This is a genomic window from Ruficoccus sp. ZRK36 (genome assembly GCF_019603315.1).
In the GTDB taxonomy this organism is placed as follows: domain Bacteria; phylum Verrucomicrobiota; class Verrucomicrobiia; order Opitutales; family Cerasicoccaceae; genus Ruficoccus.
In genome coordinates, this window is sequence record NZ_CP080649.1 from 3196349 (window position 1) to 3254019 (window position 57671).

Genomic DNA, 57671 nt, shown 5'->3' on the forward strand with positions numbered 1-57671 from the left:
AAGGTGTCTTCACTCTTGATGACCTGAGGCCCGCGCACGTAGTCGATACTCGCGAGCTCGCGCAGGGGGATTTGCGTACCGTCGGGTGCCGCGACAAGGATGTCCTCAATCGCCTCGATGGTATCCCGCAGCTCACGCATGTAGCGTACGCGCACCGGATAGCGCTCGCGCCCCTCAACGGTCTGCGTGATAGGCTTACCGCCGATGGCGACCTCGATCACATCCTGCACGGACTTGATTTTGATGCCGTAGCGCGCGATGGCGTCCCGGTCGATGTTGATTTCCAGATAGGGTTTGCCGACGATGCGGTCCGCGAGCACCGTCTCCGGGTTGATGGACGGCACCTGCTTAAGCGCACCCTCGATCTCCATGGCAACACCCTCCAGCGTCTCCAGGTCCGGCCCATACACCTTCAAGCCCATTGGTGCCCGCATGCCGCTCTGTAGCATGACAATGCGCGCCGCAATGGGCTGGAGCTTCGGGGCGGACGTCGTACCGGGGATCGTCGCGGCCTTCACGATCTCCTTCCAGATATCATCGGGACTCTTGATCGTGTCGCGCCACTGGCGGAAGGGGCGACCGTCTTTGTCGGGGATGAGCTCCCCGGCTTCGTCACGCTTGAAGTCCCCGGCAGACTTGTCGTAAGCAAAGGTGAGGATACGCCCGTTCTCGTCGGTGATGTACTCCGGCTTATAGGTGATGATGGTCTCGATCATCGAGATCGGCGCGGGGTCGAGCGGGCTGTCCACCCGGCCCAGTTTACCCACAGCGCGCTCCACCTCGGGAATGGCATTGATAGCCATGTCCTGCTTGCTGAGCACATCCCTGACCTCACCGATAGAGGCGTGTGGCATCGTCGTAGGCATGAGCAGGTAGGAGCCTTCGTCCAGCGCCGGCATAAACTCCTTACCAAGGCCTGGGATAGCATGCGCCATCGTCACGTAGGGACGGGACTGGCGGATAGATTCCGGTAGCCAGCCGAAGACCTTCCCCCACCCCAGCCAGGCCGTAAAACCAAAAAGGATGATAACGAAGCACGCCGCCAGGAACAGCAACTTCATGCGCAGCAGCGATGCCAGTATCCGGGAGTAAAACTTGATGAAGAGCAGGAAAAACCCCAGCAGTCCGCCCACCACGATCAGGACAAAGAAAATGTTGCTCAGGTGCTGCTCGGGGCCGAGGGGCTTCCAGTCCGCAGCCAGCCAGAGCGCCACGATCACGGCCACGATGAAATTGAAAGCGAAGAAGACGCCCCGGCGCACCCAGTCCGGTATTCTGGAACTAGCCAAATGAAAGGCGGCTGCCACGATCATCAACAGGCCAAGCCATCCGGGGAACCAGCTGATGAGCAGCCCCCCGATGAGACCGATCACGCCAACGCCGGACCACAACCCGGTCTTTGCCCAGGACGACTTGTAACGACCAGCAATAAACCAATGGGCAAGCGGCGGTATAATCGTCAGCGCGACCACGATCGAGCCGATCAGGGCAAAGGTCTTGGTATAGGCCAGCGGGCGGAAGAGCTTACCCTCGGCGGCCTCCATGGTGAATACCGGCAAAAAGCTGATGACCGTCGTCAGCACGGCTGTCACCACTGCGCCGCCGACCTCGCTGCACGCACGATAGACGACCTCTAGGCGATCCTCCCCCGGTGGGGCCTCGTCGAGGTGCTTCAGGATATTCTCAATCAGGACCACGCCCATGTCCACAATCGTCCCAATGGCGATGGCTATACCGGAGAGCGCGACCACATTAGCGTCCACGCCAAAGAGCTTCATACCGATGAAGGCAAACAGGACCGCCAGTGGCAGAACACCTGAGATCAGCGCGGCACTGCGCAGGTGCAGCACCATGAGAACAACGACGATGATGGTGACGAGGATCTGTTGCCGGACCGCGTCCTCCAGCGTGCCCAGCGTCTCGTGGATCAGACCGGTGCGGTCATAGAACGGAACAATCTCCACCTGGCTCACCGTGCCGTCCGCGAGGGTCTTTTTCGGCAGGCCGGGAGATATCTCTGCGATTTTCTCTTTGACCCGTTTGATCACCGCCAGTGGGTTTTCACCGTAGCGCGTCACGACTACACCGCCCACGGCCTCGGCTCCAGCCTTGTCGAGCGCACCGCGGCGCAGTGCCGGTCCGAACTCGATCTCGGCCACCTGCTCCAGGGTGATCGGCACGTTATCCCGCTGCGTGATGACGCTCTTGCGCAGGTCATCCAGATTCTTGATGAAGCCGAGCCCCCGGACCACGTATTCGGCGGCATTGATTTCAATCGTACGAGCGCCGACATCCAGATTACTGCCACGCACGGCCTCGAAAACCTCCTGCAGGGTAATGCCGTAGGTGCGTAAGGCGTCGGGATCAACATCCACCTGATACTCTTTCACATAGCCACCGATGGAGGCCACCTCGGCCACCCCGTCTACGCCCTGGAGCGCATACCGGACGTACCAGTCCTGTACACTGCGCAGCTCCTCCGGGTCCCAGCCTCCGGCAGGCTTGCCGTCCGGGCCCATCCCCTCGAGCGTGTACCAGAAAACCTGCCCAAGCGCGGTAGCGTCCGGCCCGAGCTGGGGCGACACTCCCTGCGGCAAGGTCCCCGACGGCAGGCTGTTGAGCTTTTCCAGGATGCGGCTGCGCGTCCAGTAGAACCCGGCGTCCTCCTTGAAGATGATGTAGATCGAGGAGAACCCGAACATCGAGTAACTGCGGATCGTTTTAACCTCCGGAAGACCGAGCAAGGCCGTTGTCAAGGGGTACGTGATCTGATCTTCGATGTCCTGTGGCGAGCGCCCCATCCACTCCGTGAAAACAATCTGCTGGTTTTCTCCGATGTCCGGGATCGCATCCACGGGCACAGGGTCGCGCGGGAGGATATCCGACTCCCAGTCAAAAGGAGCAACGGACACGCCCCAGAGGATGAGCACCACCGCAAAGAGGATGACGACCAGCTTGTTTTCGAGACAAAAGCGAATCAGGCCGTTGATGGGATTAAACGAAGGTTTACTGCTCATGGCCTGAGTGGTCCTGGGTTTCGTCGCCAATCGTTTCCATCACGTCTCCGCAGCCCAGCATCCCGGGGCCATAATACGGGTTCTGCAAAGGCTCTGAGACCTGCAGCCAATTCGCGCCCGCGTTGTTGTTGGCCATCGGGCAATGCATCACGACCAAGGGCTGAGTCAGACGGTCGGGATGTTGCTTCGCGGCCATAATGAGCGCATTCGATAAGCTCTCAAAGGATGGCAGGCGGAAAGCCTCCAGCGTCTTCGCGGCAAGCATTTCATGGAGCAGTGCAGGCAGGCTGCCGCTGTGTCCGGTGATCGCCATCATGGCTTTGGCCTGCTCCTTGGCGTCGCTCAGATCGTCTGCCGCGAGGGCTGTCTGCATCTTCAGGTAGGGGTCAAGCAAAGCAGGTAGCTTATCCACAGGGATTTCCAGCATCGTCATCCCGGCGTTCGAGGCGTGTTCGCCACTGCTAGCCGCCGGTGTCGAGCCTCCGTGGTTGTGGCCGGGCACGGGACCGCCGCCCTCGGGGTTCATCATGCTCGGCTTGGCCTGGATCTGCAGAGCGCTGTCGATCTTAAAGGCCCCGTGGGTGACGACGCGCTCGCCAGCGCCCAGACCGGAGACGACGATGTAATGATCCCCGGCCCGTGGCCCGAGAACGATCTCGCGCCCTTCGTAGGTCGGGCGCTCCGCACCCGGCTTCTCCACATAGACGACCGCACGCTTACCGGTGCGCAAAACCGCGGACGCGGGGACAATGACGGGCGGCGATTCCGCCTCATCAACGCTCCCCCCTACTCCCAGCCGCGCCTTAACCTCAGCGCGCACAAACATGCCCGGCTTCAGGCGTTCATCACCGTTGGGCACATTCAGGCGGACAGGGATCGTCCGGGTCTTACGATCTACCACCGGCTCGATGAATACGATTTCCCCATGGAAGGTCTCCCCCGGTACCGACTCCACGGTGAAAGTCACATCCTGCCCCTCACGCAGCCAGGGCAGGTCGGACTCATAGGCGTCCAGCGTGGCCCAAAGCTCGCTCAAATCGACAATCTTGAAAAGCGGCTCTCCAGTTTTGACGTAATCGCCTTCCTTAACATTTTTGGCAACGACCACGCCTCCGACCGGCGCTTTCAGTTCGAAGTGATCCCGAGCCTTTCCGCTTTCGATGATCTCATCAATCTGCTCGGGCAGCAGGTCCCAGAGCCGGAGTTTATCTCTGGCGACACGGGTCAGCGAACTGTCAGGGCCAGCACGGTAGGCGGTCAGAAGCTCACGCTGTGCGCTCAGCAGCTCAGGGCTATAAACCGTGGCCAAGCGATCGCCCGCCTTCACGCGGATGCCCGTATAATTAACGAACAGCTCATCGATGCGGGCAGGGAAACGGGCAGCGAGAGATTTCTCGCGGGTTTCGTCATAATCGAGCTTACCCACCAGCCGAATATCTGCCTCGGGAAAATCCTGGCGCACCAACGTCGTCTGAATATCCGCCAACGCCCGAGACGCCTCGCTCATGCTCAGAACCCGTGGGCCATCCTGCCCCCCGGCCTCTTCGACAAGCGGTATCAAATCCATGCCGCAGATGGGGCACTTACCCGGCTTTGTCTGCCGGATCTGAGGGTGCATCGAGCAGGTCCAGATGGTCGGCTTGGTGGCCTCGTCAGTCTTTTGCGTCGTCGTCGCATCAGAGGCAGACACCGTTGCGGTGGTATCCTCCGAGACGTAGTGCCCGATCCCAATACCCGCAAGGAGTGCTGCCGCCACGAGGGCGCCCGCTGTAAAAATCGTTTTCTTATTCATCGTTCTGTGTCACGTGAAAGGTTCCCAGGATTGGAAGATTCGCCAGGGCCTGGATGTTAACGCGCTGCTGCCAGGCATCCGAGGCGGCACGCCAGTAGAGCAGTTGCAGGTCGAGCAGCGAGCGCTCGCTGTCGATCAGGTCCAGTATCCCGAGCTGTCCGGTCTCATAGCCCGATCGGCTATTCTCAGCGGCCTGCTCGGCCAGCCCCAGTAAATCCTCTCCGTAGAGCTGCAGCCGGCGATTAGCATCCGCCAGACCAGACAGGCTCACGGTCAACTGCGTGCGCAGAGTGTTGAGCTGGTTGTCATATTCACTCTCGAAGGAGCGCTGGTTGGCCAGGGCCTCGGCCTTGGCGGCATCGTACTTACCGAACCAGATGGGGATGTTTACCGCGACGGTGAAGCCCCAAGGGTCCTGGCCCGCATCGGGTGTGTTCGGGTTGACCACGGGGTCGCCTGTCTGGATGTAGTTAAAGCCGAGGGTAATGTCGGGATAGCTTTCCAGGCGGGCGATCTCGCGTCGCGCCTCAGCACTGGTGATTTTACGCTCCAGCATTTGCAGGCCGGGGTTGTTAGCCTCCATCGCCACTGCCAGGGAGGGACCATCCGGAGTGATGATATCTGGAGCCTCCCACTGCGGCCAGGGCAGCACCTCTTCTCCGGGCAGGGCGAGCAACTCCCGCAGCCTGGCGGACTGTGAGACGCGCTGCTGCTGCAAGGATTGCAGCCGGTCATCCACTTTCCCGATCTCCACCTTCAGGCGCAGGAGCGCATTGATATCGCCACCTGCCCGGATCTTTTCTTCGATGATCGGCTCCAGCTTACTGAGCAGCTCAACATTCTCCTGCGTGAGCCGGATGGCCTCCTCGATGTAGCCGTATTCGTAGAATGCGACGGACACGCTACGGGCCAGCGTTAATTGCTGATTCTGGTAGGCGAACCAGAGCGCCTGGGCCTCGGCCGATGCGGCGCTTTCCCGGCTGCTCAGCTTACCGAACCACGGAATCTTCTGACTGAATGTAAATACGTTCTCCTGCGGGCCGGTGCGCGTCTGGACCGACTCGACGAAATGCGTCACCTGAAACATCGGATCCGGCAGAGCAGAGACCTGCGGGACGCGCTGCGTGGCGGCGTCATAGCGGCGAGAGAAGGCTTTCAACTGCGGGTTGGCGGCCATCGCCTGCGCCAGGTAGCTCTGCAGATCAGACACCGGCATGGGCAGGGATTCGGAAGCTTCAACGGCTGCCTGAAGCGACTGGCCTGCCCCCAGTACCGCCATGGCAAAACCAATGCCTGCTCTCAGCGTTTTTATAAATGGGCTTCGATTCATTTATGCCTACTTAAACGCAGGCATCGCCGTAAACCCTCAAAATATTCAGAGCAGATTGGCCAGTTTATCGCGCAGCCACTTTCTGGCCCGGTAGATGCGCGTTTCCACCGTCTTGCGGCTCGTCTTCAGGATCGCCGCGCACTCATCGTAGGCGTGCTCCTCCAAAACACAGTACACGAAGGGGAATTTCAGCTTCTCTGGTAAAGTGTGGATGGCGGTATTGATGCGACGGATCGCGTCCGAGGACTGTAGCTCCTCATGCGGATCAGCTCCCCCCGCATCGATAGACCCGAGCAGAGGGGTTACGCCTTGCCGATCATCGGAGGGGGTGTCCAGGGATACATTCCCACGATGCTTTTTCTGGCGGCGCAACCGATCCCTGCACAAATTCAGCGCGATCGCAAAGATCCACGTCTTTACCGCAGCACGGGGAGAGTAGCGGGCTGCGTTTTGATAGACGCGATAAAAAGCCTCCTCGGTTATCTCAGCGGAATCACTTTCATTACCCAAGTACCGGTACGTGAAGCGGAAAAGCGGCTCCTTGTAGCGTCCCATCAGGCAGGCCAAGGCCTGTTCATCTCCATGGGCGATTCGCTGGATGAGCTGACTGTCGTCATCGTTTTCCGGCATGAGAGAATCATTGGGGAATACTCAACGCCTGCCCTGCAAGCTTCTTGAGGCGCTCTTGCTTATCCGGAGGCAGGACACTCATCATCTGGAAATAATGACGGATGGCCAGCTCCTGCAACTGCCCATGGACGAGGTGGAGCTCATGGATCGCGTGCTGCACCTCAGGGGAAAACTGATCGGAACTGACAAGCAGCTCCCGCAGGTCCTCGATCTTTGCCTGAAATGCCGCCTGCAGGACTGCCTTCTCTTGGCGGTATTTCGGCTCAAACTCATCGATAGCCGCCGCTTCTTCATCCGTTAAATTCAGCTCCTTGTGCAGCCACTGATGCCCGTGCGCGGCGTCATGTTGACTCCAGTCCTCACGGGGCATCATGAACAACGAGGTCAGAAACGACACCCCAATACAGAGCACGATGAGACCGGCAAAGACTGCGAGCAGGAGACCCGCTTTACTCCCTTTATGACTTCCGCCGCTCATGCTCAGTGCGCGTTATCAAAGTTCATGATTTCGTTGTTGCTCAAAACGCCAAAATCTAGCGCCCTGACGGCTAGCTGCTGCTTGTGAGCGACAGAGATTTGGGTAGTGGTCTTCATGACTGTCATGAAGACACTTACGCCAACAACCAGGGTAATGACTGCGGCCACAAAAGCAGGTTTCGGCAGGAGGGCCGTGAACCACGACCAAAGCAGTCCCTCTGATTCATTACGGGATAGTCGGACTCTACGCAGTACATGACTTTCCAGCGAACCAGGGCAGTCCGGGAGTGGCGACTGCCTGACCTGCGTAATGAGATTATCAAATTCCTGATCCGTCATAGTCTATTAAACGCGAGTTTCCCTGAAAACCCTCAAAAATGATTTCATAGAAAAAACGCCGAAGTGGAAGAACGAAATCATGCGATTCAGCGGCCGTGGCGACAACTGCGAGACAAACCCAGCTGTCAGCACTGCAAAACCCCGGCGTCCCTACCCGACTTCCCCGGCCAGGGACGCCGGGGGGCGCACGTGGTTTTATCTTTTCCGCTGGAGGATAATTTTACTCAGAGGTGAGCCCAGCCAGCTCAAAGCTGGCGAGCCCCCCGTAGCCCAGAGGGAGATAGATGCGGTTTCCATCTGAGATTGGACGAGAGGGATTTCCCTTGAACGTGACTTTCTTAACAAGCGCCGGGGCCACGCTCCTGTCTTCAGAGAGTTTATAAACGGATAACTCCCCCTTACTGCGACTCGCAATAAGCAGGTAGTCACCGATCACGGTAGGGACTCCCGCTGTATAATTTATCGATAAGGTTTCCACATGCGGGTTAGAGGCCAGAGAGGATGAGTAAACGCCTTTATTTGTAGGATCAAAGCGGTACAGCTTACTCCCGGCGGTTCCCAGTACTTGATCACCATCGGCAGCCAAGCCGAAGCCCTGTCGCATACCACTTACCCAGGTTTCGTTGATCACGGGGTCAGCAGCGCTTCCGCCCACGCCAAAATCGCACACAACGGTTTTCGAGCCATTGGCGAAGACCATCAGGTATCTGTCTTGAGCGCACTCCCGGGTGATTTGATTCTGGTACACCATTGTGTAGGGGAATTTCTGGTACGCCTTCGGATTTGCGATATCCGACACATCGATAAGTGCTGAGGTATTCCCTCTCTGTACGAGTGCAAACCTGGCATCGGGCGAAAGCGCCACCTCTACAATCGGCGAAACACCAGATTTGTAGCCGCCCTTGTAGGTGATTTTATCCGGGCTGGTCTCGTCGATCTCGTAAATGCACAGGCCAGCCGTGTTCTCAGCAGCGTAGATCTTGTTTCCAACGATTTGGATGTCATTGGTGATATCGTGCGAGGGGTATTGGCTGATGATGTTCATCTCATCGTCGATGACGTAGATACCATCTGCCCCCGATGCCACGTAGGTGTAGTCACCATACCTGGCACAGGCCCAGACCTGACTGCCCGGCTGAAATAACCTACCCTCCTTAAAGCCCATCGCACTCAGGTCATTCGAGAAATAAGAGCCCGTGTATGCCTGCTTCGGGAAAACCGTTGAGTCATCTTTATCCGTAGCCTCTGCCAGATAATCCTTTCCGTGGAGCACATACAGATCATTCGACTTATTGGCGATATACATGGTCCCGTCCTGTACATCGCAGTCGATCAAGGCCCCATGTCTTTCCAGCTCTGGATCGTACGGAAAGACCCAGGTAGACTTCGGCTTAGACTTACTAAACCCGGGCTCCCCCTCCTTGGCCATGACCTCGATGTGTGCCACGCGTTTCGGCAGGCGCTTATCTGTCGTATCGTAGACGTAGATGCCATTATAGGTGCTCGCAAGGTATGCGTAATGACCGGCAACACTCACACGCCAGACATCCGGGTAGGAGCAGTACATGCGCCCATCGGCTCTCACCCGGGAGAGCAACACAGGATTCTCAGGGTCGGTGATATCATACATCTCCATACCATTACCGAGTGCGTAGCCTGGGCTCGTCGCCTGCGGAGTCTTACTCTCCATATGCCCGGTGGCAGCGTACAAGATACCCTGCTTGATATTAACGCCGTCGCCACGCCCTTTCAGCTGTATGTCACCGATAACACGGGGATTTTCAACATCGCGCACGTCGCACACTCTCACCTTACAAGCCCCCCATACGCCCGCATAGAGGTATCCGTTGTAGACCTTACAGTCCTGCGTCTCTCCGGTCGGGATATTAGAGACCATGACAGGATGATAGAGGTCAGAGATATCAACAATATCGACGCCAAAGACCCGGTCCGCGATAAAGCAATACTTACCCTGTATATCAATCCCTGTGGCTGCCTCCAGCGAATCAATCCGGGACGCAAGTACTGGATTCACAGGATCGGAGATGTCGAAGACAAAAACCTCATTCGTTCTGGCGGTCACGACAAGCCCCTGCCCGTCGTCGGTGATACTCATTTGTCTAAAATCGCCATAGGGCTTCGTGCTCTTAACCAGCGTTGGGTTATCGCCACGATCATTGGCCTGGAAGACGTGCAACCCCTTATTCGTAATGGCGTAGATATACTCGCCGTTTGCGATAACATCCGCGCAGTTACCGATCCCCATGCCTTCGCCCCAATCGACAACAACAGTCTCCCAGCCATCAGACTCGACCATGTAGTAGCCGCTCCTGGCTCCCTCGAATGTGGTATCACTGGCATCGACGCGAATCCCCCCCAGGTAGACTTTCTGGAGCTGCCCCCCGAGTGTCATCCGGATATTCACCTCGTTGCCGGTAGCTTTGAAAGGAACAAAGATCTGCGTCCATTGCCCGCAAAGCTGATAAGTGAAACCCGTGAGCTCTTTTCCAGACTTGTCGTCGATCGACACCTTCAGCGTGTCATACGCATCGGTCACTTTTGCATAAAAACTGAGCACGTAGACCTTTCCGGCCACCAACTCAAACGGCTCGACGGGCACACTGATCCCAAACGAGTCGCTCTTCGGCAAAGCCGTGCAATCAAGCTCCAAAGCGTTTGTCAGACCGGCGCAATCATTGACCGGGGCGTTTTTCAGGGTCCCATATTCACCGCCGACCAACGTAATGTCAGTCGCATCGGCTTCCATGGCATAGGCACTTGCTCCCAGGAAGAACAACAGGGCAAACATCAGGGGTAGGATTTTATCTTTCATCAGCATCGAAACAGTTTCCTTTTCAAGCGTGAGGATTGGGGGTCACAGGCTCTCAGTCAGTGATAAAAAAGGAACTTCTTATTCACCGTAGCGAGTGGTGGCAAGGATGAGACAACGACAAACAGGGTCGGCACCTCAGCCTTCGGGAAGAATTGCGCACTACCACGGCTCCAGTACGAAATGACTAGCTCCCTCTGAACCTCAACACGACCCACAAACAATCCAAAGAAGATTGCTCATCAAAGCGTTGCTTCCCTGCTCGTCGTAATCTTCACGCTTTGGTTCAATACGACTCAGGACAGACATCCGTTTACATGTGCAACTGTCTTTCTCACACTTGATTCACACACGATGCCTTGAGATTACTGACATCAATGTCTGCTGCATTCTGAATCACCACTGTGCGCGATTGCCCTGCAAGCAGATCGAAGTAATGATCGCTCAATCGGTACCCTCCGGGTAGATTAAAATGCACCGCATGAGCAAAGACATCACTATGAACCGTGACATGCAACGTATCGTCAACACGCTCACATGCCTCGACTGTTACTTTGGCATGAGGGAGATGCAGTGTGCGATACGGCCCGCGTAACCAACTAACCGCCTCCAGCGCAGTGCCTGGGTCCGGGAGGGCGACCACAGTACCTTGTTCAAGTTGATCGGTAGAAGGCATGGGCATTGTTGCGATCACGGAATGATCAAACGGCGCCGTGCGGGCCTCCAATGACATGAGCTCGCTGTATGCCCCATCGTAACTCTGATACCCCCACTGCGCACGCACATCCATCGTCGACGGCGTATCGTTTATGGCGATGAGCAGTATTTCACCGGGTTTTCCGCCATAAACCTCACCGCCCTTACGCAGCAGCAGACGCTGATGAGCCAAGCAACGCTTAACATGATAGTACGAAACCTTGCGACGAAGATAATAGTCAATGATGGTCCAACCGTTCTCGCCCCACGTGTCGTTATACATCCAGAAGATGCCGCCCATCGTTTGCGGGTTGGCGCGCATGCTCTCCAGAGAGTAGCCCAGATTTAACCCCTGACAGAGGCCGCCAAGCAGAATGTATTCATCCAGCGATAACCCTCCAGCATCGCAGTAATGTTCCGTTATGCTGAAGTTAACGCGCTGCATATCGTAAAACGCGTTGGTGTGCTGACGTCCCGTTTCATCAAACAGATTGGGGCTGTCGCTGTCGAGATACTGCTTTGTACTTTCGATGCAGCAGGGTCCACCATAACCATACTCAGAGTTGAAGATAGGAACATCATCGGTGTCCCAGTACCATGGGTTAGACCAGTATTCCGTCTCCGGCAGCATAACCGTCCAGTGATGACAGTCCCCATCCTGGTGATCGTGTACGGTCGTCTCCCCTCCATAAGGACTGGTCGGCCGATAGGGCACTTGCGGACAAAGCTCCCGGATTAAGGTAGGCAGAAGCTCGTGATACAGTGCCCATCCTGGATCGCGTAGCTGCTGGATTTTGCCTGTAAAATCAGGATCTTCATAGAACTGTGAGACTTCATTATTACCACACCATAGCATCAGACATGCGCGACTACGGAGGCGTTTGATCTGGTATCTTGCTTCCGCTTCATAGCTACGAACAAACCAATCACGATCAGCGGGCAAAGCAGAGCAAGCACTCATGAAATCATGCCACAGCAGAATCCCATACTCGTCGCAGGCATCGTAAAAGCGGTCTGCTTCATAGCGCCCCCCACCCCAAACTCGCAAGCAGTTGAAGTTGGCATTAGCAGCCTCGGCAACCAACGTCGTCAGCTTAGCATCGGTGATGCGTCCATACAGGCTGTCGGATGGGATCCAGTTGCCACCCTTGATGAAGATGGGCTGCCCATTCACAGCAATAGCGAAATGACCCGGCTCATCGATCAAGCGGATGGTGCGCAGACCGACCCTGGTCTTGTGAGCATGCACGCATTGGCCCTCGACTGTAATGGTTGTGACCAATTCATAGCGATGCTGCTCACCAGCACCGTTGGGCCACCACAGCCGGGCATCGGGGATCATGCAGCGCAGATCGAGGTGGCAGCGCCCACAATTCAATATCACATTGCTGCGTGTGCTTGAGAATGCCTCACCAGCTTCATCGGTGAAGCTTACCGTGACATCTGCGCGGCAGGTGGTGGTGATCACGTGGTAATTCGTTTCGACACACACATCCACGATGGCATCCTTGCCCTGCAAGGTTGTGACCACGGCCACATCCTTGATCTGTACGGTGGGCACGGGCTTGAGCATCGCATGCCCCGTGATGCCGCATGTAGCAAGATACGGCCCCCAATCCCATCCCCATGTGTAGGCGGGCTTACGCAGGAAAATACGATGCCTCATCCCTCGCTCGGGATAGCCGCGCGCCGCTTCAGTTGCGGTAGCATTGCACAGAGGATCGTCCCGGTACTGCTCTGCGATATCACGCCCTGTTGTCAGGCGTACGAGCAGCGTATTCGCACCGCCCCATTGCAGGTGTGGCTTCACATCACACTCAAACGGATAGAACGCAGAATCATGATGCCCAAGGTGATGACCGTTGAGCCAGATGTCTGCGCCGTAGTCGAGGCCATCGAGAGAGAGCTGCACGCACGCCAGCGTTTTCCATGCGGTAGGCACATCAACCTCGCGACTCATCCACCATGAGCGATCATCGATCCAGTCAAACTGCTGAAAATTCAAACCGACCAGGGGCTCAGGCATCTTCCCGGCCTGCACTAAACTGTCACTCACATCTCCGGGGACATGACAGGTTATCGCATCCGACATAGCCGCTTGCACATCCTGCATGGCATGGGTGTCGTCGCTCAAAGGACGCTCCAGCAGTTTCCAGGCACCGCTCAGATCAATGGGGTCAAATTGCATAAAGCTACTCCTTGCACGTCTCCTGACGATTTACATATGCAGGCTGCATGTTCTGTTTCTTAACGGTTGGACTAAATGATAAACGCTTCTGCATTGATGGTCTTTTCGTTTCCATTGCGTTTTGGATTCTTCGGCACTGGAGGGCTCCGCAATCAGCACGATACGCCCTCTCCCCAAGCCGACGCTCACGGTCTATTGCCCAGAAGGGCTTGCTTCGCCCAATTGCCGAAACCCGTGTTCGTCGCCGAGGGCAAGACATGCCTTCCACGGACGTATGGCATCGGAGCAGGTAGGCGCCTCAAGCGAAGCGGCAGCGGAGCAGACAGCTAGCCGCATGCACTCGGCCCATGGCCAGTCTTCGTGGAACCCATAGAGCAGCCCGGCGAAGAAGGCGTCACCAGCACCAGCCGCACCACGTATGCACTCAGGCGGCAGATTGAGGGAGCCTTGGAGGTGGGTTTCTCCGGAAGCTGAGGCGATGACGGCACCTTCTCGGAAGTGGATGGCCACGGCTCGCCGGACGCCCCGTTCGAGTAACGCGTGTGCCTGAACCTGGAGCACATTGAGGTTCACCGCACCATGGTTGTCATTCGGAATGCCAGTCAATTGGGCGGCCTCCCATTCGTTGAGCACGAGAAGATCGAGATACGGAAGACTGGGCCCCACGATAGCGGGGAAATCGCAGGGTGTGCTAACAAGGTCAGCGCATGTCAGCATCCCCAGCTCGGAAGCACGCGCGAAGACCTTGGCGTGGCCATTACTTCCGCCGAGGTCGATTGCATCGAGGGCATCAAGCAGGCCGAAGTAGCCCATGACAAAAAGACGAGCCGGGCAGTCATCCAGGCGAATATGTTCTGTAGACAACAGTGCATTGGTGCCGCGCTGATGAAAAAACGTGCGGCGGCCAGTCGTGCGATCGGTCATCACATCCGTGTACGAGGTGGGAGCCTCCGATGTGAACTTCAACCCTGTGGTGTCGATACCGTGCGAGCGGCAATCAGCGATGATCGTGCGCCCGTCTGCGTCGTCCCCGAGCAATCCTGCCGCATATAGCGGGAGTCCATGATGAAGCTTGGCCAGGTCTTTAGCCACGTTGTAGGGGCAGCCACCGTTACCGTCTGACTCCTCTGTGATGGTAGCGAGTCCGTCTTGGTGCGGCCAGGCGTCGAGCACTTTGACGTGATCAATGATCCAGTTTCCTGCGCAAAGGATGCCGTTTCTCATCATGGGGGAATGGGGCGAGAGGATAGGTTAAGGTTCGCTGATCAGCCGTACGGTGGAGGGTTCGTCTTCCTCGATACCCGGGAAGCGCCCAATAGCCGGATCGACGAAAATATTGTCGTTGGCGTCGTCGTTAGCGGTAGAGACCTCGCCGATGATACAGTCTTCAGCCTCGGGCCAAAACTCATGGTAAACACCGGGCGTCAGGGTAACGCGCTCCCCCGCCTCAAGCACGAGCACCTTACCCGAGACATGGGCGCGGGGGGCGCCGTTCACGCGCAGAGTCAGAGTATCGCCGCTCGTGCCGCGCTCGGGGTGACCGCCCCACAGGCGCAAGGCCATGCGTCCGTGTCGGCAGATAATGTCTTCCTTTTTACGAGCGTGCGTGTGTGCAGGGGTGCGTTGGCCGGGGCGAGCAAACATCAGCTTCTCACAATACTCGGGCTCCTCGGCCAAGTTGATGAGGACGAGCCCATACTCATCGAAACGCCCGAGACCGAAGTCCGTAATGTCCCAACGGGGTTCTGGCGGCAGGGCCCAGCCATGGCGTTCGAAGCACGCGCGGGCTTCGTGGAAGATAGCGTTGATCGCTGAACGTTTCATCGGGTTAGGAATAGCTTAAACTTGTCTCAGTAAGCACGAGATCTTCTTCGAGTGGTCGGACAGGGTGAATGCCTGATCGCTGGAGTACACCGTGGTAAGCACGGACGGCTTCCTTCGGGCCGATCTCTCCGTCTGTAATGCGGCGCAGAAACTCGATAAAAGCCAGCGGATGTTCGGAGAGGTTAATCTTACGTCCGAAAAGAGCGACCTTCGCTCCATGCTTCTGGGCGTCATGGATAAGTTGAAAGGCGTCGAGAGTCGTCCCGGCGCTACCTCCGAGGATGCCAACCACGAGCGAAGGGTCATAGGAAACCAGTTCTTCCAGCGGGCCGGGGCCGTTGTAGGGAATCTTCAGGAAGACCGGACGACCGACGCGAGTCACCCCCGCCAGGCAGCGGATGATGTGGTCGTTGAGAAAGGAGCCGACCTGCCTGGGTTCAATACCAGGATCAACATTCGGATTAAATACTTCGAGAAAGTAGCGAAAGCGCTTGGTCTCAGCCTCCAGACGGAATTTGTGAAACTCCTCCAACGCCCGGTAATCCCAATCGATATTGTTAGTGAAAGTGATCGAGTACAGTCCCAGGTCCGCACCGACGTGCGGACGGTGATAATTGGTTTCGAGCTTGCCATACTTGATATGGTCGAGCGTCGCCGTCCGGAAATGCCGCGAGGGCTGACTGGGATATTTGCCGCCGCGCACGACCCACACATCCGTCGTGTCATTGGCGCGAGCCGCAGGTGTGATGGGCGAGTTACGGAAGAGTTTTTCCTCAATCGCTAGCTGCTCGACGTTGGAGGCGGACAGGAGCATGATGTCTACCAGCCGCTGCTTGATCACGGCACGGATCTGCTCGCGGTAGTCGGCGAGAGTCTTGTAGCAGCCATCGGATTCGTTGTAGCCGTGGGGGCAGGCCCCGGCACGATTGGGGCCAGGAGCGGTGATCCCGAAGGCCATGTCCGCGTCCTTGGCGTCGGCGATGATGAAATCCGAAGCGGTAGCGGTACCGGCATGAATGCGGGCGAGTTTCTGATCGAGGCTCTTTAGCATGATCGTATTAAGAGGCTGAGGCTATCGTGACTTTCAGTTGTTTTCTCAGCTGGCGCAGAAGATCAGGTGGGACGTCCTCGTCCGTGATCCAGGAATCGAAAGCCTGCCAGTGAGCAAAATTCACAGGGGCGCTCAGACTCAGTTTTTCGCTATCGGCAGCGAGCAGTGCGGTTTCAGCGTGCTGCAGAGCCTGGCTCTTAACATCGGCCTCACTCATTTCGGTCGTGAATACCCCCGCCTCAGCATCCAACGAAGAGGCACCGATGACTGCGTAGTCAAAGCGCAGGTGCCGCAACCACTCCAGCGCCATACCACCGACCAGTGCCCGGCTGATGGATCGCACCTCGCCACCCAACGCGATCACACGCCCTGGCTGAGAGCAGCCGTGATAAAGCAACGGTAAGGAGTTCGTGAACAGAGTGTTCGCATTGCGCTCCAGCAGGGCTAACCCTGCTTCGAGACACGTTGTACCTGCATCAATAAAAACACTCGCGCCCTTCGGAATAAAGCTGGCGGCTGCTCGACCGATACCGCGCTTGTGCGCAGGTACGCGCTGTTGCTTGACGGAAAAACTCGGCTCAGCGGAGAGTTTGCGCGGGTGCAATACGCCGCCATGCGTGCGCACCACCCTGCCCTCTTTTTCGAGCTCTACCAGATCTCGTCTCACAGTCGCCGGAGACGCCCCAAGAGTGTCGACTAAGGTTCGCACAGCGATGCTTTCGTCCTCACGGACGAGTTCAAGAATTCTCTGGCGACGATCAAAAGTGGTCATAAGAGCAACAATGAACATATGTGATCGATTTTGATCATAATCGTCAACACATTCTTGCACGTAGGAGTGGGACGAAAGCGCAAGATAAGTTGCCCCAAAACAGGGAGTTTTTCGAGACTGGGCGCAATGCATTGAGACTGAATGAGACTCGGACCGACTGGTCTAAATCCCCTAAGTCTCTCCAACACAACGGAAAGTGTAGAATGTAAATCGTAGACGCTACAGGGCTCGAACCTGCGTTCGACTAAGTGCAAATCGTAATATTTAAAATGTTAATCAGTTTTCTATTTTTTATGTGATCATTCACCCAAGCAATCCATCTGTCTCCATGCTTGCTGAACTCGTGCGAGTGGGCAAAGTCTTCACTGATTTTGCACATTTGATTGTGACCTGATACAGAGTTAGAAATGAGAGACGAGCGGCCTGCTCACGTATAGCCTTCGTTGTTGACCACCCTCGGGCGCTACTGCTCGCTTCGCGACCTTACCAGGTAATCCGATGACAGCCCCCAGCCACTCCCAGAAGAAAACTTCCCATGCAGCATAAACCAAAATCGGATAACACTGCAAAAAGGACTACTCAAAAGGACCTGGCTATAGAGCTGGGGCTAGCTCAATCGACCATCTCAATGGCTCTGCGGCGTCACCCCGACATCCCGCAGGAAACGATTGAGAAGGTATTGAATCTCGCTAAGACCAAGGGATACAAGCCGGACCCGTATTTGACGGGTCTCGCCGCTTATCGAAAAAAGAATGCATCGCCCCACTACACGGCAACGATCGCCTGGCTGTCCGTTGTGCCAACCATCTGGTCGTGGCGAAATTCAAGAATCTACACCGCTTATCATCAGGGTGCTTGCCAGCGTGCCAGCGACTTGGGCTATCGCATTGAAGAGCACACCCTGGACTTGGAAAAAGACAACGCGAAGTCACTGAGGAGAATCCTCAACGCCAGAAAGATTCAGGGTATTCTCCTGCCGCCATTACCAGGCTATGACAACACACTCGAGTTCGACTTTTCCCCCTTCTACGCCATTACCTTTGGCTATACCCTTAAGTCCCCCAAACTGAATCTGGTCTCCCATCAGCACTTTAAGTCGGCCTGTGTTGCCATGCAGGAACTGCGTGCACGGGGCTACCGTAAAATCGCCTTTTGCATTTCCGATGAGACCGACAGACGCACGTTTCACGGATGGAGTGCCGGTGTCCGCTCCTATCAGGCCCAGATGCCGAAAGAAGAACGCATCCCGCTGCACTTTACGCCGATCAACGAGGAAACCCGTGTGCTGGAATGGTACAGGGCTGTAAAGCCTGACGCGATTCTGACGCAGGGCTCCTATGTTTATGAGATTTTGACCCGGGCAGGCATCTCCATCCCAGAGGAAGTGGGCTATGCCGTCCTGGATGCCTGGAAAGACACTCCGCACCTCTCGGGAATCGACCAGAATGCGCACTTAACAGGAGCCCGGGCCACTGAGTTGCTCGTTGAAAAACTCAATATACAGGACGTTGGCATCCCTGAGATTGCCACGCAGGTTCTGGTCGAGGGGTCCTGGATCGAAGGTGCCACCCTACGTCCACCTTCAGGCTGAGACAGTGCAAAGGCTAAAAAGGTCAGCTCGCCCTAGCTGAACTGTATCAGAAAGGCTCTTCTTGCGAGGCCGGTGAGTGAAATGCACACTCACATCCATGAAGCCTACCCCTATGTGCCTCTTCCTTGCTGCTATCGCTACCCTTTTCATCAACGGATGCCAGGAGACAAAACAGGTTCACGCTCCGACCGCTTCAGGTAAAATCTCAATCGATGAGCCTGCGGTCACTCCCACCCCGGCCACAACGATCTGGCAGGGCGAATGGCTCGCCCAGGTAAAGGAGATGTCGTTAGCCGACTCATCCGAGCAACGCCCCGAGATTACCGAGCTACTTCAGTATGCAGAGGCTGACCTCAACCGAGAGCCACCCACCATTGTAAATAAAGCGGTGCTACCGGCCAGCGGTGATCCACACGACTACTTTAGTATGGGTCCGTACTGGTGGCCAAATCCCGACACCGAGGATGGGCTGCCCTATGTCCGCAGGGACGGTCAGTTTAACAAAGAGAATTTGAATGATATGCAGAGCCTGGGGACAGTCATAAGCACCGTCCGTCGTCTGGGACTAGCCTACTATTTAACCGGTGACGAGCGTTATGCACAACAGGCAAGCCTCTGGCTACGCACGTTCTTTCTGGATGAGGCAACCCGGATGAATCCCCATCTTCGTTACTCCCAGGCGATACCGGGCAAGTGCGAAGGGCGCTCTATCGGTATGATTGATACGTGGTCGCTCCCCACGATGCTCGACGCCGTCACCCTCCTGCAAGGCTCACCATACTGGACCGCTCAGGATGAGTCGGACTTCCGGCAATGGGTTAGCGACCTGCTGGATTGGTTTCTGCACAGTGACTACGCAGCTATAGAATCATCTCAAAGGAACAACCACAGTGTATGGTATTTCGCACAGGTCGGTGCCTACGGTATATTCTCCGGACGGGGCGAAGAGATCCGGCAGCTATATGTGGAGAAGGTACCAGAACTGACTCAGCAAATATCGCCCGATGGCAGCATGCCGGAGGAACTCTCGCGAACCCGTCCCCTGCACTACACGACGTTTTGCCTGCAGGCCTTCCTCGATATTCAGGCTGTCTGCGATGAAGTCGACTTAGAGCTTACGGACCAACAGGTCCGCGTCCACCAGGCGGTATCCTACCTCGGATACTACATGGATCATCCGGATCAGTGGCCATACAAGGAAATGCGCAAGAATGATGCCCGTGATCTATGGACAGTATTTCGCCGCGCAGGCACACGCTTCGACGACCCCCGCTGTAGCGTATGGGAGCAGGAGGCTCCGCCGCCCAGTAAAAAAGATATGTATATGCGCCTGGTTTTCGCACCACCTCCATCTATAGAGACCCTGTAATATCGTTCATCTTAGTGCTCCATGAAACTATGTTAATCATGACAGCTGAACTGTATCAGAGGAAGCCATCTTGATCCTTTGTTATGAAATTCATATCTTAATCATCGACAATATAACCCATTCCCAAAAACCCAAATCAGAACAAACAAAACCCCTGAAATCATAATGACAATGAACCACCCCATACCTAGCCTCCTGTTGCGTGTAGCACTTATTTCCATCTTCGCAGGAGTTGGAGCTACCAGTCAGGCAGCAACATTGTTTGAATTCGGCCCCTCCTCCTCATACGTGAGCAGCGATGTTGATTTCGCTCGGCAGACAAGCGAATCAACGACCGGTGCTGGCTACACCTTTGAAACAGCATTTAGCGACTCGCAGGCCCTGAGCCCCTCCAGCGGCTACTCTGGCCCCACGTTCTACGGTGGCTATCGTTTTACCAGCAGCGATATCGACAGCGGCCTTACAAACCAGAAAGTACGCAGCGACTATACCAACCTGAACAATAATGACGCCTTGTGGCTGCAAACCTATCGCTCCGAGGGCTGGGCAGATGGCACCTACTCATTTGCCGCTGTCTTTGTCTTCAAGCAGGAAGACTTCAATGCTGAATACACGACCGGAGACATCGGCGTTGATGGCATGTCTACCACGTTTTACTATAACTCCAGCGGAACAGCCAGCGATGTCTTTAACCCGGAAGGTCGTTGGCTGATCGAGAAGGACGGATCTTACTACATCTCGGAAGCAACGATCATGGGCCCCAAAGGCGGATCATCCACGGTCGAAATAAGCGGTAGCGAACTCACCTCGACGCAATGGGCAGCCTACAACCCGACGGACTCACTGCTCTTTGACTCCGGTTCTGCCAGCTTCGAGAGCATTAGCCTGAGCGGTATTACATCCGTAGGTGTCTACTTCGGCGACGATTCGTTCACCGGCAGCACCAGTACAAATGCGTCCGTCGTATCCTTTGGCATTTCGGAATTCTCAGCCTCGGGCTCAAACATCCCGGAAGCCGACTTTAGCATGCTGCTCCTCCCCCTTCTGATCCTGGTCGGCGGGCGACGGATTCTGAAAAAACGGTGCCGCTGCTAGCCAGTCGCTCCGAAAGACTCCTTTACTAGAAAAAGTTTGGTTCTGAAAGCCCCACCCAGGTGGGGCAAGGGTTATTGTCGACTCACATCCATGCTGTAGACACCTCACACACCGCATATGCACTCTACCCCACAGAAACGCCTACACCAATGCCGCTGCCCAATGCGTAGCGGGCAGAAGCACCCTGGCTTTTCCTTAATCGAGCTACTTACCGTGATTGCGGTCATTGCGATACTTGCTACGCTTATCATAGCAAGCATCCAGCGGGTACGGACAACCGCAGCCTTGAGCAAAAGCATCAGCAACCTGCGCTCATTGCAATTGGCCAACTCTCTCTACAGCAGTGACCACAATGGCTGGTATGTCCCCATCGCCAGTTGGACAGATGAGGGTGAAGCTGTCTTCTGGCACAACGACCCGAAGTTCCGCGCCTACTTCTCCCTCGAGCCTGGTAATAATTGGCCGTCCGGACTCGTCGCTCCCAAGGCGGAAATAACCACCTCGAGCGGTAAGCTGCGCCTGGACCGCGCATACGGATACAACATTACATCGATGAACGGGAAATGGGCCGAGCCTGGTCAAGGCTACCAGGTCAACAGGGCCGACATTCCCAACCTGGACAACAAGATGGCTTTCGCAGATGCGCTGGACTGGATCATCCACCGAGATAACGCTGATGACTATACCGGCGAAGAGGTCTATACCAAACATGCAATCGCCTATCGATATAATGGCTCTGCCGCAGTCGTCTACTACAGTGGCCGCGCGACGGGCCTCCCGCGCGAGGAAGTCATCGGGAACCGTGGCCTGTGGGACATCTGTGAAGATTAAATGACGCCAACATCCTCGCGCTCCGTCCCCTACGTATAAGACCCATCACCTACCGCACCTATCGCATGTCGTACCGACCACAGAGCGTTTACTTACTGGACCAAAGATCCCTTCATAAAATCTATTCCAGTGAGACACAGCAGCGTATCCGAGAGCTAACTCGCCCCATGCCACAGCTAGTAACCGCTGAAACCTGGCGGGCTCATACAACAGAACTCGCATCCGTCGAGTACATCCTCTCGGGCTGGGGGATGCCGATCATGGATGAGGAGCTCCTGGCAGCTATGCCAGCACTCAAACATGTGTTCTACGGCTCTGGATCAATCCGGCAGTTCTATACCGAAGACGCCCGAAACCGAGGCATCGGCGTATCATCTGCCTGGCGGGCGAACGCCATCCCCACTGCGGAGTTCGCCTATGCCGTCATTCTTCTAAGTCTAAAAAGATGCTGGCGCGCTCAGCAATATACCAAACAAAACAGGACATGGAAGAAACCAGCCGAAGCGGCAGGTATCTTTCGCTCAAAGGTAGGAATCGTATCCTTGGGCACCATCGGCCGAAGAGTTGCCCGGTCACTAACCTGTGGGCACACTCTCGATGTCTTAGCCTACGACCCCTACGCAACAGCCGAGGACGCAGCCAACCTAGGGGTACGTCTCGTATCGCTCGATGAGTTATTCTCGCAGTCAGATGTCATCAGTCTGCATGCACCGAGTCTCCCCGAAACCAAAGACATGATCGGAATGAACCTGCTCATGTCCATGAAGCCAAATGCCACGCTGATAAACACGGCCCGTGGAGCCCTGATCGAGGAATCCTCACTGATCGAGGTACTGAAACAACGCACGGACATTGACGCCATACTGGATGTGACGAATCCGGAACCCTGCCCTCCCGCCCATCCTCTGTGGCAACTGCCAAACGCTTTTATCACGCCGCATATTGCCGGCAGTCTGAATCAGGAGTGCTATCGCCTGGGTGAGTACATGGCCGATGAGCTAGAGCGCTACCTCGCCGGGCTACCTCTGGAACATGAGGTCACGGAACAAATCTATCAAACCATGGCCTAGCTCCTGTTTCCCCGGGTAGCGTAAGCACACCCCAAGCACTAGATTTGCCACAGGAGATCGCTGTTTCGGCCTAACGCAGCATGCTCTGCATTTTACCCGAAGCTTCTTCACTCACCTTCATTGACCCAGCGGCGGAAGTCGCCTTGGGAATGGCCTTCAAAAAGACTAGCACTAACAATGGGTGACGCTGGCCGAAAAAGAAATTAACCACGCAATCCGCACCCAGTCAGACGTCGATCTGACAGAAACGTGGGAATTTCCACGTTAAAGTGTGCTGCCTTGATACCCCACTTAATACCCCAAGGCTAAAAATTGTGCCCATCTCTGCCGATTTCTGCGCATTTTTCGCCCAGAATCGTGAAACCCGGCCAAACACACCTTTTCACAAACCGTTGATTTAAAAGGTGTTTCATTGGTACCCCCCCGGGGACTCGAACCCCGAACCAATTGATTAAGAGTCCCCGGATATATATAAATAAACTATTTATATATAAATACTTACACAGTCTCAATAAGTTTATTACTCGACAGTTGCCCAAAATATTGCCCATACTACAAGCATGGTTAGGCCGAACAAGAAGGAGCGGTTCAAGATTGAAGACTTCAGGAATGCTTCGGGCAACATATCCTATCGTGTAGCGGGCTATCGCCCGGATGGCGAGCGTATCCGCAAAAACTTCCGCTACAAAGCTGATGCCATCGAATTCAGGGCTCGCATGGAGAGGGAGTGCGAGGAGGGTAAATTTGACCGTCACCTCACCCGGACGAAGTTGACCCCGGAACAGATCGCCGATGCGGAAACCGCCCTCTCCCACAACCCCAATCGTACGCTGACCGAGCAGGTACTGGAGTTGCAGGCGCTGAACGAGCGCATCACCAAGGTCAGTGATGTCGGCCTCGAAAACGCTGTCGCCTTCTTTGAAAGGCATTACCGACCGGAAATCTCCTCGATCGGCATCTACCAGTCCGCTGAGAAGTTCCTGGCCTCACGCGTCGGTCGTTCGCCCCAGACCATCAACTACTACCGCAAGTGCCTGCAACTGCTCTATCAAGGTGACCCGAACAAAACGGTCCACGCCTTTACCACCCGCAATATATCCACCATACTGTCCGCCTATGAGCATATCGGCTCCCAACGCAGCTACCGACGGGGCCTCAACGCATTCTTTAACTGGGCTGTGCGGGCGAAGTATTGCCTGGAAAATCCCTGCGACCACCTGGAGGCCCTACCGCGTCAGAAGCGTAATGTCGTGATCCTTCAGTTGGAGGAAGTCCGGCAATTGCTCCGGGCTGCGCAAAGCTACCGTGAGGGTGAGCTGGCTGCCTCGGTAGCCATCATGCTTTTTGCCGGGCTACGTCCCAGCGAGCTGGCCGACCTGAAAGTCTCGGACATCCGGACAGGTAATCTCATCATCTACGGCGGAAAAATGGAGGGCAAAATCAAGCGCCGTGTCACCATTGTGCCCGCACTGGAGGCGTGGCTGGAGCAATTTCCGTTCACCGGTATACCGAAAAACTGGTATAAGAAAATGGGCACCCTCAAAGACGCTGTCCAACCCCAGGAATGGGTCAGCGACATTCTCCGGCATACGAGTATCAGCTACCAGATCGAGCGCGACGAAGACATCGGCAAAGTCGCAACCCGCAACGGTACCAGCGACAGCATGATCATGCTCCACTACCGTGACGTGGTGGAAGACCCGCAGGATGTGACCGAGTTCTGGGCATTGACTCCAGACGCCCTCAAGAACGTACCCCTCACTGGATCGCTACCCGCGAAGCAGAGCGTAAGCTGGCCCGACGACACAGAGCTGGCCAAACTGGTGTGGGAAAAACCATTATCGAAGCTGTCCAAGGATTTAGGGATCTCGGACAACGCGATCCGCAAGCGCTGCATCAAGCACAACATCGACTTGCCCAAGAACGGCTACTGGCAGCGACAACGGGCACTCGGGCTGTAAGCCCCCTCCCCTGCGCAAAAAGCATTCGACCTGCGTTATATATCCGTGATAGCGGGACGTGCTCGCTATCAGAAGCCCGGCAGACACCGACCCGTCGCCGGGCTTTTTCGTACCCACACGGTCGCATTCGAAAGGATTCCTCATGGCTATCACCCTCGAAGCCAACTACTCGAAGAAGCTGGGCCTGCCGCAGTTCTCTTCGCACCAGTATTCCATCACGGTCCGCACGGAGGTTAACGACCTCGCCCACATCCAGCAGGCCAGCACGCACCTGTACCGGCAACTGCAGGAGGCGGTGGACCGGGACATTCAGGAGACGGGCTTTTTGCCTGTATCCGGTTCATCGCTACACGAGCCCGCACGCACACCGCTACGGGCAGACCCCAACCGCCCGGCCTTCAGCCAACAGGCATCGAGCGGATGGACTTGTTCTCCTAAACAGCAGGCCCTGATCGAGCGGATGATGAAGGAGCACGGCCTCACGACTGATGCGCTGGAAGAGTTAGCCCAAAGCCGCTTCCAGACGCCCCTCACCCGCCTCAACAAGATGCAGGCCTCCGGACTGATCGACGAACTGATCGGCACCTACGGCTCTGCCAAGGGGAGGAACCGGTCATGATCCAGCCACTGGAACATGACCGCAACGGCCAGCAGCCCTCCACCGATGGCTTGCTTGATCACATCTCGGCCAGCACGGTCAAACTCTACCTGACTTGTCCGCTGAAGTTCTGGTACAAGAAGGTCCTGAAGTTGCCCGAGCCTGTCTCCCCAAGCCTGCACCTGGGTAAGGCTGTCCACGCCGCCTTGCAACACTTTCACCGCGCTCGCTGGCGCGGGGAGTGCCACGAGCGGACGACGGTGATCGAGGCCTTCACACAGGCGTTTAATGCGCCTGATGAGGCCCCTGTGTATCCGGACATGGATACGCGACAGACCAATCACGACAAAGGCATCAAGATGGTCGAGGCTTACCTGGACTCCGAGCACGGGCAGATGACAGAGCTTCCGCTCGGTGTCGAAGTCCAACTGGAGGAGGACCTGCCGGTGCTTCCCAGCCCGGTCCTCGGTTACATTGACTTGGTTCGGGTGGGCAACGTACCGGTCGATTACAAGACCTGTGCGAGCACCCCAAACGTCCAGCTCGAAGCCTTTCAGCACGAGGTACAGCTCACGCTCTACCAACTGTTGATCGAGTCGGCCACGAGCGAAAAGGTCGAGGGTCGCGAACTGGTTTTCCTCGTCAAGACCAAGGTCCCGAAGGTTATCGTGCACCGGCTGGCACCGGCGAGCGAACGAGAGAAACAGCGCGTGTTGGACATCGCCTGCGCGGCGGTGGATGGCATTTACCACGAGCGGTTTCATCCGCAACCGGGCATGCACTGTGCCTGGTGCAGCTACCGCTCGCAGTGCGCAAAATGGACGGGAGGGGCGCGATGATCCAGGCCATCCTCATCACTGTGATCAGTGTGGGCGCGGGCATTTTTATGCTCAACGACCACGACGAACCACCCTCACCTCCTCCGGTCGAGCAACCCGTCCTCCTGCCACTGGCCCATGCCCTGTACTGGGTCGGGGGATGCTCGGTCGCCTGCTCCCTCATCTGGGGCAGCAGCATCGTGCGGGCCGCCAGGTATAAGCACCTGAGCCCGCCGCGCCGGATGAAACGTAAACATAACAGCCTGCCTCACCATGAATGCCGTCCTTAAGCTCGTGCTCGTCGCGCTGACCGCCTACAGCGTCGGCACGCTGGTGGGGCCGGTGGCCATCGGGGCCGTCAACGAGGCCAAGGAAACGCTCAGCCCGTTCCTGGTCATCTCCGTGGCGGTCCTCATCGGGTCTATCGGTTATGCCGTGGGAGCGGTGAGACGTTCGCCCTTCGTCCCGGAATACCCCGAGTACGAACGGGACCGTGAGCGCTACCGCTGAGCCTGATCTGTCATACCCGGCCAATACAGCCCCGCCTCGATCACACGAGGCGGGGCTTTTACTTTTCCCAAACATCGGAGGCTATCCCACCTGCCCATTCGGTGCGGTATCAGGGACTGGGCACTCCCATACCCGGTTACGACACCACTGACTCCCAGGCCAGTATTTATCGAACATACAGGCGAATCAGCATTTTCCCAAAAGCTACGAAAGCAGGACGTTTTTCGTAGTTTTCAAAACCACAACCTCAACGCATCAACACCATGATCACAGACACCATTGAACCCGTCTCACCCGCAGCTCCCCAACGCTGCAACCTGCTCCTGCACTGTGGCAGCCATGCCGTCAGCCGGTGCGACCTTGCCCAGATCAAGACTCCCCGGGCAACCTCTACCTGGAGACCGATTCCGCACATCCGGTTGTTACAAGTCGTCGAACGCGCCCTACTCGAACAGGGCTTCACCGTTGCAGGCCAAGCCCACGGCCTCACCCATGACAACGCCCGCTACTTCGGGCTACTCGAAGTCGACGCCCCCGTATCGGGACTTGAATACACCTATGTGGTCGGCGTCCGCAACAGCCACGACCAGCGTTTCTCCGCCGGAGTCGTTGCCGGGAGCCAGGTTTTAGTTTGCGATAATCTCTCGTTCTCAGGAGAAATCCAGCTGGCCCGTAAGCACACTCCGCGCATCCTGCACGATCTCCCCAGTCTTGCCAAGGAGGCGGTGTCAGGACTCAGGCATCACTGGGACCGACATGACCGCCGGGTGGATTACTACCGTCGCATCACGCTTCAGGATCGCACGGCTCACGACCTGATTGTCCGCGCCGTCGATGCCGGTGTCATGGCCAACAGCACCATCCCCAAAGTCCTGCAAGAATGGCGTCAACCCCGGCATGAGGCCTTCCAGCCCCGGACCGCCTGGAGCCTTCAGAACGCCTTCACCGAGGCCCTCAAAGGCAACCTCAACCTCCTGCCCACCCGGACCCACCGCCTCCACCAACTCCTCGATCACGCCCTAGGATTGAACTGAGCGGGCGACGGAGACTGTACAAGGTAAGCATGTAAACCATGGTTTACACCAAGAAAAGCCCCTGTCCCGCCGCCCTAGCGCGTTGGGGCGCCGGGGCTTTTCTTTTAGCTGGAAGAACGTTGTCGGGCAATCGGGTGAAGAAATCAAGTCTGTGCCCCCTACACATAATCTCTTGCAAGCACGCCTTTGTATAAACTTTCCGCACTGGATGCCTCCTTCACTGCCTTACGAACATCATCATCAAGCAGGTCCAATGATCGAAGTTTACCACCTACCAATGCTACAGCTTCGATCCTGCGGTAAAACTGAGTATGGATTTCGGCATAAGCAGCCAAGCCCTGTAACTTAGGGAGAGCGTCAGCCAAGTGAAAACCGTGTGGATCGACGATGTCTGCAACAATCTTGCCATCAACCTCGGCGAGGAAAACGAAGTCCGGCCTAACGATCTTAGTCTCATCGTCACACTTGTAGGCGATACCTAACGAGTCCTGACTCGGTCGATCGGGGTTACGATACCAGAACTTAAATCCATCACGCTTCAGTTCCACATCCAGGACTCCTTTCTCCCATGTCCAAAGCTCGACAGGATACATCCCTTGCTCGTTGCAAAGCAAATGCGCCCCATAGAGAGGAATATCCACTTCCAGCCCATTCGGTTCACGGGCTTTAGTCGGCTCGAATCGTGACATTGGCCGCGCCAACCCCACATCCTGTGGTTCTGTGCTTAGTGCTACGATCTGCCGATAGGCATCTTGCCTGTCGTCGGGCAGTTTCTTGATCTCGTCGCTGTAGTCTGAAAACCACTGGTCGGCCAGCTTCTTGGCTTCGGCATCAAACACAGGCTGCAAATTCTCCATCAGATGAAGAGCTGCCACATCCTCACGAGCTTCAATCAAAGCATCATCAAAATCATCTTCTGCCTCTGGTTGTCGTTTTGCCCTTTCAATAGTGTAGGTCCGGGCAATGTCTGGACTGACGATCCGTGCCGTGCGCCGATAGGCATCACCAATTACTGCCTCATCAGCTTCGGCTTGGAAAGAAGCATCGCTGGTACCACCTTTCAGCATGTCAGCAATGATCGTACGACCTTCGACCGTCATCACAGATTTACGCTTCTCTTCGAACGCATCAGCCCTTTCATCAATGAAGTTATCCAGCACCTTGTGCATCGCTGCATGTGCCTTGCCTCCCGCGCCCGAGAGCAGACCATCGGCTGACAGCTCATGCGCCAATGCAGTCAAGCGAATCGCAGGCTTTGCTCCGCGCTGTGGCCGAGTCTGCGACGGCAGGGAAACGAATTTCTCCCAAACCAATTCCGGCACTTCCGGGTTCGGCTTCATCTCCTCCGGATTTATCAGAATGCGTCCTGTCGGCGGGGTGTCACCTCCACCTTGACGCAAGACCCTTACAACCGCCTCTACCGTTTCCTTGTCAAACTTCGGCAGCAAACAATCGACGGAGTTGAGTCGGTCATTACCGGGAATACGCCGAGCTAGAGGAGTGCGCACCATCCGTCCAAGCAACTGCGCGATATAGGTCTGATCGCTTGCCGGGCGGAAAGAAATCATCACTTCTGCGCGTGGGCAATCCCAGCCTGTACTGATGGCATCCTTGGCAATCAGAATGCGTACCCACATGTCATCCTGCACGCGCTGAGGCTGAATGTAAGGGACTGAATAGTTACCGAATTCCTGGGTTGTATGCTCACCAAAAACATGCGCCACATTGTGTTCAGTAACATCTGGCCAGCATTGAAAAATGATCTCAAGCGCTCGTCCAATATCCTTGGGGCTGGGCTTGTTTGGCACTTGCATCACCATCAATGGCAAAACGGCCTCATCGGTGCCCTGTTGCTTCGTGTAGCTGGCCCATTCTTTCGATGATTCCTTTAGTTTATCGGTGGCCCGACGAACCAGAACCGTATCGAAATCTCCCGTCGCTTCATCGGGAATATCGAGGATTACGGTGTCTTTCAGCAAGCCAGATTCTTGCACCAGCACGGGATCAACAGTCACTGGCGGAAGGGTTGTACGGCCAGTGGCCACTTCCATCGCCTTATTGAAACGGTCCACCGTCGCGGAAATCCCCCAAACCACGGGAATACCCGGCACACCGTTTTCTCCGTTGATAAGGCGTTTGACGATGGTGGACTTCTCACGGACTTGGGTGCCCATCCCCCTATGGGCCTCGTCCAGGACCAGATACAGCGTCAATGCCGGATCTTCAATGGTGTTTCGGATCGTGTCCCAGATCGTGTGGCTACGTAGATCGGGCCGCATGGTGGGAAATGTCCCGTCTTCCTCGTCACCTTCGAATCCGCGCACAAGCAGGCTCTTTTTGCCTAACTTCTGAGTGTTCAGAAAATAGATTTTTCCGGGGTCAAACTTAGCACGATTGAAGGTATTCTCCACGACAACCAAATCCGTATGCCGCAGGCGGTCCGAGGACTCCATCAGACGAAAACGCGTCTGCTCGTTCAGGGAAGGGTCGTCACTGAACCAGATCACAACCGCGCCGGGATCGCGGTCGAAGTTAAAACCATCGTCGCCATGAAACAACGCCTCGAAGACAGCGGCAGCCATCACCGTTTTACCCGCCCCGGTGGCTGCTGTGAGTGAAAACGCATGACGGTCGGTATCTTCGTGCCAGCGTCTGCGGGCCTTCTTCAAATTATCCAGCACGTCGATGACGGCATCAGTCTGGTAGCCTTTTAGGGTAAATTTCATGCGTCTTCTCCGTTAGCGAATGCGAAATTGGTCAGGTAAGATTCATAGAGCCGGACTGCCTCCACCCCTTCGGGCAGGCGACGGGCCAGCGACTGGAAGCGGCGCTCGTCGTCGGTAACAATATAGGCAACCCGGAGACGATCAGCCTTGTGGACGGCTTTTAGATAATCTGTCGAACGATCCAGATCCACCAGCAGACCGTAAGCGTCTGCAACAGCCCACCCCTCAGCGGGAAGTTTATCGACGCGTCGGCCAACACTGCCTGCACGCAACCAAAGCAAGGGTGCTATGCGAGCAAAAGCGGTCTGATAACTGACGGCCAGCGGAGTCTCATAAGTCAGGGTGAAGAACTCCGCGTTTTCCTCAAAGCCGTCCGCCATCGGGAACTCGTCGGTAAACTTGTAGTCGCCTTTGATCGGCTCGCCTTCCGGCGTCTTCCCGGTAATGGCAGCCTTCACACGAGGCTTGGTGATGTAATCGCAAATGCCGAATTTTTCCCATTTGGGATCGCCAGGGCGCAAGCCCTGCTCGCGGAGCCCCTTTTGCTCGTCCGCACTTACTTCATTGTTGGTCACACTGATACACTGACGGTTGCCTCCGTCCTGCTTATTGAGCCGCATGACTGCGTGAGCCGTCGTACCAGAGCCAGAGAAGAAATCGAGTATAACGGCTTCAGGTTTGTTTACTACGAAGAGACGTAAAACATCCTCCACAGCATAGAGACTTTTTGGAAAAGGAAATTTTCGTCGACCAACGAGGGCTCCCAATGTTTTGGTCCCATAGTGCTCTGCATTATGGGACCTCAAAAACCACTGTGTCGGAGGGGCCTTTGCATTTGGTTGTTCGTAGAATGCAACAACAGAGCCGTCTTTATTGTGCCCCTCTACGATAGCGCGCCCCTCCTCAATATCTAAAATAGGGCCACTCTTAAGGTATTGGATAATATATGGCTGCGGCTTATTAGGCGTAGCTTTTCCAGCACGAGCATAGCCTTTTTTCCATCGGTCAACAAACGTGGTGCGCGTTACACTCCAATTCATCTCAGTACCATCATCGCGGACTGGAAACACAGTCACACATCCCGGTCTGCTTTCGACAGCATGTCTATCCTGTTCATGTGGGATTGCTTCACCGATCGATTCAATCAGTCCCGTGAGTTTGTTAACGTAGATCGGAAAGAACTGAGCAGGACGGGTTCTCCTCACTGATTGAAGGTCTCGCCTACGTGCCGTTTGCCAGTCTAATCCGATACGGGGAGAGGTATCTTCATCGTCGCTTGGGTCGATTTCAACCCCGTCAATGGGCTTAGCGCCAAGAAGTGGCGTAACGCTTGGAGTGATGTCCTGTGAACCAAAACGAGCGATGAAAAGATATTCGTCAACACGCTTATACCCTTCGCTAACTCCGACCCCTTTCGAGTTAATCTGGGTTGAAATCATCCGAATCCTAGCCTCAGGCAATACCTGCTCTAGTAGTAACCCCAATCTCAGATATTCCTTCTCATCAATGGTGACAATTAGCACCGAGTCAGCCGGATTCAGCAACTCTTTCGCCACAAGCAAGCGTCGCTCCATCATCGCCAGCCACTTGCTGTGCCGGTACAGGTCCTCACCCTCGACGTAATCGTTGTTGTATTTCCAATCCTTTGCCCCGGTATTGTAAGGGGGGTCGATGTAGATGGCATCCACTTTGCCCCGGTGCGTCCAAGTCAGGGCTTTCAGGGCATGGTAGTTCTCACCATTGATGACCGTGTGCCAGGGCTTATCGCCGCCTTGTGAGACTTTCCCCGTGGAAATGAGCCCCGGATATATCTTGTCGCCAAACTCTGCGATAACGATGAGATCGTCTATTGCTACAGTTTGAACCTCTACCTGCTCTGCCTCTGGCAATTCAAGGTCAGCCTCATTCTTGCCCTTCCGAACAGCCTTTACCTGCCACAGCCGCTGATCGCCCGTGGTGGTCGAACCACGGGGAGGCAGCACCCGAACCTTGTCCCCCTTGCGTACCGGTCGATTTGGCAGTTCAACCGCTTCCGGCCTGTGACGCTCGAAATTCAAGCCAAAAGACAGCCGTGACGACAATGCACGAAACTCGCGCTCCAGATCGGCTCCAAGCTGTGGGTCTTCTGCTTTTGCCTTAGATATGAGATCAGTTAATCGGGACACAATCTATCATTGATAAGTTTTCAGCGGACAAATCGAGTGAATTCTTGAATTTTAGCCACTTAGCTCGAATAAACAGCCCCTCACCCCCGATGCACCCGGCTGCTGGGGGCTTTCCTGGTTAGCTTTGAGTCTTCGGGCATGTCTGGGGTCAATAGCTGCCACGCCCTTAAGCCATAGGGGGCGGCAAGGCGTTCCACGGTCGAGAGCCAGATCTCTTTCTTCCGGGCACCTTCGATGTCCTGGTAGAACTTGTAGCCGATACCCGCCAACTGTGCAAACTCCTCCTGTGTGAGGCCATGCCTGGCCCGTAATGACCGTAATCTGTCTCCCAGTTCCGCCAGCGAATTATCCACCCCAAAACAATACGATCGTAGGGCTTGACGGGTAACCCTATGATCTTATGTTTTTGTGTTAGTCGGTCCGTTTTAAGGATCAAAACAACCCACGGATAACTCGATGAAAACACCAACCTGTCTCCTGCGGGGTCCAGTTGCTTTTGCTTCTCCGCGCTGCTTCTGTGCCTTATCGCCACCATCTGCCTGTTGGGGTGCTCAGAGCAACCCAAGAAACCAGAACTGCCCGTGCACGTGAGCTTTCTGCAATCTGTGCTGGGGAAGGGAAAGGTCGTCATCTTCTCCAATACCTCGAACAAGTACCTGAAAGTACCCTGACATGGACTCTGTCACCACAACAACCTCAACCGTTGGCGCTAGTCTCTATCGGGACATATTCTGGACCATCCTTTGGGGCTTTTGGGCATGGGCGGTATGGAAACAAACCAAGTCACTCTTGCGGCTCTGGATCAATTGCCGGTACTTGCGAGCGATGCTCAGGAGCAAATCCACTTGCACATGGATGCTTCCGGGCAACAGGCCGACATCCCTTCCCCGGGGAGTAGGCCGTAACCGGTATCGGCTAGTGCTGTGCATGGGAACGCTGCGCTACCGGGAGAAACTCTATAATCTGCTCGGACTAGCCCTGTATGCAGGCATGTGCGTTGGGTTTTATTTTTATGGCCGCTAAAGCAGCGAGCAATTCTCCGGGGTGGCTACTCACACTCGGCCAATGGCGAATGGGCATGATGCTCTTTGTCTGCTGCCTGTTTGGATCCGGTGCCTCGCTGGAGGCAGCTCGATTGTATCCAGAATCTCACTACAGAGATTGTGCTGCTAGGGTGTTGAAGGGGGAAATGGAAATCTCCCTTCCCAACGGAACACGCTGCGACATCCTGACCGACGAGTACGCGATTGAGGTCGATTTTGCCGACAAGTGGGCCGAGGCCATTGGGCAGAGCCTTAACTACGCGGCCCAGACTGGCAGGCGTGCCGCGATCATTCTCATCATTGAGAAACCGTCCCACCAGAAATACCTCCATCGCCTGGAGGGAGTCATCGAGAGCCATGCCTTGCCGATAGTGGTTCTGCCGTACCGGCAGGGGCATTTCTTCCCCTGCGACAATCCATGAACACGCCACCTCTTCAAGAACACGATCCATCGTCAGAGCCCGAAGCTCCGAACCCGGTAGAGTCAGGTACTTGGGACAAGCTCGCTGGGCTTTGGGAACACGAACGGCTTAAACGCTTCAGGGAGAGTGGCTGGTATATTCCGCTGCTGGTTGTGCTGGGGGTTGCGCTCTTTGCCGGTCTGTGGGGAGACAACCACGATGAGGAAACCGGCTTCATCGCCGGGCAGCCCTTGAAATCAGGGGCAACCTATTACGTCTGGATCAGCGAGGTCAACCTGTTCTCCCGTCCGGGAGGCTGGGACCTGGATGGGAGTGCCCCGGATATCGCTTACGAACTCTATACCGGGCACGGCAATGAGCGCATTTTTAAGAGCGATGTACGCCATGATACCCTGCTGGCCCAATGGTCCGAGATCGGGCTGAGGTACTCGGGCGAGATACTCGGCTTTGCGACAAGCGGAGCGGGCACGGTATCGCCCGAGGAAATGATTCAGGCCGCGAGGCTATTGGCAACCGACGGGGCAAGCCTGACCATCAAGGTGCTTGATAAGGACCTGACGACAGACGAAGTCGCGGGTACCTATGCGCTGGCCCTGGATGAACTCCACACTGGTAGCAACGCCTACACCGGGCAGCGCATGGACGGGGTGAGCGAGGTCTCAAGCCTGAGCCTCGAAATCGTCCCCACCGAACTCCTCACCGATTACCTCAAGCAGAAGTATGCCCGCTGAGATGAGACGACGCAAGCTGGCTGGTATCCGCAGGTTACTCCTTTTGAGCGCGGTTACGCTTGGACTGGGGCTTGTTTTGCCGTGCCTGACAATAAAGCCCGGCTTTTGGGGCGTGGAGAATTACCTCCCGGTCGGCGAGCCCGAGAGCAAGTCCATCCTATCGGGCATCTGTCACCTGGCCCTCTCCGGGGATCTCTTTCTGGCCAGCCTTCTGCTGGGGTTCTCAGTGCTGTTCCCTGTCTGGAAGCTCTGCGTGTTTTACAGCGCTGTCTATCGACTGGAGCATGGGCTTCCGGCTACCAGGTCGCTCAAGTTTGCCGGAACGCTGGGGAAGTTCTCCATGCTGGATGTGATTGTCATGGGCATGCTCGTCCTGGCCTTTCAATCCTTCCCCGGCGGTACACGCATTCATATCGAATGGGGCATCGGTTTTTTTCTGCTCTCCGTCATCCTGAGCATCGTTGCGTCTATCCAGATCAAGCCCCTGACCCATTAGACTTCCCTTCATTAACCCTGACTGAACAGAACATGATCGTACTCCTCCTGAGATTACTGGGCATCGCACTCGCGTGCTGGGCCATCAATACACCGTTACATGTCGATGGCACATTGGGAATCGAGCCCACTTATGATGACGATCGCTACATCACGTCTTTTGTCATCACCAAAGGCGGGAAGACTATCCACACCATCCATCCACGCTATGCTGATGTGCTGTAGGAAAGCACCTGTCTGGAGCTGCCCTATGAGGCGATGTCTGTCTTCTCCCCGCTAAGGCCGTGGGATGCGGTCGCGGCACCGGCAGTTCCAGCGCTGGTCATTATGGAACGCGAGCGGGAGTTTCCAGCTACTGGTGCCCCTGAGTGGGTCATGCGTATTTTCCTGCTGGAAAATGGCCATATACGTGAGCTTCCCCCCGTACGCGGTGGGGGCGAGGTCTATCACTTCCGCGACTTCGATTCGGACGGCACTCTGGAGTTTGTAAACGAGGAAGGTCATTCCGGCAGGGGCGATGGCACCGTGCCGCAGTCAAAGAGGGTCTATATGTTCGATGGAGAGCGATACAGACCGACGAGGTGAAAGTCTCTTGATCGTACCGCCGGTGAGGGTGTGTTTTTTTTTGAGGTAAAAAAACGAGCCCGGTGATAGCTGGGCTCGCGAAATAGCTGAACAATTACAACGGCTGCCCTAAGTCGGGGCCGCATGTAGTCCCTTTGACGATACTAAACGCCTCCTCGACATCGACCTGCGGCTTCAGGTACAGGGTAATATTCTGTTTGCGATCAGGGCCGAGTCGAACGGACCGTTTTTCATGGACCGTGTAGCCGAGTTGCCGCAGGAACACTCCGAGCTTTTTATGGTTGGGCATCGGGGTAAGAATCGCAGCGGTATGCCGGGTTTGCGGGTCTGATTCCTCCCCGTGCTTTTCCTTCAGCTCTCGCAGGGAGACGAAGCGTTCGTTGATACATGGGCCGCCCCATTGCTCGATCCAGTTCCCCAACTCGACAGCACCGGCAGGCATGGCCTCCTCAATCATACGGAGGGTCCCACGCGTACGGGGAGCCTCATGGGCATTGAGGAAACTCTGACTCACGGGGTAATCCATCAGCGCTTTGCGAAAGGCCTCTGGTTCTTCACGAACCATCCGGTACAGCGTCGTATAATAATCCGGATGGCCCTGTACCCATGCCCTCAGCTCGTTCTTGCGGTCCACCCATTGACTGGTCAGCACGCAGAAACGACGCTCATTGTCCGAGACAGGCAAGCTGTCGGAGTGGTTGGTGGCCGCGAGATAGTTTGCCGTCGCCCGCACCTCACGGGGAGCCCTGCGCATTTCCCGCAGGCTGACACGGCGGTTGCCGATCAGGCTCTTCAGTCGCTCCAGCGTATCGTACTTGTGCACGTTATCCAGTTTCAGCTCCTCAATGAACGTGAGACACTTGCCATAGGCCGGAGAGGAGAACCGATCCTCAAGGTTGCTCGATTGAAGAACACCGACATTGTCCTCTCCCAAGGCCGCCTCCATCAACTCACGAAACCAGCTCTTCCCGTCTCCCTGCACACCGTATAGAATAATCATCCAGGACTTTAGCTGCCCGGGATTCTGCACGCACCATGCCAGGTAATCGAGTAACAGGGCAGCCTCCTGCTCGTCCGCAAACATGTGCCCGACATGGTCGACCAAGACTTTATGTGCTGCCTCCACACGCTCACGGGAAGCAACTCCAACGTGTTCCACCGGCCGATAACGGTTGAGCATACGCTCTCCATTCCCAAGGACGAAAATCGGACGAACCTCTGCGGGGGCATACTCGATCCCTGCGACTTCCGGACATCGCTCGATGGTGTATGTGCTGGGAGACATCGTTGAAACCTTATCTCCATTACGAACGAGAGGACGCTCGCGCGCATACTTAAAGTCAAAGCCCTTGCGCGTGCGTGCGGTTAGACTGTGTATGTCAACCAACTGGTCTGAAACGGAGTCATAGGCATAATCTCTCCAGTGAGTCCATGAGTCCAGGTAACGACTCTCATAGTCGGCCCACCCAGAGGGGTTAAGGCCCTTGGCAAGTGCCTCGGCTGCCTCAATGGGAGTAGGCCTGCGCTCACGGACCAAGACCTTGAGCTGCGACACATCTTCATCGAGGGGCCACTTCTCAGTAAAGATTGCGAGGACCTCATCAGCGGCAAGGCCATTAGCCTGTAGGTAGTTGGATACCCCACCGCAAAAGCGTATCCACTCTGAGTGTTCACCTACTCGATCCGGGACAAGCTCCAGCAAAGCCCGGCCCCTTTCCATCGCGCAGGAGTCGCCGTCCTCCTGTATCGAGAGTTCAGGACGCCGGGCATGCGCCTTCTCAATTTCAACGCATGGCAGCCGGTGCGCCTCCTCATTAATATAGAGGCCTGGATCGTAGCTGTAGTAGCACAGGCGGTTCACGTTCTTGCACGAGGGATCGATGCTCAGGTCGTGCTGACTCTTGTAGTAGGCCTCCACCATTTGGTAGTTCTCTGACCAACTGGCCTGAGAGTCAGGAATTAGGTGCAGAACCTTAAAGCCGTTTCCGGACGGACTCAGAAAGCAGGCAAGCGTATGCTCGTCTTCCACGAGCAGCTGCCGCACCCGACTAACCTCCCCTGCGGACAGCTTATCGATGTCTACACAGATGATGCCATTAGGGTGTCCCTCAAGCTCTTCACGGGAATTGGTGGAACTAAAGCCACTGAAAACCAGAACGGGTAGCTGCCCTTTCAGTCGCCTCCTTTGCTCGTCTTCACCATCCCTCAAATCTCGGATGGTCTGAATCAGGGCCTGTAAACTGTGCCCCTTAAAATCGTGCCCACGACGGACCTGCTCAAGAGCCTCCCCGAGGACAATCTTTCTCATACTATGCTGCGCGGTATGGTTGGTGGCCGCGCCGATTTCGGTTTTTGATGTGATGTCTTTAGCAGGCATAACTGAGGGGGCCACCCGAGTGTTTCATCGAATGACCCCGCCTGCCTGCTGAACACGTAGGCTGGATAAACCCAGCCCCAAAAACGAAGGTGATCTTAAAACAGCAGGCAGCACAGGGAAAACATCCCTAAAGACCAGAAAGGCATCATTAGATCAAATGAATGGGAAGTTGTCAAGTAGAAAATCTTATGAAAGGCATTTTTTATCTTGTCCCTCGTACCCCCCCCATGCCCCTAATCCTTCAGACATCCGAGGACACCTCCCATCCTTGCCTACGAAAGGCTTTATAGAGTTCTGTCCCCGTTGTCCCCGAATAAAATTCAGCTACCAGAGAAAGAGAGAGGCATCCCTCCAGGAATAGGAGAGCAAGAGAAACGAAGTCGAAACCATCTGAGGACAGGGGACAGAGAGGACACATAAAACGTGTCACGGGGGGGGGCATACATCCGACAACCATGGTTTACATCCGAAACGGGGTCCGCGAATACATTGCCCCTCCCCAGAAATCATCCCCGCCTCGCGCGCAAAACGTACCCTCCCCGGCCACAATAATAAGCCCCTGCTAAGTAGCAATAAGCGCCACGAGGGCGCATTTGGGGGCCTTGTTATTGACAATAAGGACCAATTAACGAGTCCTTTTCTATACTTAGTGTTCCCTTATTACTGTTTTACGTGAAAATTCTTACTAACATTTAGTAATTTAAATTTCACCCCGAAAGACCAACATCTCTCCAATCTTTTCACTATCCGTTCATATTAAATAACTTACAGAAATATCGTCATTTTTTTAGCACCCTCAAAAACGCACCAAAAGCTTCCCCCCCCGGATTTCAGGATATTCCCGGTGCACGTTCGTTTTTGTTTTCGGCGTGATTTACGCCAACGAGGTCAAAAAAAGTCGGCGCAGAGGGCTGTTATGTGCCCGATGATATGTCGTTTCATGATAGCGAATACAGGGTTACTTCCTCTCTCCCCTACCATCTTCCGGCCACTTATTCTCCATCAACGAAAGCTGCCGCATCTAAGGCATCTAGGAAACCATGCCGGTAGATGATGCGCTCGGACCGTTCCGTGTAGAGGTCCATGAGCTTGAGGTGCTCGGCCTTCAGGATTTGGATTTTGCCGACCTCTTCCGGGGTCAGTGTGCCGGGAAGTTTAAAACGCGGTGGGGATAGTATCTCGAAGGCGGCGTCGGATTGCAGGACGGCGATGTAAAGTAACTGGCTATTCTTTAGGCCCTGGGGCACCTCCTGCCGCTCCTGCCGGAACTCCTCGACGTCCACTGGCTCCATCCCTTGGTGTACGAGCGTTTTGTTCAGCAGGTACCAGCCCTCCAGATCCCGGGCCTTCTTGATCTTACCTTCATTGACCCAGCGGTGGAACGTCGCCTTGGGGATGGCCTTCAAAAAGACACGGTCAAAGTCCTCACGTCGGACAAAAATCTCGTTGTTGGGATCGTACTTCGGGGCGGCGCTCATCGGGCAGGATTACTACCATGAGGACTATCCGTCCGAAACAGGTCTGAAAAGCTCAAAAATAGTTGCCCAAAAAGTTGCCCAAAAACAGGGGGTTTTTCGAGACTGAGCGAAATTTATTGAGACTGGATGAGACTCGGCCTCGGTGGTCTAAATTCCCTAAGTCGCTCCAACACAACGTAAAGTGTTGATTTTCATTGGTACCCCCCCGGGGACTCGAACCCCGAACCAATTGATTAAGAGTCAACTGCTCTACCGATTGAGCTAGGGAGGCGTAACCAATGTCAAATCCTCGTTGGGCATCACCAAAAGGCCAAACCCGTATTGAGGAAAACGGCTGATAGTAGGAGTGAGTCGGAAGGCGTCAAGCGGGAAAAAGTCACAAAAATGCATTTCTTTAAAAAAGTCAGTGGGAGCAGCGCAGATAGGTCGATCTCGCGCTCAGTAGCCGTCCTCCAAGACGTCTGCCATCAACGTCGAAAAAGAGGATGATCGCTTTAGAATCCCACAGTCAGGTTATCGCAGCAGTAGCCTGCTTAGGCCTTACCGGCAAAGGGCTTGAGTAATTTTTGGCGATACTCGCTCGCGCTGAGCCCGAAGTGCTGCTGGAACTGCCGGGAGAACAGCTTCGGCTCGTGCCAGCCCACGCGAGCTCCGATTTCACCGATGCGGAGGCGTGTCGTCACCAGCAGCGTAGCGGCACGCTGCGCACGCAGGAGGGCGAGGTACTTCATGGGCGGCATCCCTACCTCTGCACTGAAAAGGCGGATCAGGTAGCTGCCGTTGAGCCGCAGCCGGCTAGCGAGCTTTTCCAGAGTCCAGTCCTGCGCGTATTCTGTGTGCAGCAGCCCCAACGCCGAGCGTACTGAGGGGTGGCGCTCCCCATTACCTGAGGCCCATGACTCGGATTCGTTGCGCGCGTCTTTGAGGCAGTCTAAAACGAGTAGCAGCCTTCCCAGCAGCTCTGGGCGTACAGCTTGTCGCTGGTAGACGTCCTCCAGATCATTCAGGCGTTCTCGCACAATTTTGAAGCTACTCTTAGGTAAACTAAACTGCGTAATGTCGGTGCCGATCAGCGAATCCGACCACCCCGGCAATTGAGCAAAGGGAGGCTCCGTCCGCAGCCAGCCCAGCTCGTTTTCGAGCAGTCCAGGGGAGAACAGACAGTTGATCAGCTCAAAGGAGCGACAGTGGGTGTACCCGTGCCAGGCACCACGCGGGATGAGGAGCACGTCCCCGCTACGGCAGTTCACCTCACCGCGCACCGTCAGGTGACGTGCTGAGCCATCCATCACAAAGACCAGCTCCACGTAGTCATGGTCGTGAGCCGATGCTGCCTCATGGTGGTAGACATGGTTCATGAAAAACCAGGTATCGGGAGACACCTCGACGTGGCTCAGCTCGTTCTCCTGGGTGTGCAGTCGGATGGGCATATCAGCAACAATGTCAATTTATAGGAATTTTTTAAACAGAAAAACGGTAACGCTCAACGCTGGAATCCGCTATACTCCCGAACATGCAATCAGCCCCCTCGTCTACCCCGCCCCCGGCAATCCTCACGCAGGCCAAATGGATATGGGCCTATAAGCCAAACTGGGACCAGATCAACGCCTACGCCGTCTTTCGGAAGGACTTTACGCTCACGAGCGTGCCGATAAAAGCCCCGCTGTTCATCACTGCCGACCAGTCCTACCAGCTCACCATTAACGGTGAGTACGTGTGCCGCGGCCCCGCACGAGGGTTTCAGCACAGCTGGCCCTACGACGAGGTCGATGTCAGTCGCTGGCTAAAAAAAGGGAAGAACCTGATCGCCGTGCGCGGGCACAACCCATCCTTCAGCAATTTCCAGTACCTGACCCAAGGCTATGCGGGTCTGCTCGTCGCCGCTCAGTGGGGAAAAACAAAAATCCTCAGCGATGACACGTGGCAAGCACGTCGCCAGGAGAGCATCCGCAAGGACATGGTGCAGAGCTCTCTCCAGCTGTTCCAGCAGGAGGTCATCGATCTGCGCGCGGAGTCACCGGAGTGGATGCTTCCAGGTTACGACGCTAGCACCTGGCAGAACGCGTGCGTCATTAATGTCTGGAACGGGGAGCCGTGGTCCGACCTTGAACCCCGTGGGACTGCTATGCTGGAAGAGAATGAAATCCGCCCCGGCCGCGTTATCGGGCGGGCAGAGGGCAAGAACGCCGAGGACTATTTCACCACGCGCAACCTGAGCATCACCCGCTTCGAGGAAGGGCTCGCCCATGAACCTTTCGAGGGAGACATTGCAGCGATTCCATTTTCGAAGACTCCCGCCAATGGTTGGCGTAGCGTTCTGATCGACTTGGGTAAGCTCCATATCGGCAGCGTCATTCTGGACATCAAGGGGGCCAAGGGCGGCGAAATCGTAGAGACCCACCACTACGAGACCATCAACGCGGATACGCTATGCCCGGACTTCATCCCCGGCGCGCATTGCCGCATGGCCTTTAGCCAGCGCCTCACGTGCCGTCCCGGCGATCAGCGCCACGCCTTTTACCACGCCTTTGGCTACCGCTACATGATCCTGACGGTACGCGACAGCGCCGGAGCGATCACCGTCTCCCCCAGCCTGTGCACGACCTTTTACCCGCTCAAGCACAACGGCTCGTTTACCAGCTCCGACACGGCCCTCAATGCCATCTGGGAAACCTGCGCGTGGACCCAGCGTGTGTGCAGCATGGACGCCTATGTAGACACCCCCTGGCGTGAGCAGGCCCAGTGGTGGGGCGATGCCCGCGTACAGGCCTGGAACACCTTCCACCTCGACGGCGATGACCGTTTGTTCCGACGCGGGATCAAGCAGATTGCCACGCAGAAGGCGGCGTCCGGGATCACCTATGGACACGCACCGACCATGGCCCATAACTGCGTGCTGCCGGACTTTACCCTGATCTGGATCGTGACCCTCTGGGACCACTACTGGCAGACGGGCTCACTGGAAGCCTTTGAAGCCCACCAGGACACCATCCAGAGTTCCTTGGCGTACTTCCGCGAGTGGACCGACGCCAAGACCGGGCTGCTCCACTACGACCCGCGCTACTGGCTGTTCCTGGACTGGACGGGCCTCCGTAAGACCGGTTGCTCCAGTGTTTATAATCTGTGGCTGCTGCATGCGCTCGACCGGCTGGCGCAGATGTATGCGCTTAGCGGGGACAAGAAACAAGCCGCGACCTGTCGCCAGTGGGCCAAGACCCAGCGTACGAACCTGCTCAAGCTCATCGACAAGCGCAGCGGCCTGATGCGCGACGGCTATGACGAAAAGGGCAGGATCGACCCGTCCACCTCGGTCCATGCCCAGACACTGGCCATCATCACGGAGCTTTGCCCGAAAAACAAAAAGGTGATGCTCGAAAAACGGATCGTGCCCTACCTGCGCGGCGAGTACACGACCGACATCCACCCCTCGGCCTACTGGATCACGTACCTGTTCACCGTACTGGGTGAAAACGGCTATGGAGCCGATGTGCTGGCAGACATCCGCAAGCGCTGGAGCCCGATGGCCGAGCACGGCACATGCTGGGAAAACTTCGAACCCCGGCGCGGAGACGAGAGCTTCTCACACGCCTGGTCGGCCCACCCGCTCTTTCACCTCATGCAGATCCTCGGCGGGATACGGCAGACTGCTCCAGGCTGGGAAGCGGTCACCTGCGAGCCGCTCTTCGAAGGCGAGAGCGCAGAGGTCAGCATCCCCAGCCCAAGGGGGGACATCATCTCGCGCTGGGAGCGCAAGGACGGCACCATCAGTGGCCAGCTCAAGCTACCCCGCGGCGTCAAGGCCACCCTCACCCTACCCGGCCAGAAGCCGCTCAGTGTGACCGGCACGCACCGGTATAAGCTCTAGCGATGAGCGACTCCGTTCTCTCCTGATAGCCCCTCTGATCGGGGGCTATCAGGGGGCAGATCACGGATTGCGTTTGACTGAACCTACCTCTGCGCGAAAAATGCCATATACATGGCTCAAGAGAAGCAGAGACCGGAATGGGTGCCCGAGGGTGCCGACGAGAAAACATTTACCACCGAGGTGATGAAGGGTGTCTCGGGCGGCCATGATGGCATGCCCGGCCAGACCGTTCACAATACGGCCCTGCGCACCCCGATCAAAAAGCGCCGCGTACTCTCCGCCGATGACTACATCGCGGGCATTCGTGCCAATGACCGCACCATCCTGGCCCGTGCGATCACCCTGATCGAGAGTAACGCCACCGCCCACCAGGAAATGGCTCAGCAGGTCCTCAATGCCGTCATCCCGGATGCCGGTAACGCGGCCCGCATCGGCATCACCGGCGTCCCCGGCGTGGGCAAGAGCACCTTTATCGAAGCCTTTGGCATGATGCTGTGCGAGATGGGTAAGAAGGTCGCTGTGCTGGCCGTGGACCCGAGCAGCACCGTCAGCGGCGGTAGTGTACTGGGGGACAAGACCCGCATGGAGCGCCTCTCGCGCTGCCCGGACGCCTTTATCCGCCCCTCCCCCGCCGCCGGTACGCTCGGCGGCGTGGCCCGCAAGAGCCGCGAGACCATGGTCCTGTGCGAAGCGGCGGGCTTTGACGTCATCCTCGTTGAGACGGTCGGTGTCGGCCAGAGCGAGGTCACCGTGCGCTCCATGGTGGACTTTTTCCTCCTGCTCATGCTCTCCGGTCAGGGTGACGAGCTACAGGGCATCAAAAAAGGCGTCATCGAGCTGTCCGACTCGATCTTTGTCAACAAAGCCGACGGCAGTAATGTCGACCGCGCCAAGGCCAAACGCTCCGAGCTGCACAGCGTGCTGCGCTACCTGCAGCCCCACACCGAGGGCTGGAAGCCGACGGCCGGGATTTGCTCGGCGGAGACAGGCTTTAACATCCAGGAAGTCTGGGGCACGATTGAGCGCTTTTACGCCACCACGCAGGAGAGCGGCTTCTTTGAAAAGCGTCGCCAGAGCCAGCAAATCGAGTGGATGCACGCGCTGATCGAGGAGGGCCTGAAGACGCGCTTCTTCCGCGACCCGCTGATCAAGGACCGTCTGCCGCAGATGGAGGCCGAGATCCGCGCCGGGCAAACCAGCGTCGGCGCCTCCGTCGAGGAGCTTCTGCTGCAGTACTTCAAGAATCATTGAGCAAGACAACGTCTTGAAAAAGACGGCGGGGCCTGTATGCTAGGTCCCATGGCAAAGGTAACCTTCCTGCAATCCGGCGTCAGTGCCGAGTGGACCGGTGAACATGATAGCCTGCTGGAGCTGGCGGAGGCCGAGGGGCTGAGCCTGGACTTCGGCTGTCGCATGGGCAACTGCACCGCCTGTCAGCAACGGCTCGCCAGCGGCGAGGTGGACTACCCCGAGGGGCACGACGGTGTCCCCGACGATGATAATATCCTCCTGTGCTGCAGCGTCCCCAAAACGGACGTAGAGATCGACGCCTGAGGGTATCCATCGAGCAAGTGGTTGACCTCATCCCGGTTATGGGGCATTTTATTGGCCTATGCCGGAGGATCTTCGCGGTATCCCAGTCAGCGCCACCTCAGAAACTGCGCTTCGGGCGACGAATAACTTTAATCGCCGCCTGCTCAGACTGGATGCAGGCATGGAGGAGCTGCGCCAAGCCCGGGATGAAGAGCCGGAAGATCCGCTGCTAAACCTCTACTCCGCCCTGGTCTGCCTCTATAGCCAGACCGCTGACGGACTGCAAGAAGCAGGACAATTCCTCGATCAGGTCGAGCGCCATATATCCCGCCTGACACCACGCGACCTCAGACTTCTGGAGGCCATGCAGCGTTTTCGGCGCGGGCATTTCTATGAGACGCAGGAACTTCTGGAGCAGCTCACCGAGGAGTTCCCCCGCGACCTGCTCGCGCTCAAGTTCTGCGAATACGTTTACTACACACTCGGCCAGCAGGACAGCGGCCCACGCTACCGCGCACACGTAGATCGCCTTGAGCATGCCAACGCCGGGGACCCGGACTTTCTGGGCATGCAGGCTTTTGCCTACGAGCTGTGTGACCAGCTGCGGGAGGCGCAATCACTGGCCCGCCGCGCAATCGAAGCCGAACCGCGCAACGCCTGGGCACAGCATGCCCTCAGCCACGCTCTCATCCGCACCGGAGAGATCGAAACCGGTATCCGCGAGATGGAGAACTTTCTGCCAGCTCTGAAGACCTGCGACCGGCTCATCCAGAGCCATGACGGCTGGCACCTCGCCCTGCTCTATCTGGAACAGCTTGACGAGCAGAACACCCGCCGTGTCTTCGACGAAATCATCTGGCCGTACTCTCCCGATGCCGTCGGCGAGCAGGTGGACGCGATTTCGCTGGTCTGGCGGATGGATATGGCCGGGTTCGAGATGGACAAGTTTTGGCAGGAGATAGCCACCCGCGCGGCCCCGCGCGCCCGGGAAACCTTTATCCCCTTTCTCAGCGCACACTACGCCTATGCCTTTTCCCGAGCGGGTAACGACGACGCTCTCGGCGAGCTGCTGGAAACCGTCTGGAAGCGCTCCGAGGGGCACGACTCAGAGGCCCGCCAAATCTGGGCTCCCATTGGCCGAAACCTGGTCGAGGCGAGTGCCTCCTGCGGGCAGGGCCACCACCACGAAGCTGTCGAGCTGCTGCGCCCCATCATCGAGCAGGTTGCCTGCGTCGGAGGCAGCGACGCTCAGGACGATCTCTTTCGCCTAGCGTACGCCCACGGACTCGCCCAAACCGGACGCCATGCAGACGCAGATGCGTTCCGCGAGCACTGGCAACCGATCAAACTAACAACGCCGCTGGATGAAAAACTCTTTCGGCAATGAGGCATTTTGTGAAAGCGACGTCATATTTTGCAAATGCAGACGAGTTGCGTTGACGTAGGCTGTTTTTTTCTGATCCATATGAGTCTTACCTCATGAAGGTTCCGCCACCTCAGTTTTCCTCTGAAACCCTGCGGCTGTCACTCTGCCTGGCCTACTGCCTGAGCTGGGAGACCGGCGGCAAGATGATGCGTGAAAACTGGACAACCCTGCGGGAGATCGTCCAACAGCTGGACACCCTCAAGCCTGAGGACCGGCGACTGATCGAGCTCTACGAAGAGAGCGCACCGACGGTCAACGAAGAGCGCTACCTGACACGGCGCATCGAGAAGCTCGTACCGACCCCCAAGGCCCGCCAGGCCCTGGGCACCTGGATACTGAGCTGTCTGCCCGAGGACCTGAGTGTCACCGCCGCCCGACACCCGCTGATCCGGGATTGGCTCACGCCTGGCCAGCGCGGTCTGCCCTTCATGCTGCTCCGCCGATCCCGCAGTGTATCTGCTCAAACAGAGGAGGACAGCCTCCCGGCTGAGTCGGAGCGCGAGGAGGATTTCGCACAGTTTTTGGCCATGCCCGGCTTCGAGAAAACATTCGAGCAGTACTGGCACCGCGACCCCAAAGACCGCACGAACAAGCTGACCCGCGCGCTGGTTACCATCGGGGCAATCCTTTCCCACTTTTTCTCCGCCGAGCAGTTTAACAAAGGCTCAGCGGTGCGCTCGTACCTGAAGGGCGTTTGCCACTTTTCGGATATTACGGTGGATGAACTATGCGACATAGCCCGGCAACTGGAGTCGCACTGGTACCAGAGCACAGACCTCGCCTACCGCCTGCTCGTCGATGCCCGCCTGCGTGACCGCCTGAACATCGACGAGATGGTCAGCACGCTGGATCTGGATGAGCGCACAACCCCCGAGGACCGCCAGACCTTCCACGAAGTGCTCTCGCTCACCGGCAGTGCGTGATCAGGGCGAGTCCTGGGCCTGTGATGCTTACACATCACGGATGGCACTACGTGAAGAAATGCAGACCGCAGGCCAGCCCAGAACAAGTCTGAGAGCGTGAGTCCAGCCCCCTACTGCTGTTGAGCGTCGAGGAGAAGCTTGTACTCGTAGGAGTCCAGAAGGGCTTCCCAGGAGGCCTCGATGATGTCATCGGAGGCGCCAACGGTGCCCCAGATTTTCTCGCCGTCGGTCGACTCGATCTGCACACGGATGATGGAGTCGGCCCCCTGCTTACCGTCAAGGATACGGACCTTGAAATCCATCAGGCGCACACTGCTGATCTGCGGGTAGACCTGCTCCAGCGCACGCCGGATAGCCAGGTCGAGCGCACCGACCGGACCAGTCGCCTCGGCCACCGTGTGGTAAACCTCGCCGTTGATACGCAGCTTGACGGAGGCCTCGGAGGTGAGCTCGTCCTTCCACTCACCGTGTACGTCGATGACGCGGTAGTGGATGACTTCAAAGTGATCGGGCTTATTCTTGAGGAAGCGGGCCAGCATGAGCCGGAAGGACGCGTCGGCGGCCTCGTACTCGTAGCCACGGTATTCGAGGCCTTTCAGCTCCTCTAGAAACTCCTTCATCTGCGGGGACTTCGGGTCCACATTCAGGCCCATTTCGTTGGCCTTCATCATGACCGATGAGCGCCCGGACATATCCGAGACAAGCACGCGGGTGCGGTTACCCACGGCCTCGGGGCTGATGTGCTCGTAGGAGTGCTTCACCTTGTTCACCGCGTCGGCGTGTACCCCACCCTTGTGGACGAAGGAAGCCGCCCCGACGAAAGGCGCGCGGATGTCGGGCCGCAGGTTTGCCATCTCATCCACGAAGAGCGAGATGTCGCGCAGCTTGTTCAGCTTCGGGGCGCAGTTGACCTGATAGCCGAGCTTGAGCGAAAGGTTTGCGATGATGCTGGTGAGGTTGGCGTTACCGTTGCGCTCGCCAAAGCCGTTCATCGTGCCCTGAACAATGCAGGCCCCCTCGCGGACGCCCGCCAGGCTGACGGCGACACCCAGGCCGCAGTCGTTGTGGCAATGCATGCCGATCTTCGCATCCGGGAAGCGCTCGACCACGCTTTTGACGACCTCGGAGACTTCATGCACCATCATGCCGCCATTGGTGTCGCAGAGCGTGAGAAAGTCCGCCCCACCGCGCTGAGCGGCTGCCAGCGTACTAAGCGCATACTCGGGGTTGTCCTTGTAGCCGTCGAAGAAGTGCTCGGCGTCATAGTGGACTTCGCGGCCGTTGCTTTTGAGGTGGCGGACGGTGTCCTCGATCATGGCGAGGTTTTCCTCAGCCGTGGTGCGGATGACCTCGGTCACATGCATCAGCCAGGTCTTACCAAAGATAGTGACGACCGGCGTCTCGGCGTCGATGAGGAGCTGCACCTGCGGGTCTTCCTCGACGGGGGTGTTGGCGCGGCGGGTGGAGCCGAAGGCCGCGATCTTCGCGTGGCTCAGCTCCAGCTCTTTGGCCTGCTGGAAAAAGTCCACGTCGCGGGGATTCGAGCCGGGCCAGCCGCCCTCGATGTAGTCCACGCCGAACTGGTCGAGCTTCTCGGCCACACGGAGCTTGGTCGAGACGGAGAAGGATACGCCCTCGCCCTGCGTACCGTCACGCAGGGTGGTGTCATAGATAAAAACTTTGGAATCGGGGTTCATGGGAAAAGTCGTATTACGCGAAAAAAAAGAAACGTGCCTGGCAGCGAAAAAACGCTGCCCCGCCGTGAGCTTAACGCCCTGCCCGGAAAACCCTTCCGTAAATCACATGCCAACCAAGGCCCGGAAAGGATCCCGGGCTACCGAATTCGCGCAATAGCGAGAGTGGTGACGATAAACTGCATGTGAAAGGCGATTAATGAAAATGGCTTTCGCTGCTATGACAATGCTTTATTTCATCCCCTCCGGGGGCCACCGAGGCCTCAATAGCTGATCCCAATGCCCATCGTCAGCGTGATGTCGGTCGACTTAGGGGTGTTGCCGCTGGAGTCCACCTGCGGATAGGCCAGGTACTCCCACTGCAGGGACCAGATGAGGTCGAGCAGATTCGTCATCGAGTACGAGAGCGTGGTGGTAAAGTTACCGTTCACGAGGCCTGCATTTTTGTTCGTGATAAAGAGCTGGTTATAGCTCTCCAGACGCAGGTCCGACAGGATCTGGTAGTGCAGGTTGGCCTCGACAAAGGCGGCAATTCCGTGAATCGACTTCGAGGCCCCGGTCGGGACGGTCTCGTAATAGGTCGCCTGGTAGGCGGGGCCGGCCACGACGTTCAGGCCGAGCTTCGAAGTCCGGAAGAACTGGTAGCCCACACCGGCCCCGATCGTCCCCTGGAAGTCTATGTTCTGAAAGGGGTTGCGGTAATACTGGAGAAAGGCCGGGCGCACAAAGAACTTCTCCGAGAGGAAGTAGTCGAACGCGCTGGTGACGAGTTGGTCGTTCTGGGTAACCTCGTTGTTCGTGATGGTATAGTTACCCATGTAGTAGATGATAAAGCGTGTCAGCTCGGTCTCACGCTTGATGTCGACAAAGGCGCTGTACTCGGTCTCCTCCGTATTACCGGTCTCGTAGTCGATACCGACCCCGAGGCTGAAGGACCAGTTATCGAGTTCGCTTTTATGGGCGGAGCCCAGCTCGACCACCTCGTCCTTAGGGACGGTTTTTACCTGACCGTCCGGAGCAGTGATCTGGACCACCTTGTCATTGAGCTGAACCGTCCCCTCATAGGTCTGCTTGTCCTCCAGCTTGGTCACAATGGGCTTCTCGCTCTGGATCTCGACGACCTGATCCCATGAAATGGAAACCGTCCCCAGCAACTTACTGGATATGATCAGGGTGCCCCCATCCATGCTGATGATCTTGCCCATGATCTTCTCGCCCGTGACGAGTGTGACCCAGTCCTGGCCATCCGAGGAGTAGCGCTTGCGCACGGTAGGGACGCTCACATTGAGCGACTCGCCACTGGCAAACCCCAGGCCCATATCCTCCCCCCACTGCGCATGCACAGTCGGAGTGCCGATCAGTACGGCTCCTGCCAGTAATAGGGCCTTAGCGAAATTCACGGGCAAAAGATTGGGACGCACGCCGGACCTGCCAAGGGGAAAAACCTCAGTCCGGGCACTTTACATCTAAAGTTGGGCGTGCTCCTCGATAAATGCGCGCACCGCATCAATGTCCGCCGGGAGGAGGTGCTTAACGATTTCCTTCGACTTGAGCTCTTCCAGCGCGGGCGAGGTCGACTCCACCCCGATGGCTTCAGTGATCGTATCGGGGAACTTGGCCGGGTGTGCCGTCGAGAGGACCACGGCGGTCTTGGCCGGATCACGCTCGACAAAGCCGCAGGCCGTGTGCGGATCGACCACGTAGTTGTACTTCTTGTAGACATCGGCGATGATCTCGCGGATGCCCGCATCCGTGGTATGCGAGGCGGTAAAGACGTCGGGGTCAAACTGCTCGAAGCTGTGCCGCCCGTTGTCCTTGAAGGCGCTCATAACCTCGCGGACCTTGGCCGGGTCGCGCCCCTCCAGATAGTACAGGAAGCGCTCGAAGTTTGAAGCCACCTGAATGTCCATCGAGGGAGCCAGGCTGGGAACGACTTCATCGACCTGATACTGACCGGTGGTAAAGAGCCGGTAGAGGATGTCGTTCTGGTTCGTCGCCACCCGGAAGGATGCCGCCGGCAGGCCCATACGCTTGGCCAGCCACCCGGCCAGGATGTTACCAAAGTTACCGGTGGGCACGATGAACTCGACCGCCTCGCGGCGCTCCGGCGGGAGCTGGAAGTAGGCGTAGAAGTAGTAAACGCACTGCGCCAGAATGCGGGCCAGGTTGATCGAGTTGATGGCCGAGAGACGATACTGGCGCTTCAGGTCGAGATTACCGAAGAGCTCTTTGACGATCAACTGCGCGTCATCGAAGCTGCCCGAGATGGCAATGGGGAAAACATTGGCAGCGCCGGTGGTCGTCATCTGGCGCTCCTGCAGCGGGGAGATGCGCCCGTCCGGGTACAGGATGAAGATGTTGACCCCGTCCTTACCGAGCAGGCCGTGAATGGCCGCCGAGCCGGTATCGCCGGAGGTAGCACCGAGGACGTTAATGTGCTCGCCGCTCTCCCGGATCTGCTCCTCGTAGAGGTTGCCCACCAGTTGCAGCGCAAAGTCCTTGAAGGCCAGCGTGGGGCCGTGGAACAGCTCCAACACGTAAAGGTCGTCGCTGAGCGCGACCAGCGGCGCGATCTTCGGGTCGGTAAAGCGGGTGTAGGAATCATCGACCAGACGGCGCAGGACGGACTCGTCCATGTCCGTAGCGAAAACCTTGAGGAACTCGTAGCACAGCGCCGGGTAGTCCAGGCCTTCCCACTCGGCCAGCTTACCCGAGAGGTCGGGCAGCTCCCTGGGCAGGTACAGCCCGCCGTCCGGGGCCAATCCGGCCGCAACCGCCTGCGTGAAACTTACCGCTTCGCTCTGCCCGCGCGTACTGACGTATTCCATAAGCCCTCCAAGAAACCGCCCCCCTCCCCACTCGACAAGGGGAAAGTGCGCCTTTTCGACGAGACTTTTCGGCTACGGACTCGACGGGTACAGCCAGCGGGCAAAGACGCGGCTGAGAAACGGCATGACGAAGAACGCCATCAAGAAGGTGACAATCGGCACGGAGATCAGCAGGCGCGCCCACAGTGCCATGTCGCCCACCAGCGGCCCGAACAGATAGAGCACGAGATTCACCAGCGGGTACACACACAGGAAGCTCATGATCCACATCTTCCACTTGCGGGGCGGCGGCGGGCCACCGGCACTGGCCGGAGGCGGGAACCACGGCTCAAAGCCCTGCAGGCGAGACATGTGCTGGTCCTCGATCAGGTGCTCGATCTTCGCGTACCACTGACGGCACACGTCTGAATCGACCCAGCTGGCAAGCGCATGGGTGCTCTCAAAGTGCACGATCACATCAAAGATGTCGCAGTCGTCACCCTGGCGCTCCAGCGTCTGGCTACCGAGGTAGCCGGGCCACTTCGAGCACTCGGCTCGGATGCCCTTTGTCCAGGCCTGAATCTCCGCCTCATGCCCGAGCTTCACCCGGCGCGATATAAAGAGCGAAACCGGGCTGGAAGAGGACATAGGCAAAAGGGCTGCGACTTAGTCGGGCTGCTTATCCAGCCCGAAACCGTCGTGGACAGCCTGACAGGCCTTGACCGCATCCTCAAGCGCGATGGCGACCGAGATACGGATCTCCGAGGTGGTGATCATCTGGATGTTGACCTCATGCTCGGCCAGGATGCTGAAGAGCGTGGCGGCCACACCGGCGTGGCTGCGCATCCCCACCCCGACGACGGAGACCTTGGCGATGTCACCCACGTAGTTGACGGTGCCCCCGCCCATCGCGGCGAGCGAGTTCTCCACCGCCTCAACCGCGCGCGGCACATCGTCCTTGCTCACGGTAAAGGTCAGGTTGGCAGCGCCCCCGCGGCCGATGTTCTGCACAATCATGTCCACCATGACGTTGGCATTGCCGAGGGCCTGAAAGACCTTGGCGGCGGTGCCGGGCAGGTCAGGCAGGTCGGAGACGGCGATCTTCGCCTGGTTCTGGTCGAGAGCGACGCCGCTCACGACGACATCTTCCATGGAAGGGACTTCGGCTTTCACAATGGTTCCGGGGTTGTGGTTAAAACTGCTGCGGACTTCAAAAATGACGTTGTGCTTTTGGGAGAACTCGACCGCACGGGCCTGCATGACCTTGCTGCCCATAGAGGCCAGCTCGAGCATCTCCTCGTAGGAAATTTCCTGAATTTTGCGGGCATTGGGGACCACACGCGGGTCGGCGGTGTAGACACCCTCCACATCGGTGTAGATCTGGCAGACATCGGCCTTCAGGCCAGCAGCCAGCGCCACGGCGGACAGGTCGCTGCCCCCACGGCCAAGCGTGGTGATCTCGCCCTCTTCGGTCTTACCCTGGAAACCGGCCACGATCACGACCTTGCCCTCGGAGAGGCGGTCGGGGATGTCCCCGCCGGTGATGTCACGGATGCGGGCGCGGGTGTGCGCGTCGTCGGTGTGGAAACCAGCCTGATAGCCCAGACGTGAAACCGCCGGAACCCCCAGCGAATGCAGAGCCATCGCGGTCAGCGCGATGGTTTCCTGCTCACCGCAGGCCAGGAGCATGTCCATCTCCCGGTCATCGGGGCGCGGATTTAGCTCCTTGGCGCGCGAGACGAGCTCGTTAGTCACACCGCCGCGGGCGGATACCACCACTGCGACCTGGTGACCTTCGTCCACCGTCTTCTTGATGCGCTGGGCAACGTTCCGGATGCGATCAACATCCTTCACCGACGTGCCACCGTATTTCTGTACAATCAGGGCCATGACAAAACCGCCAAAGATGGTGAATTTCCCGCCTACTTCAAGGCCATTTATCGATCCGCGCCGACAGGGATTGTATATTTATCTCACACAGAGGACACAGAGCAGAAACATGCAGCCATCAAATCGCCTTCGGGGCAGCGAACGCAGTGGGCGACATGCACCACGGCGATTGTCGCCAACTCAAACGAACTCCGCTCGCCGACACAGGCCGACGACGAACCCTGTAGGCAAATTGGTATTGGCTGCGAGCGATGGGGCAAGGCCCCATCATTGTCAGGTGCGGTCACGCACCTAGGCCTGGAAGATGCGCAGCAGGAAGGGCGTTTCGAGGACGGAGCCGAGGCGCTTGAGGCGCTTGAGGGTAGCAGCCATGACCTTTTCGTTCGACTTATGGGTCGTGAAAAGCAGCGTCGCGGTGCCCTCCTCAGGCTCCTGATGCTGGGTCATGGTAGCGATGGACACGCCTTCACGCGAAAGCAAATCGGTCACCTTGGCCAGGACACCGGGCTTGTCCTTGACCCGCAGGCGCAGGTAGTAGGCCGAGCAGATGGACTCGGGACCGGCCAGCTCGACACCGTCGTGCAGATCGGCGTAGACGTGCTCGTCCTCCTCGCAGATGCGCGGCGCGGGCCAGCCCTGCAGGGCGTAAACGGCATCCGCGATGTCACTGATAACGGCGCTGGAGGTGGCGTCCTGCCCTGCCCCACGGCCCACCAGCAGCGTGGTGCCGACGACATCACCGGTCAGGCTGACGCCGTTGTAAACCTCGTCCACACTGGCCATCATCTCGCGGCGCGAGATCAGGGCCGGGTGCAGACGCACGCTCAGGCAGTTGGTGGAAAAGTCACGGGTGATGACGGCCAGCAGCTTGATCTTGTAGCCCAGCTCGCGGGCGTAGGCGATATCGTACTGGGTGATGCCGCGGATGCCCTCGACGAGCATTTCCGACGGCTTGACCCAGCGACCGTGCGCCAGGTAAGCGAGGATCACCGCCTTGTGGGCAGCATCCCAACCGTCGAGGTCGAGCGACTCGTCCGCCTCGACATAGCCGAGAGCGCGCGCGTCGTCGAGGATGGCGGGGAAGCTCAGCCCCTCGCGCTCCATCCGGGTCAGGATGTAGTTCGAAGTGCCGTTGAGGATACCGAAAATGAGCGGAAAGCGGTTGGCGACCAGACCTTCGCGCAGGGTCTTGATGATGGGGATGCCCCCGGCCACGCTGGCTTCGAAAAAGTAATGGGTGCCGTTTCGCAGGGCGGCGGAGAAAATCTCCTGCCCATGCTTGCAGATGAGAGCCTTGTTCGCAGATACGACGATCTTACCGGCCTTGAGCGCGCGCAGCGTAAGCGTACGGGCCAGCTTGGTGCCACCGATCAGCTCGCACACGATGTCGATCGAGGGATCGTCAACAACCGCGTAGGGGTCATCCGTGATCTTGGAAGCGGGGATCTTGACGCCGCGCTTTTTCTTCAGGTCCGAGACCGCAGCCCGAACCAGATCGAGTTTAACGCCCAGGCGGCGCTCCAGCTCGGAAGCATCCGCATGGAGGTGTTTCCACACGCCCTGCCCCACTGTGCCGAAGCCCAGCAGTCCGATACGAATGACCTGTTTGCTCTGTTTTTTCTGTTCCACGAAGCGGCTGATTTAGACGGATTTTTCCCCTTGCGGAAAGGGAAATCGACACAAGCGCCCGAAGAATCTTCCTACGCCTGCCACCCGTCACCGAGTTAACAGGTCACCGAAAAAGGGTAAGGCACGGCCCCTATCGCAAGGAGCCGTGCCAAAATCATTAAACGCTGCCGCGGCGGGTCTCGAGCTCGTCACGGATGTTCTTCATCTTCTGACGGTCCAGCGGATAGCGCCAGATGAAGTACAGGGTGCAGCTCCACAGGACAAGCGGCAGGATGATGTAGAGCCACTTCATGCGGAAAAGCACGTCGTCGGGCTGTCCACCACCGAGGGCAGAGTCAAAACCACTCAGGTCCAGCACGAAGCCCCCAAGCCCGGCTCCAATCGTACCGCCGACCTTGGCGAACCATGAGTAAAAGGCGTTGAGCGAGCCTTCGCGACGAGTGTTGGTATCGATTTCGTCGTAGTCGGCCACGTCGCCCTTCATCGAGGGGATAAACATCCAGACGGCACCGATGGCACCGGCCTCAAAGACGGCGGACACCAGCCACAGGTAGGGCCTCTCAGGGCTCAGGCAGACAAGGTTCAGCAAGTGACCGAATACGCTACCGGCCAGCATGATCGTCACAATGATCTTCTTGTCCAGACGCTCACTCAGCCAGGCCCACAGCGGAATACCGCAGATACCGACAATCATCACACCGGTCGAGCGCCAGCCGTTGAGGATAGAGGCTGAGTCGAGTTTACCCTCATAGAGGACGTAAATGCTCATGTACTGCCCCAGCGTGTTCGCGATGGACGAGCCCAGAATCAGGAAGAAGGTGATCCCGATCAGGTACCACAGGGGCTTGCAGTGCAGGGACTCGCGGATGCTCTGGATCAGGCGGGTACGGTGCCCGGACTTGACCGTGGCAGCGTAGTAGCGCTCGCGGACGAAGAGCGTCGGCAGCAGCCCCATCACAACAATGATGGCGGCAATAATCCAGCTGGTGGCACGCATGCCCTTTACAAAGTCGGCTTCACCCGTCACAGCATCAGCAAAAAGGCTACAAGTGGCAAAGGCCATCACCCAACCGCCGCCGAGGTACACCAGCTTACCGACGATGGCCACCCACGCAGCCAGGCGGGTGCGCTCGTCATAGCTCGGAGTCAGCTCCATCTGGAGGCTGTAGTACGGCACCGACCAGACGGTGAAGCAGGTGTAGAAAGCGATCCCCAGCCCGCCGAGAGCGAGGTACTGGTGCGTCAGGCTCATCCCCTCGGGCAGTCGCCACAGGCAGAGGTACAGCACAGCGGTCAGCAGCGCACCGATCCCGATATACGGGCGGCGGCGCCCCCAGCGCGTGCGGGTGTTGTCCGAGACATTCCCCATCACCGGGTCGGTGATGGCGTCCCACCCACGCAGCACCATCATGATAACCGCAAGCACGGACGGGGATATCCCCAGTCCGATATTAAAAAACGGCATCCAGAGGATACCCATGGTCAGGCCCGAGGCCAGGTAGTCCACACCGTAGCCCATACTGAAGGCGGCTTTTTGCGGCGCTGGGATCCGGTCTGATTCTTTTACACGTGGTGCTGTGCTCATCTCAATGTCATGGGGCGTGCAAGCTCCCTAAGGGCAGCTTGCGGGTTGGTTGGGGTCATTAGATATACTCATTCAGCGCAGGTATGACCCGGCCGCAAACTGAAGGTTACTCAACTCGTTTAGTGCCCAATAAAAAGGCTTTAAACCCTTTCCGGGACCGACCATGATCCAAGCAAAGATGGGCCGCCCCAATATGTACGGCCATTCCCCCCAACCCGTAACTGTGATGATCCATACCGCTCAACGCGTCCTGACCCGTTTCCAATCCACTTCGGCCCTGTTGCTGGCCGCCCTGTTTCTAGGGCTGTCCCTGCCTGCGATTTCCACGGCCGAAACCCGCCAGCCGGAGATGTTCCCGGATGGCGCACACTGGAGCGCTGTTGGCGATAGCATCACACACGGCGGCACCTACTACGCCTGGGTCTACCTTTACTACACCACGCGCTTCCCCGAGCAGGATCTGAGCGTCGCCAA

The 57671-nt window shown here is 57.1% G+C and carries 45 protein-coding genes and 1 tRNA gene (2 of these 46 running past the window's edge); 21 read left to right on the forward strand and 25 right to left on the reverse strand.

What is annotated here, in order from left to right:
- From K0V07_RS13960 to K0V07_RS14015, 12 genes are all read right to left on the reverse strand, one after another.
- Positions 1-3017, reverse strand: the 5' portion of a protein-coding gene (locus K0V07_RS13960) for an efflux RND transporter permease subunit (RefSeq protein WP_220621999.1). 766 nt of this gene lie to the left of the window's left edge; the window shows 3017 of its 3783 coding nt (coding positions 1-3017); the start codon lies at positions 3015-3017; the stop codon falls past the left edge of the window.
- A complete protein-coding gene (locus K0V07_RS13965; protein WP_220622000.1) occupies positions 3007-4809 on the reverse strand; it encodes an efflux RND transporter periplasmic adaptor subunit in 1803 nt (600 codons plus the stop codon). Before K0V07_RS13965 ends, K0V07_RS13960 begins: the two co-directional genes overlap by 11 nt.
- Positions 4802-6139 carry a TolC family protein gene (locus K0V07_RS13970; protein WP_220622001.1) on the reverse strand — a complete coding sequence of 446 codons (1338 nt, stop codon included), beginning with the start codon at positions 6137-6139 and terminating at the stop codon, positions 4802-4804. The genes K0V07_RS13965 and K0V07_RS13970 overlap by 8 nt, the downstream gene beginning before the upstream one ends.
- A 45-nt stretch (positions 6140-6184) precedes the next feature.
- Complete coding sequence (locus K0V07_RS13975) at positions 6185-6769, reverse strand: sigma-70 family RNA polymerase sigma factor (protein WP_220622002.1); 585 nt, start codon at positions 6767-6769, stop codon at positions 6185-6187.
- A gap of 7 nt (positions 6770-6776) precedes the next feature.
- Positions 6777-7247 (reverse strand): periplasmic heavy metal sensor, encoded by a 471-nt coding sequence (locus K0V07_RS13980; RefSeq protein ID WP_220622003.1) that lies wholly within the window; start codon positions 7245-7247, stop codon positions 6777-6779.
- Between the two features lie 2 nt (positions 7248-7249).
- Positions 7250-7585: a hypothetical protein gene (locus tag K0V07_RS13985; protein WP_220622004.1), complete on the reverse strand. Its 336-nt coding sequence runs from the start codon at positions 7583-7585 to the stop codon at positions 7250-7252.
- A 220-nt stretch (positions 7586-7805) separates the two neighbouring features.
- Positions 7806-10418, reverse strand: coding sequence for a hypothetical protein (locus K0V07_RS13990; protein WP_220622005.1), 2613 nt, complete (start codon positions 10416-10418; stop codon positions 7806-7808).
- Between the two features lie 331 nt (positions 10419-10749).
- Positions 10750-13299, reverse strand: coding sequence for a sugar-binding domain-containing protein (locus tag K0V07_RS13995; RefSeq protein WP_220622006.1), 2550 nt, complete (start codon positions 13297-13299; stop codon positions 10750-10752).
- A gap of 192 nt (positions 13300-13491) precedes the next feature.
- Positions 13492-14526: a carbohydrate kinase family protein gene (locus tag K0V07_RS14000; RefSeq protein ID WP_220622007.1), complete on the reverse strand. Its 1035-nt coding sequence runs from the start codon at positions 14524-14526 to the stop codon at positions 13492-13494.
- 24 nt (positions 14527-14550) lie between these two features.
- Positions 14551-15123 (reverse strand): D-lyxose/D-mannose family sugar isomerase, encoded by a 573-nt coding sequence (locus tag K0V07_RS14005; RefSeq protein ID WP_220622008.1) that lies wholly within the window; start codon positions 15121-15123, stop codon positions 14551-14553.
- 4 nt (positions 15124-15127) lie between these two features.
- A complete protein-coding gene (locus K0V07_RS14010) occupies positions 15128-16174 on the reverse strand; it encodes a hypothetical protein (RefSeq protein ID WP_220622009.1) in 1047 nt (348 codons plus the stop codon).
- 7 nt (positions 16175-16181) lie between these two features.
- A complete protein-coding gene (locus K0V07_RS14015; RefSeq protein WP_220622010.1) occupies positions 16182-16946 on the reverse strand; it encodes a DeoR/GlpR family DNA-binding transcription regulator in 765 nt (254 codons plus the stop codon).
- 535 nt (positions 16947-17481) lie between these two features.
- Here K0V07_RS14015 and K0V07_RS14020 point away from each other — a divergent pair.
- The 11 genes from K0V07_RS14020 to K0V07_RS14070 all read left to right on the forward strand — a co-directional run bounded on the left by K0V07_RS14020 (position 17482) and on the right by K0V07_RS14070 (position 27823).
- The gene (locus K0V07_RS14020; protein WP_220622011.1) at positions 17482-18537 is read left to right on the forward strand and encodes a LacI family DNA-binding transcriptional regulator; all 1056 of its coding nucleotides are present in this window, start codon (positions 17482-17484) and stop codon (positions 18535-18537) included.
- A 97-nt stretch (positions 18538-18634) separates the two neighbouring features.
- Positions 18635-19906, forward strand: a complete 1272-nt coding sequence (locus K0V07_RS14025) for an alginate lyase family protein (RefSeq protein ID WP_220622012.1) — start codon at positions 18635-18637, stop codon at positions 19904-19906.
- Positions 19907-20077: 171 nt separating this feature from the next.
- Entirely contained in the window at positions 20078-21001 is a 924-nt protein-coding gene (locus K0V07_RS14030; protein ID WP_220622013.1) for a hypothetical protein, read from the forward strand.
- Between the two features lie 285 nt (positions 21002-21286).
- Positions 21287-21832 (forward strand): hypothetical protein, encoded by a 546-nt coding sequence (locus K0V07_RS14035; RefSeq protein WP_255567998.1) that lies wholly within the window; start codon positions 21287-21289, stop codon positions 21830-21832.
- A 167-nt stretch (positions 21833-21999) separates the two neighbouring features.
- Positions 22000-22902: a hydroxyacid dehydrogenase gene (locus K0V07_RS14040; protein ID WP_220622015.1), complete on the forward strand. Its 903-nt coding sequence runs from the start codon at positions 22000-22002 to the stop codon at positions 22900-22902.
- A 560-nt stretch (positions 22903-23462) separates the two neighbouring features.
- Positions 23463-24863, forward strand: coding sequence for a hypothetical protein (locus K0V07_RS14045; RefSeq protein ID WP_220622016.1), 1401 nt, complete (start codon positions 23463-23465; stop codon positions 24861-24863).
- 142 nt (positions 24864-25005) lie between these two features.
- Positions 25006-25482: a hypothetical protein gene (locus tag K0V07_RS14050; RefSeq protein ID WP_220622017.1), complete on the forward strand. Its 477-nt coding sequence runs from the start codon at positions 25006-25008 to the stop codon at positions 25480-25482.
- Positions 25479-26300 carry a PD-(D/E)XK nuclease family protein gene (locus K0V07_RS14055; protein WP_220622018.1) on the forward strand — a complete coding sequence of 274 codons (822 nt, stop codon included), beginning with the start codon at positions 25479-25481 and terminating at the stop codon, positions 26298-26300. Before K0V07_RS14050 ends, K0V07_RS14055 begins: the two co-directional genes overlap by 4 nt.
- Positions 26297-26569, forward strand: coding sequence for a hypothetical protein (locus K0V07_RS14060; RefSeq protein ID WP_220622019.1), 273 nt, complete (start codon positions 26297-26299; stop codon positions 26567-26569). Before K0V07_RS14055 ends, K0V07_RS14060 begins: the two co-directional genes overlap by 4 nt.
- Positions 26553-26789, forward strand: a complete 237-nt coding sequence (locus K0V07_RS14065; RefSeq protein ID WP_220622020.1) for a hypothetical protein — start codon at positions 26553-26555, stop codon at positions 26787-26789. The genes K0V07_RS14060 and K0V07_RS14065 overlap by 17 nt, the downstream gene beginning before the upstream one ends.
- 263 nt (positions 26790-27052) lie before the next feature.
- On the forward strand, positions 27053-27823 hold the full coding sequence (locus tag K0V07_RS14070) for a DUF932 domain-containing protein (RefSeq protein WP_220622021.1): 771 nt from the start codon (positions 27053-27055) through the stop codon (positions 27821-27823).
- Positions 27824-27981: 158 nt separating this feature from the next.
- Here K0V07_RS14070 and K0V07_RS14075 read toward each other — a convergent pair whose 3' ends face one another.
- Together K0V07_RS14075 and K0V07_RS14080 are read right to left on the reverse strand one after the other, a co-directional pair.
- Positions 27982-30549 carry a DEAD/DEAH box helicase family protein gene (locus K0V07_RS14075; RefSeq protein ID WP_220622022.1) on the reverse strand — a complete coding sequence of 856 codons (2568 nt, stop codon included), beginning with the start codon at positions 30547-30549 and terminating at the stop codon, positions 27982-27984.
- Complete coding sequence (locus K0V07_RS14080) at positions 30546-32714, reverse strand: DNA methyltransferase (RefSeq protein ID WP_220622023.1); 2169 nt, start codon at positions 32712-32714, stop codon at positions 30546-30548. The genes K0V07_RS14075 and K0V07_RS14080 overlap by 4 nt, the downstream gene beginning before the upstream one ends.
- Before the next feature lie 1189 nt (positions 32715-33903).
- On the opposite strand from K0V07_RS14080, the gene K0V07_RS14090 reads away from it, so the two are divergent.
- From K0V07_RS14090 to K0V07_RS14105, 4 genes are all read left to right on the forward strand, one after another.
- On the forward strand, positions 33904-34179 hold the full coding sequence (locus K0V07_RS14090) for a hypothetical protein (RefSeq protein ID WP_220622025.1): 276 nt from the start codon (positions 33904-33906) through the stop codon (positions 34177-34179).
- Positions 34176-34910, forward strand: a complete 735-nt coding sequence (locus K0V07_RS14095; protein WP_220622026.1) for a hypothetical protein — start codon at positions 34176-34178, stop codon at positions 34908-34910. The genes K0V07_RS14090 and K0V07_RS14095 overlap by 4 nt, the downstream gene beginning before the upstream one ends.
- A 112-nt stretch (positions 34911-35022) precedes the next feature.
- Positions 35023-35406, forward strand: a complete 384-nt coding sequence (locus K0V07_RS14100) for a paraquat-inducible protein A (RefSeq protein WP_220622027.1) — start codon at positions 35023-35025, stop codon at positions 35404-35406.
- 32 nt (positions 35407-35438) lie between these two features.
- On the forward strand, positions 35439-35630 hold the full coding sequence (locus tag K0V07_RS14105; protein WP_220622028.1) for a hypothetical protein: 192 nt from the start codon (positions 35439-35441) through the stop codon (positions 35628-35630).
- 454 nt (positions 35631-36084) lie between these two features.
- On the opposite strand, the gene K0V07_RS14110 is transcribed toward K0V07_RS14105, so the two are convergent.
- From K0V07_RS14110 to K0V07_RS14125, 4 genes are all read right to left on the reverse strand, one after another.
- Positions 36085-38298, reverse strand: a complete 2214-nt coding sequence (locus K0V07_RS14110; RefSeq protein WP_220622029.1) for a BT4734/BF3469 family protein — start codon at positions 38296-38298, stop codon at positions 36085-36087.
- A gap of 1061 nt (positions 38299-39359) precedes the next feature.
- Positions 39360-39845, reverse strand: a complete 486-nt coding sequence (locus K0V07_RS14115) for a hypothetical protein (protein WP_220622030.1) — start codon at positions 39843-39845, stop codon at positions 39360-39362.
- A 195-nt stretch (positions 39846-40040) separates the two neighbouring features.
- A tRNA-Lys gene (locus K0V07_RS14120) sits at positions 40041-40116 on the reverse strand.
- A 262-nt stretch (positions 40117-40378) separates the two neighbouring features.
- Entirely contained in the window at positions 40379-41275 is an 897-nt protein-coding gene (locus tag K0V07_RS14125; protein ID WP_220622031.1) for an AraC family transcriptional regulator, read from the reverse strand.
- Positions 41276-41358: 83 nt separating this feature from the next.
- On the opposite strand from K0V07_RS14125, the gene K0V07_RS14130 reads away from it, so the two are divergent.
- The 5 genes from K0V07_RS14130 to K0V07_RS14150 all read left to right on the forward strand — a co-directional run bounded on the left by K0V07_RS14130 (position 41359) and on the right by K0V07_RS14150 (position 47592).
- On the forward strand, positions 41359-43710 hold the full coding sequence (locus K0V07_RS14130) for an alpha-L-rhamnosidase C-terminal domain-containing protein (RefSeq protein ID WP_220622032.1): 2352 nt from the start codon (positions 41359-41361) through the stop codon (positions 43708-43710).
- 111 nt (positions 43711-43821) lie between these two features.
- Positions 43822-44961, forward strand: a complete 1140-nt coding sequence (gene meaB, locus K0V07_RS14135; protein WP_220622033.1) for a methylmalonyl Co-A mutase-associated GTPase MeaB — start codon at positions 43822-43824, stop codon at positions 44959-44961.
- Positions 44962-45009: 48 nt separating this feature from the next.
- Positions 45010-45264 carry a 2Fe-2S iron-sulfur cluster-binding protein gene (locus tag K0V07_RS14140; RefSeq protein ID WP_220622034.1) on the forward strand — a complete coding sequence of 85 codons (255 nt, stop codon included), beginning with the start codon at positions 45010-45012 and terminating at the stop codon, positions 45262-45264.
- A 58-nt stretch (positions 45265-45322) separates the two neighbouring features.
- Complete coding sequence (locus tag K0V07_RS14145; RefSeq protein WP_220622035.1) at positions 45323-46630, forward strand: hypothetical protein; 1308 nt, start codon at positions 45323-45325, stop codon at positions 46628-46630.
- A 92-nt stretch (positions 46631-46722) separates the two neighbouring features.
- Positions 46723-47592 (forward strand): hypothetical protein, encoded by an 870-nt coding sequence (locus tag K0V07_RS14150; RefSeq protein WP_220622036.1) that lies wholly within the window; start codon positions 46723-46725, stop codon positions 47590-47592.
- 110 nt (positions 47593-47702) lie between these two features.
- Here K0V07_RS14150 and cimA read toward each other — a convergent pair whose 3' ends face one another.
- The 7 genes from cimA to K0V07_RS14185 all read right to left on the reverse strand — a co-directional run bounded on the left by cimA (position 47703) and on the right by K0V07_RS14185 (position 57197).
- A complete protein-coding gene (gene cimA, locus K0V07_RS14155) occupies positions 47703-49289 on the reverse strand; it encodes a citramalate synthase (protein ID WP_220622037.1) in 1587 nt (528 codons plus the stop codon).
- A gap of 260 nt (positions 49290-49549) precedes the next feature.
- The gene (locus K0V07_RS14160; RefSeq protein WP_220622038.1) at positions 49550-50686 is read right to left on the reverse strand and encodes a DUF481 domain-containing protein; all 1137 of its coding nucleotides are present in this window, start codon (positions 50684-50686) and stop codon (positions 49550-49552) included.
- A 66-nt stretch (positions 50687-50752) separates the two neighbouring features.
- Positions 50753-52114 carry a threonine synthase gene (gene thrC / locus K0V07_RS14165; protein WP_220622039.1) on the reverse strand — a complete coding sequence of 454 codons (1362 nt, stop codon included), beginning with the start codon at positions 52112-52114 and terminating at the stop codon, positions 50753-50755.
- 72 nt (positions 52115-52186) lie between these two features.
- A complete protein-coding gene (locus tag K0V07_RS14170; RefSeq protein WP_220622040.1) occupies positions 52187-52741 on the reverse strand; it encodes a hypothetical protein in 555 nt (184 codons plus the stop codon).
- 18 nt (positions 52742-52759) lie between these two features.
- Positions 52760-53983 (reverse strand): aspartate kinase, encoded by a 1224-nt coding sequence (locus tag K0V07_RS14175; protein WP_220622041.1) that lies wholly within the window; start codon positions 53981-53983, stop codon positions 52760-52762.
- 291 nt (positions 53984-54274) lie between these two features.
- Positions 54275-55612, reverse strand: a complete 1338-nt coding sequence (locus K0V07_RS14180) for a homoserine dehydrogenase (protein WP_220622042.1) — start codon at positions 55610-55612, stop codon at positions 54275-54277.
- Between the two features lie 157 nt (positions 55613-55769).
- Positions 55770-57197 carry an MFS transporter gene (locus tag K0V07_RS14185; protein WP_220622043.1) on the reverse strand — a complete coding sequence of 476 codons (1428 nt, stop codon included), beginning with the start codon at positions 57195-57197 and terminating at the stop codon, positions 55770-55772.
- A gap of 163 nt (positions 57198-57360) precedes the next feature.
- On the opposite strand from K0V07_RS14185, the gene K0V07_RS14190 reads away from it, so the two are divergent.
- A protein-coding gene (locus K0V07_RS14190; protein WP_220622044.1) for an SGNH/GDSL hydrolase family protein crosses the window boundary here: on the forward strand, positions 57361-57671 show its start. The gene runs 1183 nt beyond the window's last position; the window shows 311 of its 1494 coding nt (coding positions 1-311); its start codon is at positions 57361-57363; its stop codon lies beyond the right edge, outside the window.

Coding starts and splice junctions, on each gene's coding strand:
- cimA (WP_220622037.1), bottom strand. CDS start 49,289: ATGAACCCCGATTCCAAAGTTTTTATCTATGACACCACCCTGCGTGAC.
- K0V07_RS13965 (WP_220622000.1), bottom strand. CDS start 4,809: ATGAATAAGAAAACGATTTTTACAGCGGGCGCCCTCGTGGCGGCAGCA.
- K0V07_RS14025 (WP_220622012.1), top strand. CDS start 18,635: ATGAAGCCTACCCCTATGTGCCTCTTCCTTGCTGCTATCGCTACCCTT.
- K0V07_RS14015 (WP_220622010.1), bottom strand. CDS start 16,946: ATGACCACTTTTGATCGTCGCCAGAGAATTCTTGAACTCGTCCGTGAG.
- K0V07_RS14070 (WP_220622021.1), top strand. CDS start 27,053: ATGATCACAGACACCATTGAACCCGTCTCACCCGCAGCTCCCCAACGC.
- K0V07_RS14110 (WP_220622029.1), bottom strand. CDS start 38,298: ATGAGAAAGATTGTCCTCGGGGAGGCTCTTGAGCAGGTCCGTCGTGGG.
- K0V07_RS14055 (WP_220622018.1), top strand. CDS start 25,479: ATGATCCAGCCACTGGAACATGACCGCAACGGCCAGCAGCCCTCCACC.
- K0V07_RS14170 (WP_220622040.1), bottom strand. CDS start 52,741: ATGTCCTCTTCCAGCCCGGTTTCGCTCTTTATATCGCGCCGGGTGAAG.
- K0V07_RS14075 (WP_220622022.1), bottom strand. CDS start 30,549: ATGAAATTTACCCTAAAAGGCTACCAGACTGATGCCGTCATCGACGTG.
- K0V07_RS14005 (WP_220622008.1), bottom strand. CDS start 15,123: ATGAAACGTTCAGCGATCAACGCTATCTTCCACGAAGCCCGCGCGTGC.
- K0V07_RS14090 (WP_220622025.1), top strand. CDS start 33,904: ATGGAAATCTCCCTTCCCAACGGAACACGCTGCGACATCCTGACCGAC.
- K0V07_RS14010 (WP_220622009.1), bottom strand. CDS start 16,174: ATGCTAAAGAGCCTCGATCAGAAACTCGCCCGCATTCATGCCGGTACC.
- K0V07_RS13975 (WP_220622002.1), bottom strand. CDS start 6,769: ATGCCGGAAAACGATGACGACAGTCAGCTCATCCAGCGAATCGCCCAT.
- K0V07_RS14125 (WP_220622031.1), bottom strand. CDS start 41,275: ATGCCCATCCGACTGCACACCCAGGAGAACGAGCTGAGCCACGTCGAG.
- K0V07_RS13995 (WP_220622006.1), bottom strand. CDS start 13,299: ATGCAATTTGACCCCATTGATCTGAGCGGTGCCTGGAAACTGCTGGAG.
- K0V07_RS13980 (WP_220622003.1), bottom strand. CDS start 7,247: ATGAGCGGCGGAAGTCATAAAGGGAGTAAAGCGGGTCTCCTGCTCGCA.
- K0V07_RS13990 (WP_220622005.1), bottom strand. CDS start 10,418: ATGAAAGATAAAATCCTACCCCTGATGTTTGCCCTGTTGTTCTTCCTG.
- K0V07_RS13970 (WP_220622001.1), bottom strand. CDS start 6,139: ATGAATCGAAGCCCATTTATAAAAACGCTGAGAGCAGGCATTGGTTTT.
- K0V07_RS14030 (WP_220622013.1), top strand. CDS start 20,078: ATGAACCACCCCATACCTAGCCTCCTGTTGCGTGTAGCACTTATTTCC.
- K0V07_RS14060 (WP_220622019.1), top strand. CDS start 26,297: ATGATCCAGGCCATCCTCATCACTGTGATCAGTGTGGGCGCGGGCATT.
- K0V07_RS14045 (WP_220622016.1), top strand. CDS start 23,463: ATGGTTAGGCCGAACAAGAAGGAGCGGTTCAAGATTGAAGACTTCAGG.
- K0V07_RS14140 (WP_220622034.1), top strand. CDS start 45,010: ATGGCAAAGGTAACCTTCCTGCAATCCGGCGTCAGTGCCGAGTGGACC.
- K0V07_RS14185 (WP_220622043.1), bottom strand. CDS start 57,197: ATGAGCACAGCACCACGTGTAAAAGAATCAGACCGGATCCCAGCGCCG.
- K0V07_RS13985 (WP_220622004.1), bottom strand. CDS start 7,585: ATGACGGATCAGGAATTTGATAATCTCATTACGCAGGTCAGGCAGTCG.
- K0V07_RS14040 (WP_220622015.1), top strand. CDS start 22,000: ATGCCACAGCTAGTAACCGCTGAAACCTGGCGGGCTCATACAACAGAA.
- K0V07_RS14115 (WP_220622030.1), bottom strand. CDS start 39,845: ATGAGCGCCGCCCCGAAGTACGATCCCAACAACGAGATTTTTGTCCGA.
- K0V07_RS14095 (WP_220622026.1), top strand. CDS start 34,176: ATGAACACGCCACCTCTTCAAGAACACGATCCATCGTCAGAGCCCGAA.
- meaB (WP_220622033.1), top strand. CDS start 43,822: ATGGCTCAAGAGAAGCAGAGACCGGAATGGGTGCCCGAGGGTGCCGAC.
- K0V07_RS14105 (WP_220622028.1), top strand. CDS start 35,439: ATGATCGTACTCCTCCTGAGATTACTGGGCATCGCACTCGCGTGCTGG.
- K0V07_RS14175 (WP_220622041.1), bottom strand. CDS start 53,983: ATGGCCCTGATTGTACAGAAATACGGTGGCACGTCGGTGAAGGATGTT.
- K0V07_RS14000 (WP_220622007.1), bottom strand. CDS start 14,526: ATGATGAGAAACGGCATCCTTTGCGCAGGAAACTGGATCATTGATCAC.
- K0V07_RS14065 (WP_220622020.1), top strand. CDS start 26,553: ATGAATGCCGTCCTTAAGCTCGTGCTCGTCGCGCTGACCGCCTACAGC.
- K0V07_RS14145 (WP_220622035.1), top strand. CDS start 45,323: ATGCCGGAGGATCTTCGCGGTATCCCAGTCAGCGCCACCTCAGAAACT.
- K0V07_RS14050 (WP_220622017.1), top strand. CDS start 25,006: ATGGCTATCACCCTCGAAGCCAACTACTCGAAGAAGCTGGGCCTGCCG.
- K0V07_RS14150 (WP_220622036.1), top strand. CDS start 46,723: ATGAAGGTTCCGCCACCTCAGTTTTCCTCTGAAACCCTGCGGCTGTCA.
- thrC (WP_220622039.1), bottom strand. CDS start 52,114: ATGGAATACGTCAGTACGCGCGGGCAGAGCGAAGCGGTAAGTTTCACG.
- K0V07_RS14130 (WP_220622032.1), top strand. CDS start 41,359: ATGCAATCAGCCCCCTCGTCTACCCCGCCCCCGGCAATCCTCACGCAG.
- K0V07_RS14020 (WP_220622011.1), top strand. CDS start 17,482: ATGCAGCATAAACCAAAATCGGATAACACTGCAAAAAGGACTACTCAA.